This window comes from Paraburkholderia sp. J41 (genome assembly GCF_905220235.1).
Classification (GTDB): domain Bacteria; phylum Pseudomonadota; class Gammaproteobacteria; order Burkholderiales; family Burkholderiaceae; genus Paraburkholderia.
Genome location: NZ_CAJMZE010000003.1, coordinates 57,672 through 115,342 on the forward strand (window position 1 = coordinate 57,672; position 57,671 = coordinate 115,342).

The window sequence follows — 57,671 nt, forward strand, 5'->3', positions numbered from 1 at the left end:
TCGGCGTGGCGGCGGAAACGAAAGTGGGCGTGTGCGTGGAGCGCTCGACCGACATGGTTGCCGCGCTGCTCGCGGTGCTCAAGGCGGGCGGCGCGTACGTGCCGCTCGATCCGTCGATGCCGGCGGCGCGGCGCGCGTTCATGGCCGCGGACAGCGGCGTGCGCGTGCTCATCACCGAAAGCCATCTCGACGATGTCGATGCCGGCGCTCGCGGCGCGGCGGCGTTCGAGCGCCTCGAACTCGACCGCGCGGATCTGGCCGGCGAGCCCGCGCATCGTCCGCCCGTGGAGGTGGCGGGCGAGCAGCTCGCCTACGTGATCTACACCTCCGGGTCGACGGGCACGCCCAAGGGCGTGATGGTCACGCACCGCGCGCTCGGCCATTTCCTGCTCTCGATGCGCGAGGCGCCCGGTCTCGCGGCCGACGACGTGCTCGTGGCCGTCACCTCGCTCTCGTTCGATATCGCCGCGCTCGAACTCTATTTGCCGCTCACGCTGGGCGCGCGCGTGGTGATCGCGCCGCGCGACACGGTGCGCGACGGCGCGGCGCTCGCGCGGCTCGTCGAAAGCTCGGGCGCGACCGCGCTGCAATCGACGCCCGCGGGCTGGCGCCTGCTGCGCGCGGGCGGCTGGCCCGCGCACGCGCCGCAACGCTTCAAGATGCTGTGCGGCGGCGAAGCCTTGCAGGCCGATCTCGCGCGCGACTTGCGCGACGCCGCGCCGGGTGCGGAACTGTGGAATCTCTACGGGCCGACCGAAACCACGATCTGGTCGGCGGCAGGGCGCGTGACGGACGAGGCGCCCGCGATCGGCGCGCCCATCGCGGGCACGCAGCTTTACGTGCTCGACGCGAACCTCGACCTCGCGCCCGCGAACGTGGCGGGCGAACTCTATATCGGCGGCGTGGGGCTCGCGCGCGGTTATCTCGGTCGCGGCGGCCTGAGCGCGGCGTGTTTCGTGCCGAATCCGTTCGAGGCGGACGGCGCGCGCCTGTATCGCACCGGCGACCTCGCGCGTTGGCGCGGCGACGGCCGCCTCGACTATCTGGGCCGCGCCGATCATCAGGTGAAGATTCGCGGCTTTCGCATCGAGCCGGGCGAGATCGAGGCGCACCTGCTCGCGCATGAAGACGTGCGCGAGGCGATCGTGATCGCGCGCGAGCGTTCCGGCGCGGCGCAGCAAGGTGCGCAACTGGTCGCCTATGTCGCGCCGCACGCGGGCCGCGCAACCGGCGCCGCCGCATTCGCCGGTGCGCTGCGCGAGCGGCTTGCGCGCGCGCTGCCCGAATACATGGTCCCCGCCGCCGTGATCGTGCTTGAACGGTTGCCGCTCAACACCAACGGCAAGGTCGACCGGCATGCGCTGCCCGCGCCCGCCGACGCCGCGAACGCCTGGGAGCCGCCGCGCGGCGAGATCGAAACGAAGCTCGCGCACGTGTGGCAAACGCTGCTTGGCGTGGAGCGCGTGGGCCGTCGCGATCACTTCTTCGCGCTCGGCGGCCAGTCCTTGCTCGCGCTGCGCATGACCGCCGCGTTGCGCGACGCGTGGCGCGTCGAAGTGCCGGTGCGGCTGGTGTTTGCCGCGCCCGTCCTCGCCGATCTCGCGCGCGAGCTGAGCGGGCTGCTTTCCGCCGGTGCCGCCGATGCCGCCGGTGCCGCTGGTGCCGCCGGTGCCTCCGATGCAGCGGGCGCGTTGCCGGCGGAATCGGCCATTCCCGCGCGCCCGGCGGGCATGGAAGCGGTGCCGCTTTCGCCCGCGCAGGCGCGCTTGTGGTTCTTCGCGCGTTTGCACCCGCACAGCGCGGCGTACAACTTGCCGGGCGCGGTGCGTCTGGAAGGCGCGCTCGATCGCGCGGCGGTGCAGGGCGCGCTCGCGGCGCTGGTGGCGCGTCATGAAAGCCTGCGCACGCGCTTCGTGGAAACCGACGGCGAGCCGATGCAGCGTTTCGACGCGCGCGCGCCCGAGCTTTCCGTGCTCGACTTCGAGGACGTGCCGCGCGCGCAGCAAAGGCAACGCGTGGCCGACACGCTTCAGGCGGTGTCGCGCGCGCCTTTCGATCTGGCCGCCGGGCCGCTGCTGCGCGTGACGCTGATCCGCCTTGGCGAACGCGATCACGTATTGCATGTCGTCACGCATCATCTCGTCTCCGACGCGTGGTCGAATCAACTCGTGCTGGCGGAGTTTTCGCGCGCGTATGCGGCGCACGTCGCGGGACAAGCGGCGAGCGATGCGGACGGCGATGCGGCAAGCGATGCGGCCACCGATGCGGCCACCGATGCGGCCAGCGGCGCGGTCAACGATGCGGCAAAGGATGCGGTCAACGATGCGTTCAACGATGCGGCAAGCGGCGCGGACGGCGATGCGGTCAACGATGCGGCCACCGATGCGGCAAGCGGCGCGGCCAGCGATGCGGCAAAGGATGCGGTCAACGATGCGTTCAACGATGCGGCAAGCGATGCGGACGGCGGTGCGGACGGCGGTGCGGCGAGCCGCGCGGTCAGCGATGCGGCAAGCGATGCGGTCAGCGAAGGCGTCGCGCGCGATCTCGCGCCGTTGCCGCTCCAATATGCCGATTACGCCTTGTGGCAGCGCGCCGAATCGCAAAGCGCGCGCGCCGAAGCCGATCTCGCTTTCTGGCGCACGCGCCTCGCGGGCGAGTCCGTTGCGCTCGAATTGCCGTTCGACCGGCGGCCGGGCGCGACGCGCAGCCAGGCGGGCGGGCGCGTCGGCGCGACGCTCGCGAAGGCGGTCGGCGAAGCCGTGCGCGCGCTGGCTCGCCGCCACGACACCACGAGCGCGGCCGTGCTGCTGGCGGCTTTCTGCATGCTGCTCGCGCGTTACAGCGGCCAGCGCGACATTCGCGTGGGCGTGCCCGCGACGGGCCGCGACCGGCTCGAGACGCAGCGCATGATCGGCTTCTTCGTCAACACGCTGGTCGTGCGCAGCGAACTGGCCGGTCTCGCCGACGTGCGCGCGCTCGTGCGCCACGTGAGCGAGCGTCTCGTGGAGGCGCAGGCGCATCAACGCGTGCCGTTCGCGCGCGTGGTGGAGGCGCTGAGCCCGGACCGCAGCCTCACGCATACGCCGCTGTTCAGCGTGATGTTCAACTACGACCACGGCCCGCACGGCGAAGGGCTGAGCTTGCCGGGATTGCGCGCGTCGGCCGTCGAAACGTCCACCGGCACCGCGCGCTTCGACCTCGTGCTGACCGCGCGCGAAACGGCGCAAGGCACCGCGCTTTCGTTCACCTACGCGCGCGACGTGTTCGAGGCGTCCACGGCCTCGCGGCTGCTGGGCGGCTATGTGGGGCTGCTCGAACAACTCGTGGCCGACGAGCGCACGCCGCTTGCCGCGCTGCACCTGGCCGCCGCTTCGGCTGATTCTTTTGATACGGCTGATACGGCTGATACGGCCGATACGGCCGATACGGCCGATACGGCCGATACGGCCGATACGGCTAATTCCGCCGCTTCTGCCGCTTCAACTACTTCCGCCGCGCCGCGCGCCGCCGCCGCGTTGCACGCGCATCCGTTCGTGCCGGTGGGCGCGCGCATCGCCGCGCGCGCACGCATGCAGCCGCAGGCCACCGCGCTGCACTGCGAAGGCGAGCGCCTCGGCTACGGCGATCTCGCGGCGTGGTCGGCACGCGTCGCACGGGCGTTGCAGGCGCGCGGCGTGGGCGCGGAACGGCGTGTCGGCGTGTGCATGACGCGCTCGGTCGGGCTCGTGGCGGCGCTCGTCGGCGTGCTGCGCTCGGGCGCGGCGTTCGTGCCGCTCGATCCCGCGTATCCCGCCGAACGTTTGCGCACGATGATCGACGAGGCGCAGCTTGCCTGCGTGCTTGCCGATCGCGCGACGCTCGACGCCTGCGGCGCCTTGTTCGACGGCCGCGACGCCATCGACGTCGCCAAGCTGAAATTGCCTGCGGACGACGAATCCATGGACGAGGCCGACGCCGCGATTCACCCCGACCAGCTCGCCTACGTGATCTACACCTCGGGTTCCGCCGGACGCCCGAAAGGCGTGGCCGTGAGCCACGACGCGCTGAGCCGCCATCTCGACGACTTCATCGCGGTGTACGGCATCGACGAACGCGACACGCAACTGCAATCGTCGACGATCAACTTCGACGTCGCGCTGCACGAGATGCTGCCGGCGCTCATGCAAGGCGGCCAGGTGGAAATGCGCGGCCCGCGGCTCTGGGACGTGGCCGACACGAGCCGTCATTTGAAGGAAGGCCGCGTGAGCTTCGCGCGCATTCCCACGGCGTACTGGCAGCAATGGCTGCGCACGCCGCCGCCGCGCGAGGATCTGGCCGCGCTGCGCCAGATCACGGTGGGCGGCGAGGGCCTGCCCGGCGACGCGCTTGTCCAATGGCGCGCGGGGCCGCTCGCGCATATCCGCCTCGACAACCTCTACGGCCCGACCGAAACCACGGTGGCGTGCATGTACCGCGAAACGCGCGCCGAGGACGGCGCGCAGACCATCGTGTCGATCGGCGAGCCGTATGCGTCGCGCTGCGTCTACGTGATGGACCGCGACGGCAACGAACTGCCGGCGGGCGCGCTCGGCGAACTGTGCATCGGCGGGCTCACGCTCGCGCGCGGTTATCTCGGCCAGCCGGGCTTGACGGCGGCGAGCTTCCTGCCCGATCCGCGGCGGCCCGGCGCGCGGCTCTATCGCAGCGGCGACCTGTGCCGCCGCCGCGCCGACGGCAGTATCGACTTTCTCGGCCGTCTCGATCAGCAGGTGAAGCTGCGCGGTTTCCGTATCGAACTGGGCGAGATCGAAGCGGTGTTGCGCGAGGCGGCGGGCGTGACGGCGAGCGCCGCCGCGCTGCACGGCGAAGGCGATGCGAAGCGGCTGGTGGGCTATTTCGTCGGCGATGCGCGGGAAAGCGCCGTGCGCCGCGTGCTGGAAAGCCGCTTGCCCGCGTACATGGTGCCCGCCGCGTTGATGCGTCTGGAGCGCTTGCCGCTGATGCCCAACGGCAAGCTCGACCGCTCCGCGCTGACCGCGCCGCAAGCGAACGCCGATCGCGCGGATGGCGGCGCGAGCGAGGCGCCCCGCACGCCGCTGGAAGCGCGCTTGCTGCAAATCTGGCGGGACGTGCTGCCGCAAGGCGCGTTCGGCGTTACCGACGACTTTTTCGCGGCGGGCGGTCATTCGCTGCTTGCGCTCAAGGTGCTGGCGCGCGCGCGCGAGCAGGGCTTGCCGGGCCTCACGCTCGAAGCGCTGTTCCAGCATGCGACGGTGCGCGCGCTGGCGGCGCATATCGCGTCGCTCCCGCACGACGAAAACGATGAAGCGGACGGAATGCGGGTAACGCACGAAGCGGATGGAGCGCAGGAGGCGCAAGAAGCGCACAAAGCGCAAGAAGCGCAAGAAGCGCAAGAAGAAGCGCGCGTATCGAACATCGTCGCGCTTTCGCCGCGCCGCGATCTGCCGCGCGTGTTCGCGCTGCACGCGGCTTCCGGCCTCGTTGCCGATTACCGGCCGCTGGCGCAGGCGCTTGGCGGCGTGGCGAGCGTCTACGGCGTGCAGGCGCCGTTCTACACCGAGTCGTGGTGGCCCGGCACGCTTGCGCAACTCGCCGCCGATTACGCGGCGCGCATCCGCCGCGTGCAGCCGCGCGGGCCGTATCGGCTGATCGGCTGGTCGGTGGGCGGCTTGCTTGCGACGGAAGTGGCGCGCGCGCTCACGGCGGACGGCGCGCAGGTGGCGTTCGTCGGCTTGATCGACGCGCACGTGCCGCGCGCGAGCGACGCCGCGCCCGACGACGCGTTCATCAGCGTGGAGACCATGCGGGCATACCGCGCGAGCGACGCCGAACTGCGCGCGCTGCTCGACGGCACGCGGCGCGATTGGGCGCTGCCCGGCGGTCTGGACGACGCCGCGACGCGCGCGCTGCTCGGCAAGGTGCTGCTGTTCCAGCGGCATCTGGGCCATATCGTGCGCGCCGATGTCGATGCCGATGTCGATGCGCGCGCGCGCGTCGATCTCACGCTTTGGCAGGCGAACGGGCGGCCACGGCGCATTGCCGGCGAAACGGCGGCGTGGCAGGCGCGCGTGGCGGGCCGCGTGACGCAGGCCGGTTCGATCGACGCCGATCATCGGGGCATCGTGCGGCATCGCGACTTGTTCGATGCGCTCGCGCGCGAACTGGCCGCGAGCATCGCGCAGGCAACGTGGCGGGAGGCAACGCGATGAACGCCACGCAACGCATCGATCGCGCAGGTAATTACGTCGGCGATAACTCCGGCGATAACTCCGGCGATAACTTCGGCGATAACTTCGGCGATAACTTCGGCGATAACTTCAGCGATAACGCCAGCGATAACTCCGGCGATAACGTTGGCAATAACGTCAGCGACAACGTCAGCGATCATGCCGACGCCATATCGACACGCGGCCTCGCGGCGCGCTTGCGCTTGCTCGCGCGAGCGCGGCCGGACGCCACGGCGCTGATCGCGGTCGACGCGCAAGGCGACACGCGTTACGGCTATGCGCAACTGGACCGCCGCGCGAGCGCGCTGGCCGCGCATTTCGCGCGCGAGGGCGCGGCAGGCGAGCGCGCGTTGATTCTGATGGAGAGCGGCGTCGATTACGTGAGCGCGTTTTTCGGCTGTCTTTACGCGGGCGTGGTGGCCGTGCCGGTCTATCCGCCGGAATCGCGGCGCGAGCAGCATCTCGCGCGCCTGCGCGGCATCGCGCGCGACGCGGGCGTGCGCTACGTGCTCACGACCGCCGCGCTGCGCGAGCGTTACGCCGACGACTACGGCACGCTCGCGCCCGACGCCGCGGTCGTGGCGGTGGATTCGCTCGTCGATGCCGCGGCGCGCGAGGCGAGCGGCGGCCTCGCGCTCCATCCCGTGCGCGCCGGCGACATCGCGTTCCTGCAATACACGTCCGGCTCGACGGGCGCGCCCAAGGGCGTGATGGTGAGCCACGGCAACCTGCTCGCCAACGAGATCGCCATTCAAGCGGGCCTGGGCGTGCGCGCCGACGACGTGTTCGTGAGCTGGCTGCCGCTCTATCACGACATGGGCTTGATCGGCAGTTTGCTTCAGCCGGTGTTCAGCGGCATTCCGCTCGTGCTGATGTCGCCGCAATACTTTCTGGAGCGGCCGTTGCGCTGGCTCGACGCCATCGCGCGGCATCGCGGCACCATCTCGGGCGCGCCCGATTTCGCGTATCGGCTGTGCAGCGAGCGCATCAACGACGACGCGCTCGCGAAGCTCGATCTCTCGTGCTGGCGGCTCGCGTTCTCGGGCTCGGAGCCGGTGCGCCGCGACACGCTCGATGCCTTCGTCGCGCGCTTCGCGCCCGCCGGTTTCGACGCCGCCGCGCTCTATCCGTGCTATGGGCTCGCGGAGGCGACGCTGTTCGTCACGGGCGGCGCGCGCGGCGCGGGCCTCGTCTCGCATGCGTTCGGCAGCGCCGCGTTGGCGGCGGGGCGCGCGGCGGCGGCGCGCGCGGACGAGGCGGCCACGGTGCTGGTGGGCTGCGGCGCGGTGCAGGACGCGCATTGCGTGGCCGTCGTATCGAGCGGCGGCGAAGCGCTCGAAGCGGGCCGTGTCGGCGAAATTTACGTCAGCGGCCCGAGCGTTGCGCACGGCTATTGGCGCAACGCGGCAGCGAGCGCGCGAACGTTTTGCGAGGCAGCGCGCGGCGGCGAAGCGGATCGCGAAGAAGCCGATCGCGAAGAAGCAAATCACGAACAAGCAAATCGCGGCGAAGTGAATCACGAACAAGCGAATCATGAGGAAGCCAATCGCGAACAAGCCAATCACGAAGAAATCAATCACGGCGAAGCGGCCATCGGCAAAGCAAACTCCAGCGCTGCGCATTACGGCAACGCGCATTTCGACGAAGCCGGGCGCGACAAAGCAAATCGCGAGCAAGCAGGCCAAGCCGCGTCAAGCCAGATCGACCACGACCAACAGCGCCGCTGGCTGCGCACCGGCGACCTCGGTTTCGTATATGACGGGCAGCTTTACATCGCGGGCCGCCTGAAGGATCTCGTGATCGTGCGCGGCCGCAATCTGTATCCGCAAGATGTCGAGCAAGCCGTGGAAATGCATTGCGAATTCGCGCGCAAGGGCCGCGTGATCGCCTTCGGCGCGCAACCCGGCGGCGCGGAAGCGCTGGGCGTCGCGCTCGAAGTCGCGCCGCGCATGAAGAAGCGCTACACGGCCGCACAGATCGTCGAGCAAGTGCGCCGTTGCGCGTTCGACGCGTGCGGCGAAGCGCCCGCCGCCATCGCGCTGCTCAATCCGGGCGCGCTGCCGAAAACCTCCAGCGGCAAGCTTCAGCGCGCGGCCACACGCGAAGGCTGGCGCGAACGCACGCTCGATCTTTTTGCGCTGTGGGAGCAGGGCGCGTTCGTGATCGGCGGCGAAGCGGACACGGTGCGCGCGAGCGCGCCGCTCGACGCGCGCGAAAGCGAGTTGGCCGCGCTCTGGCGCGAAGTGCTCGGCGCACGCGCGGCGCTTGCGCCCGAGTCGCACTTTTTCGCGAGCGGCGGCAGTTCGCTGAGCGCGGCGCGGCTCGTCGCGCTGATCGCCGAACGGCTGGGCCGCCGCGTGGAAGTCGCGCAGATTTTCGAAACGCCGACGCTGGCCGCGATGGCGGCGGCGCTCGATCAAGCCACGCCGCAACACGACAACGCGCGCGAAGAGGACGCGCCCATCGAGCACACGCAGGAAACGGCGATTTCTCACGCGCAACAGCGCCAGTTGTTTGCATGGCGGCTCGATCCCGAGAGCCGCGCGTATCACGTGGCGGCGGGCATTCGGCTCGACGGCGCGCTCGACGCCGCCGCGTTGCGCGAGAGTCTCGCGCGCTTGCGCGAACGGCACGCGGCGCTGCGCACGCATTTCGTCGAAACGGATGACGAGGCGCAACTGTACGCGCCGCGCGTAACGGACGACGCGCCGCTCGCCTGGGAAACGTTCGACTTACGCGCCTGGCGCGATTCAGGCGATGCGGGCGATTCAGGCGATGCGGGCGATTCAGATGATTCAGGCGATATCGACGACGAGGAAGCGCTCCGGCGTTGCGCGCAACGCTTCGCCGCGCAACCGTTCGACCTGCTGCGCGGCCCGCTGCTGCGCGCCGGGCTCGTGCGCGTGAGCGACGAAAGCCATCTGCTGATGCTCGCGCTTCATCACATCGCGACCGACGGCTGGTCGATGCAATTGCTCGTCGAAGAACTCGTGGACGGGTATCGCGCCGCGCTCGCGGGCACGCAGACGCACCGGGCCGCGCCGCGCCTGACTTACGCCGATTACGCGGTGTGGCAGCGGCGCTGGCTCGCGGGCGAGGCCGCCGCGCGCGAACTCGCGTACTGGCGCGCGGCGCTCGCCGCCGACGTGGCGCCGCTCGCGTTGCCGTTCGACCGCGCCGCCGGCAACGACGCGCAAGCGCGCGACGCCGCGCGCTTCGCGTTCACGCTGCCCGCGCCGCTTGCGCACGCCGTGCGCGCGGCGGCAAGCCGTCACCGCGCGACGCCTTTTGTCGTGCTGCTCGCCGCGTATCACGCGTGGCTTTATCGCGTGACGGGGCAAAACGCGATCCGCACCGGCGTGCCCGTGGCAAACCGCGCGCGGCCCGAAACGCACGACGTGATCGGGTTTTTCGTCAACACCGTCGTGCTGCACAGCGACTGCGACGCGGCCATGCCGCTCGCGAGCCTGTTCGCGCAACTGCGCCGCCGCACGCTGGACGCGCAGGCGAATCAGGCGCTGCCGTTCGACGTGCTGGTCGAACAGGTGCGGCCCACGCGCGACGCGCAGCGCGGGCCGCTGTTCGACACGAGCTTCAATTATTTGAGCGACGATTTCCCGGCGCTCGAGCGTTGGCCCGGCGCGCGCGCGTCGCGCTACGAAATCGCCGAAGCGCATGTGAAAGTGCCGCTCGCGCTCGACGTGCGCGAAAGCCGCGACGGCACGATGCGCGGCTATTTCACCTACGCGCGCGCCCGCTTCGAGGCGGCGAGCGTCGAACGCATGGCCGCGCAGTATCTGCGCGCCGTGCAGGCGTTCGCCGCCGCGCTGGGCGATGCAACCATCGACGAAAGCCGCAGCAGAAATGGGGGCGAAAGCGGCGATAGAAGCGGCGATAAAAGCGGCGACGAAGGCGGCAGCGGCAAGGTCGCGACGCTCGCCGGCTTCGATCTGCTCGGCGCGCCGGAACGCGCGCGCGTGATGGCCGCGAGCGTGGGGCGGCGCACCGGCGCGGGCGAGGCGATACACCGGCGCATCGCGCGTCACGCGGCGGCCCGGCCCGACGCGCCCGCCGTGGTCGACGGCGCGCAGCGCATGAGTTACGCGGAACTCGACACGCGCGCGCAACGCGTCGCGCAATGGCTGCTCGGGCGCGGGCTGCGCGCGGGCGAGCCGGTGGCGATCGTCGCGCATCGCTCGGCGCGTTTCGTCGTGGCGATGCTGGGCGTGCTCGAGGCGGGCGGCGCATACGTCGCGCTCGATGCGGCCAATCCGCCGCAACGTCTCGCGCAAACGCTGCGCGATTGCGGCGCGCGTTTCGTGTTGCGCGAGGGCGATTTCGCTGCGCTCGATCTCGACGGTTTGCAGCACGCGAGCATCGACGGCGCGCAATGCGAAGCACAACGCGAAGCACAACGCGAAGCACGACATCGAACGCCAATCGACGTCGATCCGCAAAGCGCCGCGTACGTGATCTATACCTCGGGATCGAGCGGCACGCCCAAGGGCGTCGTGGTTTCGCACGGCGCGCTCGCGAATTATGTCGATGCCGTGCTCGCGCGCATCGAGCCGCCGCCGCACGCGCGCTTCGCGATGGTGTCGACCGTCGGCGCCGATCTCGGGCATACGGTGCTGTTCGGCGCGCTGGCTTGCGGCGGCGCGCTGCACCTGATCGACCGCGACACCACGCTCGACGCCGACCGCTTCGCGCACACGCTCGCGAGCGCGCGTATCGACGTGCTCAAGATCGTGCCGGGCCATCTGCATGCGCTGCTGCAAGCGCAACGCGCCGCCGACGCGTTGCCCGCGCACACGCTCGTGCTCGGCGGCGAGGCCACGCCATGGGCGCTGCTCGACGCCATTGCGGCGCTGCGGCCGGGCTGCCGCGTGATGAATCACTACGGCCCGACCGAAACGACCGTCGGCATTCTCACGCAGCGCGCAAGCGAGGCGAGCCGCGCGGCGGCGACCGTGCCGCTTGGCGTGCCGCTCGACAATTGCGAAACCTGGCTGCTCGACGCGCAATTGAACCTCGTGGGCGTCGGCGAAACGGGCGAGCTGTATCTGGGCGGCGCGGGCGTGGCGCGCGGTTATCTGAACCGGCCCGCGCTCACGGCGGAGCGCTTCGTGCCGCATCCGTTCGCGGCGGGCGCGCGGCTTTATCGCAGCGGCGACCGCGCGCGCCGTCTCGCCGACGGCACGCTCGAATATCTCGGCCGTATCGACGATCAAGTGAAGATTCGCGGCTACCGCGTGGAGCCGGGCGAGGTCGCGGCGCGGCTGAAGTCGCTCGACGGCGTGCGCGAGGCGGCCGTGATGGCCGGGGCCGGCGCGCGGCTGGTGGCGTTCGTCGTGCCGCGGCCGGGCGCGGCGCTGGACGTAGCCGCGCTCAAGCGCGCGCTGGGCGCCGCGTTGCCCGACTACATGGTGCCTTCGGCGTGGTGCGTGATCGAGGCGCTGCCGCTCAATCGCAACGGCAAGCTCGATCGTCAGGCGCTGGCGGAACTCGCGCGCGGCGCCGCGTCCGGTGTCGCGAAAGACCTCGCGCGCGCGGCGCCGCAAGGCGAAACGGAACTCGCGCTCGCGCGCTGCTGGGCTTCGCTGCTCGACCTGCCCGCCGACGCGAACGGCGGCCCGCTTTCGCCGATTCCTGCGCCGCCGCCGATCTCGCGCGACGACAACTTCTTCGCGCTGGGCGGCCATTCGCTCGCGGCCATGCGGCTCGCTTCGCGCGTGCGGTCGGCGTGGTCGGTCGATCTGCCGCTGCGCGAGATTTTCGCCGCGCCGACGCTGGCCGCGCTCGCCGCGCGAATCGACGCATTGCGCGCGGTGCCGGGCGCGCTGGCCGAGGTGCCGCTCGAAGCCTCGGCGCGGCGCGCGGACTTGCCGCTTTCGTTGATGCAGCAGCGTATCTGGGTCGTCGATCAACTCGCGGACCGTGCGCTCGCTTCCTACAACATGGCGGCGGGGCTCGACCTGCGCGGGCCGCTCGACGCCGCGCTGCTGCACCGCAGTCTTGCGGCCGTGATCGAGCGCCACGAAGTGCTGCGTTGCGCGTTCGGCAGCGACGACGACGGCGATCCGCGACTCGCGATCGAGGCGCATTGCGAAGTGCCGATGCCCATGATCGAACCGCTTGCGCGTCGCTGCGCGACCGGCGCCGCAAGCCACGCCGCCGCGCGCGCGCACGCCGTCGCGCAGGCGTTGGACGAGGCCGCGCGCACGCCCTTCGATCTTTCCCGCGCGCCGTTGGTTCGCGCGGCGTTGCTGCGCTTCGAAGCGCAGCATCATGTGCTGATCGTCTCGCTGCATCACATCGTGGCCGATGGGGCTTCGGTTCACATCCTGCTCGACGAGCTGTGCGAGGGCTACCGCGCGCGCCGTGACGGCACGCCGCCCGCGCTCGCGCCGCTGCCCCTGCAATACGCCGATTACGCGCGCTGGCAGCGCGCGCGTTTCGCGCCGGCCGCGTTGCGCGAGGCGCAGCAATTCTGGCGCGACTATCTCGCGGGCGCGCCGCGGTTTCTCGCGCTGCCCGCCGACCGCGCGCGTCCGGCGCAGGCTTCGCATGCGGGCGCGGCGCGTCATTTCCTGATCGACACGGCGCTCGGCGCGCGCGTGCGCGCGCTGGCGCGGGCGCATGGCATGACGCCGTTCGCCGTGCTGCTCGCGAGCTTCCAGTGGTTCCTGCATCGCCATACGGGGGCGGACGACATCGTGATCGGCACCGACGTCGACGGCCGCGAGCGCGCCGAACTCGAAACGCTGATCGGCTTTTTCGTCAACGTGGTGCCGCTGCGTTCGCGCGTCGTCGAAGGCACGAATACCGCGAGCTTCGACGCCTGGCTCGACGCGGCCGGGGAGTTGGCGTGGCAGGCGCTCGAGCATCGCGCGCTGCCGTTCGACCGCATCGTGGACGCGCTCGCGATCAAGCGCCGCCGCGACGCCAATCCGCTCGTGCAGGCGCTGTTCGTGCAGCGCGATCTGCCGCGCCGGAGCACGCGCGTGCCGGGCCTCGCGATCGAATTGCTGCGCGCGCCCGCCACGCAATCGAAGTTCGACATGGCGCTTTTTGTCGAAGCCGTGGACGGCGGATACGAAGTCGAATGGGTCTACGCGAGCGCGCTGTTCGACGCGGCCACCGTGGATCGCGCGTTCGAGGCGTGGCGCGCGCTGCTCGACGCCGCCAGTGCCGACCCGCGCGCGCCGCTTGTTTTCCCGTCACCCGCCGCGCCCGCGGCACATTGAGCCACCCACGATGAGTGCGACCATCATGAACGCAGCGCTTTTTCCAGACGACGCCATCCACGCGTCCTTGTTCGACGCCGCGCGCGCCATGCCGCTCGTGCTTGAGCCGCACGCGCCGCGCGCACCGGCCGGCGACGCCCGCGCGTGGGTGCGAACGCATCGCGAGGCGCTCGAAACGGCGCTGCTGCGCCACGGCGCCGTGCTGTTCCGCGGCTTCGGCCTTGCCGATCCGGCGGCGTTCGAGGCGTTCGCGGAGACCATTTCGCCGGGCCTGTACGGCGAATACGGCGATCTGCCGAAGAAGGAGGGCGGGCGCAACACCTATCGTTCGACGCCGTATCCCGAGAAGCAGATGATCCTCTTTCACAACGAGAGCGCGCATCAGCCGCGCTGGCCGCGCCGGCAGTTCTTCTTCTGCGAGCAGCCTTCGCCCGTGGGCGGCGCGACGCCCATCGTGGATTGCCGCGCGATGCTGCGCGCGCTGCCCGGCGCGCTCGTGGAAACCTTCGAGCGCCGGCAGATCATGTACGTGCGCACCTTCACGCATGGCCTCGACGTGCCGTGGCGCGAGTTTTTCCGCACCGACGAGCGCCGCGAAGTGGAGGCGCGTTGCGAGGCGGCGGGCGTGCAATACGAATGGCTCGCCAACGACGAGTTGCAGACGCGCACCGTGTGCCCGGCCGTGATCGCGCACCCGCTCACGGGCGAGCGCGTGTTCTTCAACCAGGTGCAACTGCATCACGTGAGCTGTCTCGACGCGGACGTGCGGCTCGATCTGCTCGATTTCGCGGGCGCGAAGCGCATGCCGCGCCAGGCGTATTTCGGCGACGGCAGCGAGATAGGCGATGACGCGATGGCCGCGATCGGCGCGGCCTACGAGCGCTGCGCGGTGCGCTTCGCATGGCGCAAGGGCGACGCGATCATGCTCGACAACATGCTGGTGGCGCACGCGCGCGATCCGTTCAGCGGGCCGCGCAAGATCGTCGTGGCGATGAGCGAACTCGTGGAGCGCGCGGACGTGGTCGCGGCCACGCGCGAGCACGTTCGCGCATGACGCCGCCGTTCAACATTTATCGATTCGGAAAGGATGCCGATGGAACCCAATGAAACCCATGCCGCTTCGCTGGCCCGGCCGGCTGCTCAGCCGTTCGAGGCGCAAGTGCGCGAGCTTTTTGCCACGCTGCTGGAAATGGATGCGGGCAGGATTGGCGCGCACGAGGACTTCTTCGAGCTGGGCGGCGACTCGCTGCTCGTCATCAAGCTGGTCGCGCGCGTGCGCCGCCAGTCGAACGTGGAACTCACGCCGGGCGACGTGTTCGATCACCCGAGCGTGGCTTCGCTGAGCGCGTTGCTCGCGAGCCGGCACGGCGCGTGAGCGGCGGGTGGCCGGCCCGGTCGCGCGGCATATTGCGCGATAAATCGCGGGACTTACTCGGTGATTTATCGCGTGATTTACGGCGTGACTTACCGCGTAATTTATCGCGTAATTTATCGTGTGACCTATCGCGTGACGCGGCGCACGGCTTGCTGCGTGGCGGATGGCGCGGCCCGTGGCGCGACGTGCGTGGCGCCTTATTGCGCGGATTTTGCGGTTTCGGTTTCCGTGCCTCCGCGATTGCGCAGGAAGCGCTGCGGCGTCTCGCCCATCGCGCGGCGGAACATGGTGATGAACGCGCTGGAATTGCGATAGCCAAGCTCGGTGGCGATGGTCGAAACCGGCATGCCCTTGGCGAGCCGCGAGATCGACTCCACGAGCCGCAGGCGCTGGCGCCACTGGCCGAAGGTCAGGCCGGTTTCGTCCTTGAAGGCGCGCTCCAGCGTGCTTTCGCTCGCGCCCACGCGCATGCCCCAGTCGTTGAGCGGCGAGTTGTCGGCGGGTTCGTCCATCAACTGGCCGCAGATTTGTTGCAGACGCCGGTCCTTGGGCAGCGGCAGCAGCCCTTCGGAGGCCCGTTGCGCCTCGCGCATTTCCTGAAGCAGCAGCGGGTCGATCAGCGCGGAACGGCGTTCGGGATGGCCGTTCTGCTCATCGAGCACGAGCGCGGCGACGAGTTCGTTGAGCAGCGACGAAATCATCAGTACATGGCAGGCCGATTCCGTGCGCGGCGCGACGTCGACCTCGAAATAGACCGTGTACATCACCGCCGGGCTGACCGCCTGCAACTCGTGCGCGACGAGCGGCGCGATCCACAGCCCGCGATAAGGGCCGAGCGTCCACGCGCCGTCGGGCGTGATGACGCGCAACACGCCGCGCGTCGTGTAGACGAACTGCGGTTGCGTGTGCGAATGCCAGCTTTCGCAATCGCCAGCTTCAAAATCATAGCGCTTGGCTATGACAGGGCGTTTGAGATACCGGTGTTGCGTGCCCGCGAACCGTTGCCAGATTTCGGTCATTTTGTGAGTCTTGGGAAAAAGTGGCGCGAAACCGTCAAAAATCGACGGCTTCGCGCAGCTATTTGACAGGACGTCGGCGAAAGTCAGACCGTATTCTATCGTCCTCGCGCCGCTTTACGAATGACAATAGTAATGATTCTTATTTGTACTGCGGAATTTGGAAAAATTTTGAACAGGGCGGACGGCATGAATCGGGGATGGGGCGAAGCGGCATCGCACAACAGGGATAACGGATTAACGGGCGCGCGAAGGATGAAGGTACGCACGATCACGGCCGTGGTGGCGCTCGCGATCGCGAGAATCGCCAGCGCGCAGACGGCGGCGCCCGTGGCGGCGTCGGGCGCGCTCGCGCAACCGTCGGCACAACCGGCGCAGTCGGCGCAACCCGCACAACCGGCACAGTCGGGCCAGCAACTGCCGGCGGTGGTGGTGCAGGGCACGCGCGACGCCGAAACGGCCACCGGCCCCGTGGTCGGCTACGTCGCGAAGCGCAGCGAAGCCGGCACCAAGACCGACACGCCCATCATCAAGGTGCCGCAGGCGATCTCCGTGGTCACGCGCGACCAGATGGACGTGCAGGGCGCGCAAAGCGTGGCGCAGGCGCTGCGCTACACCTCGGGCATGAACCCCGAGCAGCGCGGCACCAACACCGATTCGCTCGAATATCTCTACGCGCGCGGCTTTCTCGTCGACGAATTCTGGAACGGCTTGCGCACGCCCGGCCCCAACGGCGGCTTCGGCTACAACGTCACGAGCTTCGATCCGTACATGTTCGAGCGCATCGAATTGCTGCACGGCCCGGCTTCGGTGCTGTACGGCCAGGGCTCGCCCGGCGGCACGGTCAACCTCGTGAGCAAGATGCCGACCGAGACGCCGTTCCATGAAATCGGCCTGCAAACGGGCAGCTACGGCCGCATTCAGGGCTTCTTCGACATGAGCGGTCCCGTCGACAAGAACGGCACCGTGCTGTACCGCGTGACGGCCGACGGTTTCAACACCGGCACGCAAACCGACTACGTGAACGAGCAGCGCTTCTCGATCGCGCCGACCCTCCAGTTCCGCCCGAGCAGGGACACCACGTTCACCGTGTTCGCGAACTATCAGGCGGACCCGGAAGCGGGCATCTACAACTCGGTGCCGTACACGTGGCACAGCCGCAGCGAGAATCCGGGCGAGCCGACCTTCGACAGCTTCCGCAAGACCCAGGAGTCGATCGGCTACCAGTTCGAGCATCGCTTCAACGACGTGTGGTCGGTCAAGCAGAGCTACCGCTTCCTGCACAACAGCCAGACGATTCAGTACGTGGGCAACGACGGCTTCACGACCGGCACCAACACGCTCGCGCGCACCGCGTATCTCAACGACGGCATGGTGAATTCGCACACCGTGGACAACCAGGTGAGCGCGAAATTCGACACGGGACCGGTCAAGCACAACGTGACCGCGGGCCTCGATTACCAGAACATCCAGTTCGACCACTACTTCTACGGCAATCTGACCTCCACGCCGGGACTCAACGAAAACAATCCCATCTACGGCCAGACGATCCCGTATCCGAACTTCATGTTCGCGACCTCGGACGCCTATTCGGTCAAGCAGCTCGGCGTCTACGCGCAGGATCAGCTCGATGTCGGCAAGTGGTCGTTCCTGTTCGGCGTGCGCGAGGACTGGGCCAACGAGGACACGACTTCGTACAAGACCGGCGCGACCACCACGCAGTTCAACCGCGCCTTCACGTGGCGCGCGGGCGGCGTGTATCAGTTCGACAGCGGCATCGCGCCGTACTTCAGCTACTCGAAGTCGTTCCAGCCGCAGGTGGGCAGCTCGTATAGCGGCCAGGCGTTCGCGCCGCTTTCGGGCGAGCAGTACGAAGTGGGCGTGAAGCTGCAACCGAAGGGCTATAACAGCTTCATCACGGTGTCGGCGTTCCATCTCGACGAGAACAACGTCGCGACCACCGACCCGCTGCACGCCGGCTTCAGCGTGCTCACGGGCCAGGTGCGCTCGCAGGGCTTCGAGGTGGAAGGCCACGCGAGCCTCACCAACAACCTGCAATTGATCGCGAGCTACACGTACACGAACCTGCTCAACACCAAGAGCAATTCGGCGACGCTCGACAAGGCGCCGGTGGGCATTCCGCGCAACACGGCTTCGCTGTGGGCCGACTACACGGTTTCGGCCGGGCCGCTCGCGGGGCTGCTGTTCGGCGGCGGCGTGCGCTATATCGGCGGCTCGTACGGCGACACGGCCAACTCGTTCGAAACCATGTCCGCCACGCTCGTGGACCTCTCGCTGCGCTACGACCTGGGCCGCCGTTTCTCTAGCCTGCAAGGCTGGAGCGCCTGGCTCAACGTTTCGAACCTGCTCGACCGCAAGTACTTCGCCTCGTGCATCGGCGCGAATTACTGCTATTGGGGCGAAGGCCGCCTGCTCACGGCGGGAGCGAAATATCAGTGGTAAATCCTCGGGAGGCAGTGCTGCGATGCATGTTCAAGCAGATGGATCGATGAGTACGGGCGGCGCGCCGCTCGCGTGGCAGCGGCTGTCTCCCGTGCAAGAGGGCATGTGGTTCATGCAACGCCTCGCGCCCGCTTCGGCTGCGTGGCATCTGGCGCGCGCGTTTCATTTGCGCGGGCCGCTCGACGGCGCGGCGCTCGCGCGCGCCTTGACGCGCGTGCGCGCGCGCCAGGCCGTGCTGCGCACGCGCTTCGAGGAACGCGACGGCACGCCGTATCAGATCGCCGATCTTCGCGCCGATACGCCCTTGGCCGTGGTCGACCTGTCGGCGCACGACGCCGCCGCGCGCGAGGCGGCGCTCGACGCGAAGCTCGAAGCCGAGGCGCGGCGCCCGTTCGATCTCGCGCGCGAAGGCGCGGCGCGCTTTTGCCTCGTGAAGCTCGCGCCGGACCGGCATGTGCTTTCGGTCGTCGTGCATCATCTGATTTCCGATGGCGGCTCGAACGCCGTGTTCGCGCGCGAATTCGCGCAGGCATACCGCGACGCCGTGCAAGGCAAAGATAATTCGGCATCCGAAACGATTGCATGGAGTTATGCCGATTTCGCCGCGTGGCAGCGCGCGCGACTGTCCGGCGCCAAGGCGCAGGCCGATCTCGCATGGTGGCGCCGCTATCTCGGCGCGCCCGGCGAAAGCTTCGCGGGAGACAGTTTCGCGGGGGAAAACTTTGATTTGCCGGGCGATTTCGCGCCCGCTCCCGAAGCCGAACGCCGCGCGCACGCGCACACGTTTGCGCTGCGCGCCGGCACGCTGGACGCCGTGCGCGCGCGTTGCAAGGCCGAGCGCTGCACGCCCTTCGTCGTGCTGATGGCCGCGTATCAACTGCTGCTGTGGCGTCACGCGGGCAGCCGCGACTTCTGCATCGGCGTGCCGACGAGCGGGCGCACGCTCGCCGAATGCGAAGACCTGATCGGCCTCTTTATCGACACGCGCGCGCACCGCGCGCAAATCGATCCCGCCATGACGGGCCGCGCGCTGCTCGCCAACGTGCGCCACGCCACGCGCGCCGCGCTCGATCACGCGGACGTGACCTTGCCGATGCTGGTGGACGCGCTTGGCATGCGCCGCGAGGCGGGCCGTCATCCGCTGTTCCAGACGCTGTTCAACGTGCAGGGCGCGGCGGCGGCGGGGCCGTTGTCGCTCGACGGGCTGGACGTGGACATCGTCGATGCCGAAAGCCCGCTCGCGCGCTTCGACCTGAGCTTCGACGTGCGCGTGGCGGCCGGCGCCGTCAACGTGACGGCGCGCTATGACGCCTCGCGGTATCGCCCGGAAACGGTCGCGCGTTGGTGCGCGCATTACGAGGCGCTGCTCGCGGCGCTGTGCGCCGATCCCGAGCGCGCCGTGGCCGAACTGCCGTATCTGGGCGCGAGCGAGCACGCGCAGCTTGCGGCCTGGAGCCGCGCGCACGCCGACTACGGCCCGAGCGTGCCCGTGCATCGCCTGTTCGAGCGCGAGGCCAGGGCGCATCCCGGCGCGCCCGCGCTGTTGTTCGACGGCGATACGCTGAGCTACGCCGAACTCGACGCGCGCGCGAACCGCCTCGCGCAGCGGCTGCGCCGTCTTGGCGTGGGGCCGGACGTGAAAGTGGGCATGGGCGTCGAGCGCTCGGTGGAGATGGTGGTCGGCCTGCTCGCAATTCTCAAGGCGGGCGGCGCGTACGTGCCGCTCGACCCCGACTATCCGGCCGAGCGCCTCGCGTACATGATCGCGGACAGCGGCATCGGCTTGCTGCTCACGCAGCGCGCGCTGCGCGAACGCTTCGCGGCGCTGCTGCCGCGCGCGGCGCGGGATGCAGCGCCGTGCGCCGTGCTCGAACTCGACACGCTCGACCTCGCGCACGAAAGCGACGAATGTCCCGACGTCGCGCTCGACGCGGAAAATCTCGCCTACGTGATCTACACGTCGGGCTCCACGGGCCGGCCCAAGGGCGCGGCGAACCGGCACGGCGCGCTCGGCAACCGGCTCGCGTGGATGCAGGCGGCGTATCGGCTCGACGCGCGCGACACGGTGCTGCAAAAAACGCCGTTCAGCTTCGACGTTTCGGTGTGGGAATTCTTCTGGCCGCTCATGACGGGCGCGCGCCTCGCGCTCGCGCGGCCCGGCGATCATCGCGATCCCGCGCGCCTCGTGGCGTTGATCGACGCGCACCGCGTCACCACGCTGCATTTCGTGCCGCCCATGCTGCAAGCGTTCGTGGCCGCGCTCGATGGCAGCGGCGCGGCGTGCGCGAGCCTGCGCCAGATCGTGTGCAGCGGCGAGGCGCTGCCCGCGACGCTGCAAGACCAGACGCTCGCGCGTTTGCCGCAGGTGCGGTTGCACAACCTCTACGGCCCGACCGAAGCCGCCATCGACGTTACGCACTGGACTTGCCGCGCCGGCGACGCCGTGGTGCCGATCGGCCGCCCCATCGCCAACGTGAGCACGCACGTGCTGGACGACGCGCTCAACCCGCTGCCGGCGGGCGTGGCGGGCGAACTCTATCTGGGCGGCGCGGGGCTCGCGCGCGGCTATTTGAACCGGCCCGCGCTCACGGCCGAGCGCTTCGTGCCCGACCCGTTCGAGGCGGGCGCGCGGCTGTATCGCACCGGCGACCTCGCGCGCTGGCGCGCGGACGGCGCGCTCGAATATCTGGGCCGGCTCGATCATCAGGTGAAGATTCGCGGCTTTCGCATCGAACTCGGCGAGATCGAAGCGGTGCTGCAACGCCAGCCCGGCGTGGAAACGGCCGTGGTTGCCGCGCACGACGGCCCGAACGGCAAGCGGCTGGTGGCCTGGGTGAGTGCGCGCGCGGGCCGGCGCATCGCGCGCGACACGCTGGCGAAGGGGCTTGCCGCCGAGTTGCCCGACCATATGGTGCCCGCCGCGTGGGTCGAGCTGGCGCGCTTTCCGCTTTCGCCGAACGGCAAGATCGACCGGCGCGCGCTGCCGCTGCCCGAACAGGACGAGCGCGCGTGGGAAGCGCCGCAAGGCGCGGCGGAAAGCGCGCTCGCGGCGATCTGGGAGCAGGCGCTGGGTGTCGCGCGCGTGGGCCGTCACGACAATTTTTTCGAACTGGGCGGCGACTCCATCCTGAGCTTGCAGATCGTCGACCGCGCGCGCCAGGCGGGCTGGAAGCTCACGCCGCGCCAGGTGTTCGAGCGCCAGACGGTGGCGCAACTGGCGGCGCTCGCGCAAGCGCTCGACGTCCGTCACGCCGATACCGCCCGCGACGCCGCGCGCGAAGCGCCCGCGGGCGCGCCCGCCGCGCTCCTGCCCATGCAGGCGTGGTTCTTCGATCAGCCGATCCCGCAGCGTCACCACTGGAATCAGGCCGTGCTGCTGACGAGCCGCGCTCCGCTCGACACGGCGTTGCTCGCGCGGGCGCTGCACGCGCTGGTCGGGCATCACGCGGCGCTGCGCATGCGTTACGACGAGCGCGGCGCGCGTCATGGCGAGGCGAGCGCGCCCGAAACGCTGCTTTGGGTGCGCAAGGCGGCTTCGCCCGAGGCGATCTTCGCGCATTGCGAGGAAGCGCAACGCAGTCTCGATCTCGCCCGCGGCCCGCTGCTGCGCGCGCTCGCCATCGAAATGGCGGACGGCAGTTGGCGGCTGATGCTCGCGATCCATCACCTGGCTGTGGACGGCGTGTCGTGGCGCTTGCTGGTCGCGCAATGGCGCGAGACGTACGCGGCGCTGAAAAACGGCGCGCCGCCCGCGCTGCCCGCCGCGACCTCGTCGACCGACGCGTGGGCCGCGCGGCTCGCCGCGCACGCGCGCACGCCCGCGGTGCGCGACGAAGTGCGCTACTGGCAAGACGTGGCGCGCGTGAGCGCCGCGCTTCCGTGCGACATGCCCGAAGGCGCGAACACCGTCGCGCAGCAACGCCACGTCGCGTTCGCGCTCGATCGCGAAGAAACGCATGCGCTGCTGCACGAAACGGGCGCCGCGTGGCGCACGCAGGTGAACGACGTGCTGCTCACGGCGCTGGGCCGCGCGTTGTGCGACTGGAGCGGCGCCGCCCGGATCCGCGTCGATCTCGAAGGCCACGGCCGCGAGGATCTTTTCGACGACATCGACCTGAGCGGCACGGTGGGCTGGTTCACGAGCCTGTATCCGGTCGCGCTCGACGTGCGGGGCGATGCGCCTGCCGCGTTGCGGCGCGTGAAGGAGACGCTGCGCGCCGTGCCCGCGCGCGGCCTGAACTACGGCGCGCTGCGCTACCTCGGCGACGAAGCGTCGCGCGCCGCGCTCGCGCAGGTCGCGCCTTCGCAGGTCGTGTTCAATTACCTCGGCCAGTTCGACCCGCACTTCGACGAGTCGCAGGCGTGGCAGCTCGCGAGCGAAACGGCGCCGCGCACCGCCTCGCAGAACGTCGCGCCAGGCATCGCGCAGGCCACCTCGCAAGCCGCCGACGCGCCGCTCGCCTATGCGCTCTCGGTCAGCGGCAAGGTGCTCGACGGCGCGCTCGTGCTCACCATCGGCTATAGCGGCGCGCGCTATCGCACGGCCACCGTCGAACGGCTCGCCGCCGCATTCGGGGCCGCGTTGCGCGAACTGATCGCGCGCTGCGCGAAGGTGGCGAGCGCGACGCCGTCCGACTTTCCGCTCGCCGCGCTTGATCAGGACGAACTCGACGCGCTGCCGCTTACGCTGGCCGACGTCGACGATCTTTATCCGCTCACGCCGATGCAGTCGGGCATGCTGTTTCACGCGCTGTATGCGCGCGGCGGCAGCGTGTACCTGAACCAGTTGCGCGCCGATCTCGACGGCCTCGACGCCGCGCGGTTTCGCGCCGCGTGGCACGCGCTCGCGCAGCGCCACGACGTGCTGCGCACGGGCTTTGTCGCGCAAGGCGAAGGCTGGCTGCAATGGGTCGCGCGCGCGGTGGCGTTGCCGTTCGAGGAACACGACTGGCGCGCGCGCGCCGCCGCGATGGGTCATGCCGATCTCGAAGCCGCGCTCGACGCCTTCGCCGCCGAACAACTCGAACGCGGCTTCGAGCTTTCGCGCGCGCCGCTGCATCGGCTTGCGCTCGTGCGCACGGGCGAGCGTCGCTATCGCTTCGTCTGGACGCATCATCATCTGCTGATGGACGGCTGGAGCGTCTCGCAATTGCTCGGCGAGGTGCTGCGCCACTACGCCGGCGAGGCGTCGCCCGCGCCCGGCGGCCATGCGCCCGGCGACTTCGCGGACTACCTTCGCTGGCTGCGCGGCCGCGACGCGCAGGCGAGCGCCGCGCACTGGCAAGCGCTGCTCGCGCGCCTGGACGGCCCGACGCGTCTTGCCGAAGCGTTGCCGAAGCGCGCCGCGCAGGCGCCGGGCCACGCGCTGCATACGGTGGAGCTGGACGCCGCCGCCACCGCGCGCCTCGTGGCGTTCGCGCGCGAGACGCGCGTGACGGTCAACACGCTGTTGCAGGGCGCGTGGGCGCTGCTGTTGCAGCGTTATACGAACCAGCGCGCCGTGGTGTTCGGCGCGACGCTCGCGGGCCGTCCCGCCGACCTGCCGGGCGCGGCGCACCTGCTCGGCCTCTTCATCAACACCGTGCCCGTGGTGGCCGAGCCGTGCCCGCACGCGCGGCTCGGCGACTGGCTGCGCGCGCTACAGGCGCAGGGCATGGCCGCGCAGGAGCACGCGCACACGCCGCTGCACGAGATCCAGCGCTGGGCGGGCGCGAGCGGGCAAGGGTTGTTCGACAGCCTCGTGGTGTTCGAGAACTATCCCGTCGATGCCGTGCTCAAGGAGGCGATGCCGGGCGGCCTCGCGATCGCCAACGTGACGGCGCGCGACGAAACGAGCTACGCGCTCACGCTGGGCGTGACGCAGGGTGAAACGCTGCGGCTCGGTTTGCGCCATGCGCGCGAAGCCATTGCCGATGCCGACGCCGCGCGGCTCGCGCAGCATATGGCGCGCTTGCTGCGCCACATGGCGTTCGAGCCCGGCGCGGCGCAACAGCCGCTCGGCGCGTTCGACGGCTGCGGCGAAGGCGAGCGCGAGGCGCTGATCGCGCTCGGGCGCGAGCCGGCGCAAGCCGGCGAGCCGCTGCCCGTACACGAGCAGATCGCCGCGCGCGCCGCGCAAACGCCCGGCGCGCTCGCCGTCGTCGCGGGCGATACGCGCATGACTTACGGCGAACTGAACGCGCGCGCCAACCGGCTCGCGCATCGCCTCGCGCGCGCGGGCGTGGCGGCGGAAACGCGCGTGGGGCTGGCCGCCGACCGCTCGGCGCAGATGATCGTCGCGATGCTGGCCGTCATGAAGGCGGGCGGCGCGTATGTGCCGCTCGATCCCGCGTACCCGGCGCAGCGCCTCGCGCACATGATCGAGGACAGCGGCATCCGCCTCGTGCTCGCGCACGGCGCGCAGGCAAACGCCGAGGCGCCGGTGCCCGCGCACGTGCGCACGATCGACATCGACGCGCCGGATCTCGACGACGAACCCGCGCACGATCCGCACACCGCGCCGCACGCCGGCAATCTCGCCTACGTGATCTACACCTCGGGCTCCACGGGGCGCCCGAAAGGCGTGGGCGTCGCGCACGGCGCGCTGGCGGCGCACTGCGCGGCCGTCGGCGCGCGTTACGGCATGACGGCGGCGGACCGCGAACTGCACTTCGCGTCGATCAATTTCGACATCGCGCACGAACGCTGGATCGTGCCGCTGTGCGCGGGCGGCGCGCTCGTGATCGCGGAGCCCGCGCGCTGGTCCACGGCGCGGCTGATCGACGCCATGCGCCGCGAGCGCGTTTCGGTGGTGTTCCTCACGCCTTCGTATCTGAACAATCTCGTGGCCGAGTGCGCGCTCGAAGCGAATGCCGCCGATGCGCAAGCGCTGGCCTTGCGCCTGTGCATCGTGGGCGGCGAGGCGTGGAGCGGGCAGGCAATGCAGGCTGCGTGCCGCGCGCTGCCGGGCTGCCGCATCGTCAACGCCTACGGGCCGACCGAAACGGTGATCGCGCCCACGGCCTGGGACGCCGACGCGGCGTTCGAAGGCGCTTATGCGCCCATCGGCAGGCCGGTCGGCGCGCGCGTGGCCTACGTGCTCGACACGGCGATGCGGCTCGTGCCGCGCGGCGCGGCGGGCGAGCTGTACCTGGGCGGCGCGGCGCTCGCGCGCGGCTATCTGCAACGGCCCGCGCTCACGGCCGAGCGCTTCGTGCCCAATCCGTTCGACGGCACAGGCGGTCGTCTCTATCGCACCGGCGACCTCGTGCGTTGGCGCGACGACGGCGCGCTCGACTATCTCGGCCGGCTCGATCAGCAGGTGAAGCTGCGCGGCTTTCGCGTGGAGCTGGGCGAAGTGGAGGCGGCGCTGCTCGCGCAGCCGGGCGTGCGCGAGGCGGTGGCGATGGTCGAAGGCAACGGCGGCGGCGCGCGTCTGCTGGCGTACGTCACGCCGGGGCCGCAGTCGAAACCGCAACCCGAAGCACTCGACCCGCAAGCGCTGAAGCACGCGCTCGCGCGCACCTTGCCCGACTACATGGTGCCTTCGTCGATCGCGATCCTGGACGCGTTGCCGCTCACGCCGAACGGCAAGGTCGACCGCCGCGCGCTGCCGGTGCCGCAGCCGCAGGCCGCGCACGCTTACGCCGAGCCGCAAGGCGAAACCGAAGCGGCGCTCGCGCGCCTGTGGAGCGAGGTGCTCGGCATCGGCCGCGTGAGCCGTCACGATCACTTTTTCGAACTGGGCGGCGACTCGATCCTGAGCCTGAAGCTGCAACGGCGCGTGGCGCGCGAGTTCGGCGTGGAAGTGGAGCTGGCGGCGCTGTTCGCGGCGCCCACGCTCGACGCCTATGCGCGCGCCGTGGACGAGGCGCGCGTGCGGCACGACGGGCGTCACGCCGCGCCGGACGCCGATACCCTGCAATCCCTTCTTTCCGATTTGATGCAATGAACCGTAGGGCCATGCTTGCCGCGCTGCTGGGCGGCACTTTTCTCGCCGCCGGCGGGCGTGCGCGCGCCGCCGCGCCGCGCCGCGTGATCGTGCTCGACTGGGGGCTCGCGGAACTCACGCTCGCCATCGGCGTGGTGCCCGTCGGCATGGCGAACACGCCCGGCTTCCGGCGCAATTTCACGGCGTGCCCGGTGCCCGATTCGGTGGTCGATCTCGGGTTGATGTTCCAGCCCAACATGGAGCTGATGCTCGCGCTCAAGCCCGACCTGATCGTCATCACGCCCGCGCATGCGCCGATGCGCGGCGCGCTCGAACGCATCGCGCCCACGGTTACGCTCGGCATGTTTCGCGCGAGCGCCACGCCGTACACGGCGGCGTGCGAAGAGACGATGCGTCTCGCGCATCTCTACGGTTGCGCGCCGCAGGGCGAGGCCGCCGTGGCGCGCTCGCGGCGCGCGGTCGCGCAGGCGCGCGCGCGGCTCGACGCGCTGCCCGCGCACGCGGCGACGATCTATCTCGCGCGTTTTGTCGACGAATCGCATTTGCGCGTGTTCGGCGCGCACAGCCTGTTCGGCGAACTGCTCGCGCAACTGGGCTTGCGCAACGCGTGGGGCGGCGCGAACGGCGCGGCGGTGGCGATGACCGGCTTCGATGCGCTCGACGCCGACCCGCGCGCGACGCTCGTGTACGTGAAGCCGCTGCCCGCGCTGACCGCGGCGATGATGCAAACGAGCCGCATCTGGCAGGCCATGCCGTTTGCCCGCGCGGGCCGCATGACCGGCATGGCCGAGGTGCCGCCCGAGGGCGGCATTCTGAGCGCGGCGTACTTCGCGGGCGCGCTGGTCGATGCGCTCTCGAAGTTGTCCGCCGATGGGGAACCGGCGCAGGGCGTTGCGCGGCCGGGTCGATTGGCGGGCAACGCGTCGGCGGGCAATGCATCGGCGGGCAATGCATCGGCGGGCAACGCATCGGCGGGCAATGCATGGGCGAGGAACGCATCGCCGCCCACCGAGCGAAGCCCCCAAACCGCGGAGGCCGCATGAAGCAAGCCCTGAGCGCGCCCTTCGCGCCGTCGCGCCGAACGCCGCTCGTGCCGGTCTGCGCGCTGTTTGCGTTCGCGGCGCTGCTGTTCGCGCTGCGCCTCGACACGCGGCTCGCGCCCGCGTTCTGGTGGCAGGCGCTGTTCGCGCCCTCGGACACCGACGTGACGCAACTGCTCGTGCATTACGGCGACTTTCCGCGCGTGGCCGTCACGCTGCTGTGCGGCGCGGCGCTGGGCCTCGCGGGCGTCGCGACGCAGCAGGTGCTGCGCAACCCGCTCGCCGAGCCCATGACGCTCGGCATCTTCTCGGGCGCCTGGCTGGCGCTCGCGCTCGCCACCGTCTATGCGCCGTTCCTGCTCGCCGGCGGCCGCGACGCCGTGGCGCTCGCGGGCGGCGCCGTGGCGCTGGCGGCCGTGTTCGCGCTGGCGGCGCGGCGCGGCATGTCGCCGCTCGCGCTGATCCTCGCGGGCATGATCGTCAACCTGTGCGGCGGCGCGTTCTGTCTCGCGCTCGCCATCGCGCATTACGACTTGCTGAGCGGCTTGCTGGTGTGGGGCGGCGGCTCGTTCGCGCAACACGACTGGCGCGTGGCGCTCGCGCTGGCCGCGCGCTTCGTGCCGTGCGCGCTGCTGTTGCTGCTGTGTCTGCGGCCCATGGCGGTGTTCGATCTCGGCGATACCGTGGCGTCGAGCCTCGGCGTTTCGCTGCGCGCCACGCGCGGCATCGTGCTCGCGCTCACGCTCGCGATAACCGCATGCGTGGTGAGCGCCGTGGGCGTGATCGGTTTCGTCGGGCTCGCGGCGCCCGCCATTGCGCGGCTCGCGGGCGCGCGCGGCCTGCGCGAGCGCGCGATCTGGTCGCCGCTGATCGGCGCGGCGCTGCTGTGGCTCGCCGATCAACTCGCGCAACTGGGCACGGCGCGCCTGCACATGGCGATTCCCACCGGCGCGATCACCACGCTGATCGGCGCGCCGCTGTTGCTGGTCATGCTGCGCCGCCTGCGCGGGCGCCCCGATCTCGCGCAAACGCCCGCGCAGCCCGGCGTGCCGCTGTCGCCGCGCGGCATGCGGGCGGTCGCGCTCGCGAGCGCGCTGGCGTTGGCCGCCGTCGTCGCGATCTCGCTCGCGCTCGGACGCGGCCTCGCGGGCTGGCATTGGAGCAGCGCGCCCGAAGCGGCCGCGCTGTTGTTCCTGCGCGCGCCGCATGTCGTCGCGGCGGCGGGCGTGGGCGTGCTGCTCGCGCTGTCGGGCGGTATCGTCCAGCGCATGACCGGCAACCCCATGGCAAGCCCCGACTTGCTCGGCATTTCGGCGGGCGGCGCGCTCGGGCTTACGGGCGCGCTCTTTCTCACCGCGCATCCCGGCTTGCCCACGTTTCTCGCGTGGTGCGCGGCCGGGTCGATGCTCACGCTTTGCGCGCTCGTGCTGATCGCGCGCGCCTCGTCGTTTTCGCCCGACACGCTGATCCTCGCGGGCATGACGTTGAGCGCCGCGTTTCAGGCCGTTTCGGTGATCGCGGTTTCCAGCGGCGACCCGCGCGTCATCATTCTCTACAATCTGCTGGCGGGCTCGACCTACAACGTCGGGCCGGTCATGGCCGCGCTCGTCGCCGCGTGCGCGCTGCTCGCGCTCGCCGCCGTGCCGCTGTGCCGCCGCTGGCTGGAAATCCTGCCGCTCGGCGACGCGGTTTCGGCGGGTCTCGGCGTGCGCATCGCCGGCGCGCGCTTCGGCCTCCTGATGCTGAGCGCGCTGCTGAGCGCCGTGGCCACGCTCGTGATCGGGCCGCTGTCGTTCATCGGCTTGATGGCGCCGCACATGGCGCGCATGCTCGGCATTCGCCGCGCCGTGCCCCTGTTGTCGGTCTCGGCCGCGTTCGGGGCGACGTTGATGGTCGGCTCGGACTGGCTCGGCCGCTGGGTGCTGTTTCCCCAGGAAATGCCCGCCGGCGTGATGGCCACGCTGCTTGGCGGCTTCTATCTGATCCTCACGATGTTCCGGCGTCCGGCCCCAGACCGGCCCGGTTCCTGACGCACCCACCGTCTCAAGGAGTCTCATGTCTTTGCTCTTGAAGCTCGCGCGCAATTCACGCTGGACCTTGTTCATCGCGCTCATCACGAGTCTCGTCAGCGGCTTCGGCAACGCCGGGCTCGTCGCGCTCATCAACCAGGCGTTGTCCGCCTCCAGCGCGCAGCTTGCGCGGCTGGGCTGGCAGTTCGTCGTGCTCGGCGTGATCGTGCTCGCCACGCGCACCGTTTCGCAAACCCTTTTCATGGACCTCGGCCAGCGCGCCAAGGCCAGCTTGCGCATGCAGACGATACGGCGTCTGGGCGACGCCTCGTTCCGTCACCTGGAGCAGCAGGGCGCGGCGCGCTCGCTCGCCGTGCTCACGCAGGATCTCGACGCCATCGTCATGCTGTTCGTGCGCATGCCCGCGCTCGCGATGCAAAGCGCCGTGATCGTCGGCTGTCTCGCGTATTTGAGCGTGCTTTCGTGGCCGATCCTGCTGGTGGCGATTCTCACCATCGGCATTGGCGCGGCGGGCTTTCGCGTGGCGAACGGGCGCGCGTTGTTTCATCTGCGCGCGTCGCGCCAACGCGAGGACGACCTCGTGCGCCACTTTCGCGCGCTGTTCGACGGCGCGAAGGAATTGAAGCTGCATCGCCTGCGCCGCGCGGCCTTTATCGACGACACGCTTTCCACCAACGTGGAAGCCGTGCGCGTGCAGCGCACGCGCGGCTATGTGCTCTACGCGGCGGCGGCGAGCTGGGGCAGCTTCATTCTGTTCGCGTTCATCGGCATTACGCTGTTCGTGGTCGCGCGGCAGTTTCCCGTGTCCACGCATGTGATGTCGGGTTACGCGATGGTGTTTCTCTACATGATCATGCCGATCGAGTCGCTGCTTTCGGCCATTCCGAACATCAGCACCGCGCGCGTGGCGCTCGAGCGCATCGAGCAGGTGAGCGCCGAACTGCCGCTCGAAAGCGGACTCGACGCGCCCGTGAAAAACGCGTTCGACAGCATCGTGCTCGACGGCGTGACGCACCGATACTTTCGCGAGAAAGAGAACGACGTGTTCACGCTCGGGCCGATCCATCTCGCGTTCAAGCCGGGCGAGCTCGTGTATCTGATCGGCGGCAACGGCAGCGGCAAGACCACGCTCGCGAAGATGATCGTGGGCTTGTACCCGCCCGAAAGCGGGCGCATCGTGCTCAACGGCGCGCCGGTCGGCGAAGCGGATCGCGACAGTTACCGGCAGTTGTTCTCGGTGGTGTTCAGCGACTTCTTCCTGTTCGACAGCCTGCTCGGCATGCGCTTCGACGGGCTCGACAACACGGCGCGGGAACTGCTCGTGCATCTGCAACTCGATCACAAGGTGAGCATTCGCGACGGCGCGTTTTCCACGCTCGAACTCTCGCAAGGGCAGCGCAAGCGGCTCGCGCTGCTGGTGGCGTACCTGGAGGACCGGCCGTTCTATCTCTTCGACGAATGGGCCGCCGACCAGGACCCGCTGTTCAAGGACGTGTTCTATCGCAAGCTGCTGCCCGAGTTGAAAGCGAAAGGCAAGACCGTGGTGGTCATCACGCACGACGACCGCTATTTCCCGCTCGCGGACCGCTATATCAAGCTCGAATACGGTCAGCTCGTGGAGAGCGGCGCGGGCGCCGATCTGGGCGCGCGGTATGCGGGCGCGGGCGGCAAGGCGAATCTCGCGGCCTGAGGTGTGTTTGATCTTGCCGACTTGCTGATCTTGCGCTTTGTCGTGCGTTTTGTCGTGCGTTTTGTCGTACGCTTCGTTTTGCGTTTTGTTTTGTGCTTCGTGTGGTTGGGAACGAACGGGACGCGGGCCGGCAGTACGAATCCATAATCGAAATCGATGAAAAAACTCCCCGCAGCAAGCCGCTTTTTCGCTGGCGCGGCGTGCGCCCTCGTGCTGGGCGCGTGCGCGAACTCCGGCGTGAATTCGAGCGCGGCTCCTACGCAGGCAACATCGCACGAGCCGTACCGCGCCGAGATTCGCCGCACCGCCGACGGCATTGCGCACATTCGCGCGAACGACTGGGGCGGGCTCGGCTACGGCACGGGCTACGCACAGGCGCAGGACACGCTCTGCACGCTCGCCGACGCCTTCGTGACGTATCGCGGCGAACGTTCCGCGCAATTCGGTCCCGACGCGAAGCCGCCCGCAGCCGCTTCGTTCGGCCAGCCGCGCAATCTCGACGCCGACTTCTTCTTCCGCTTCGTGGCGGGCGACGACGCCGTGGCACGGTTTCGCGCCGCGCAAACGCCGCGCACGCGGGCGCTCGTGGCGGGTTTCGCGGCCGGTTACGACCGCTATCTCGACGATCTGCGCGCGGGCCGCTTCGCGGGCGCGCATGCCGCGTGTTCGAACGCCGCGTGGCTGCGCCCGATCGACGCCGACGACGTGTATCGCCGCCTGATTGCCGCGACGCTCGCGGGCGGTGAGGCGCATTTCGTGGCAGCCATCGCCAACGCCACGCCGCCTTCGGCCACGGCGGCGCCCGCCGCCGCGCCGGACGAAGCCGCGCCGCATGCCGCCATCGACATCGCTCCGTCGCGCTTCGAGATCGCGCAGCGCGACGGTATCGGCAGCAACGCCATGGCGTTCGGCGCGGGCCAGACGCGCGAGGGCGCGAGCCTGTTGTTCGGCAATCCGCACTGGTTCTGGCAAGGCCCCGACCGTTTCTATGAGGCGCAGCTCACCATTCCCGGCCAGCTCGACGTGGCGGGCGCGTCATTTCTCGGCGTGCCGGTTGTGATGATCGGTTTCAACCGCAACGTTGCGTGGACGCATACGGTTTCGCAGGCGCGGCGCTTCGGCATTTTCCAGCTTGCGCTCGTGCCAGGCGCGCCCACGCATTACCTTTACGACGGCCGTGACGAAGCCATGCAGGCCGTGCGCGTGACGGTGCCGGTGCGCGAGGCCGGCGGCACGCTCGCGAGCGTCACGCGCACGCTGTATCGCTCACGGTTCGGACCGCTAATCAATCTGGCGTCGATGTCGCCGGCGCTCGCGTGGAATGCGCAGCATGCGTTCGCGCTGCGCGACGTGAACGCCGACAACGCGCGCGTGTTCGAGAACTTCCTCGCGTGGGACGGCGCGGCGTCGCTCGACGATTTCATCGCGATCCAGAAGCGCTACGCGGCCGCGCCGTGGGTCAACACCTTCGCGATCGGGCGCGGCGACGCGCGCGTGTGGTTCGCCGACATCGGCGCGGTGCCGGGCGTGAGCGACGCGCTGGCGCAGGCCTGCACGCCCGCGCTCGGCCGCGCGTTCGACGCGAAGGCGCCCGGCGTGCCGTTTCTCGACGGCTCGAAAAGCGCCTGCGAATGGCAAAGCGCGCCGAACGCGCCGCAGGCGCGGGCGCTGGGCGTGGCGGACATGCCTTCGCTGCTGCGCGACGACTACGTGGGCAATTTCAACGGCAGCTATTGGCTCACGAATCCCGCCGCGCCTCTCACGGGTTTCCCGCGCGTGACGGGCATCACCGGAACGCCGCAGAGCTTGCGCACGCGGCTCGGCCATGCGCTTGCCGCGCAGTTGCAGGCGGCGCCGGGCGGCGTCACGCGCGCGGCGCTGGAGCAGGGCGTGCTGGCGAGCCGCTCGATGTCGGAAACCTTGTTGCGCCGGCCGTTGCTCGACGCGGTGTGCAAGCACGATGCGCCCGACCTTGCGCCTGGCTTTGCGCCGGGCAGCGACGATGCCGATGTCGCGCAAGCCTGCGCCGTGCTCGCGAAATGGGACGGCACCGCGCGCACAAGCGCGCGCGGCGCGAATCTGTGGGACGAGTTCTGGCACCGCGCGAGCGCGTTGCCGCCCGAAAAGCTGTATCGCACGCCGTTCGATCCCGCCGCGCCGCTCACCACGCCAAGCGGTCTCGACACCGCCGACGCGGCTACCGTTGCCGCGTTGCGCCACGCGCTGGGCGAAGCGGTGCGCGCGCTGCGCGGCTTTGGTTTCGCGGCCGATTCCACGCGCGGCGAGCTGCTCTACACGCAGCGCGGCGCGACGCGCGTGCCGCTTTACGGCGGCTGCAACGACGCGGGCTATTTCACCGTGGTCTGCGCGCAGCACCCGCTCGACGCGGGCGGCTATGCCATGGACGGCAGCGGCCACGGCGACAGCTACGTGCAGGTCGTGAGCTTCGGCGAGCACGGTGTGGATGCCGACACGCTGCTCGCGCATTCGCTCTCCGACGACCCGGCTTCGCCGCATTACAGCGACGCCACGCGCGAGTTCGCCAGCGGTACGTGGCGGCGATTCCGCTTTACCGCAAGCGAGATCGCCGCCGATCCCGCGCTGACGGTCACGACGTTGCAGGCGGCGCCCAAGCCGTAGTTCGTGTTGCGCAAAGCGTGCCGCCCGCGCGTGCATGGCGCGGCGGCAGCATGCCAACCGCGCGCCAACCGCGCGCCTCAAGCGCCTCAAGCGCCGGGCGAGCGCGCGCCGCAGGCGCGCAGAATCATCGTCACCACTTCTTCCGTCGTCGCTTCGAAGCGCTTTGCCGAAAGCGCGCGCTTGCCCGCGAGCGCGTGAATCTGCGCTTCGAAATCGGCGTAATGCTGCGTGGTCGCCCAGATCATGAAAAGCAGCGTTTGCGGATCGACGGGCGCGAGCAAGCCCTTCGCGATCCAGCGCTCGATCAGCTTCACGCGCGTGTCCATCCACGGCTTCACGCGCGCGAGCAAAATGTCCTGCATATGCGCCGCGCCGCTGATGATCTCGTTGGCCCACACTTTCGAGCCTAGCGGCCGCCGCCGCGAGAGCGCCATCTTGGCGCGCACGTATCCGCCGATCGCCTCGGCGGGGTCGTCGCTCGCATCGAACAGGCCGGCGGCGGCGTTCCATTCCTCGAACACGTCGTCGAGCACGCGCCAGTAGAGCGCGAGCTTGGTCGGAAAGTAGTAGTGCAAATTGGCTTTCGGCAAACCGGCGCGTTCGGCGATCAGCGCGGTGCTCGCGCCTTCGAAGCCGCGCTCGGCGAACACGGCTTCGGCGCAGGCGAGCAGATGCGATTCGTTCGAGGCGCGAATGGAGGCTTTGCGGCGGCGCGGCTTGTGCGCCGCGTCAGCGTCCGGCGGCGGCGCGGCGCCGCGTGCTGCGATTGGCGCGGCTCGCGCGGTGGGTTCGTCGTCGCGCATGACGTTCGGTCCGTTGGAATAAGAGAAAACAGCGCAGCGGGAGTGCGCGGGTTCGGCTCATTGTAGCGACGATGCCGGCACGTCGCGCGTCGGCCGGCATCGGGAAAAACGCGCAGGACGCGCGCGGGCCGGTTTCGCGGGCGCGGCTTTTTTTCGCGCACTGCAACATGGATGGCACGGTTCTCGCTCGTAAGACCGCATTGAATTCGCCGACTTTATCGTCTAAAACCTGTCCAATCGGACAGGATTCGGAAAGCGCGATATCGGGCGTCCTCACGCAGCAGCGCGACATGCACCGGATTCGCGCTTCGCGCCCCACACCGTGGCATGCATGCACGTTTGACGAACACGCACAGGAGAACACGCATGAACGCAGTAAGCGAAGCCGCGCTGACCACGGCGATTCACGTGAACGGTCAACGCCTGTGGGACAGCCTGATGGAAGTGGCGAAGATCGGCGCCACGCCCAAGGGCGGCGTGTGCCGTCTCGCGCTCACCGACCTCGACAAGGCGGGCCGCGATCTCATCGTGCAATGGGCGAAGGAGGCGGGCTGCACGGTGAGCGTGGACAAGATGGGCAACGTGTTCATGCGCCGCGCGGGCCGCAACGACGACCTGCCGCCGGTGATGACGGGCTCGCACGCCGACTCGCAGCCCACGGGCGGCCGCTTCGACGGCATCTACGGTGTGCTGGGCGGCCTCGAGGTGATGCGCGCGCTCAACGATCACGGCATCGAAACCCGGCGTCCGATCGAAACCGTGATCTGGACCAACGAGGAAGGCTCGCGCTTCGCGCCCGCGATGGTGGCCTCCGGCGTGTTCGCGGGCGTGTTCTCGCTCGACTACGGCCTTTCGCGCAAGGACGTGGACGGCAAGACGATCGGCGAGGAACTGGCGCGCATCGGGTATGCGGGCGACCTGCCGTGCGGCGGGCGCAAGATTCACGCGGCGTTCGAACTGCATATCGAACAAGGGCCGATTCTCGAAGCGGAGCGCAAGACCATCGGCGTGGTGACGGACGCACAAGGCCAGCGCTGGTACGAAGTCGTGCTGACGGGCCAGGAAGCGCACGCGGGCCCCACGCCCATGCCGCGCCGCCGCGACGCGCTGCTGGGCGCGTCGCGCGTGGTGCAGCTCGTCAACGAAATCGGCTTGCGTCATGCGCCGCTCGCCTGCGCGACGGTCGGCATGATGCAGGTCCACCCCAACTCGCGCAACGTGATTCCGGGCCGCGTGTTCTTCACGATCGACTTCCGCCATCCGCAAGACGACGTGCTCGCGCAAATGGACGCGGAACTGCGCGAAGGCATTGCGAAGATCGCCGCGCAAGGCAAGCTCGAAACCGAACTCGAGCAGATTTTCTATTACGCGCCCGTGCCGTTCGATCCGGCCTGCGTGAATTCCGTGCGCGCGGCGGCGGAACGCTTCGGCTATTCGAACCGCGACATCGTGTCGGGCGCGGGCCACGACGCGTGCTATCTCGCGACTGTCGCGCCCACCTCGATGGTGTTCGTGCCGTGCATCGACGGCATCAGTCACAACGAAGTCGAAGACGCGACGATCGAATGGATCGAAGCGGGCGCGAACGTGCTGCTGCACGCCATGCTCGAACGCGCGAACGAGCCCGGCTGACGCGCGCGCTTTTTCGCTGTTGCTGTTTCGTGCAGTTCGGATAGAGATCGAACGAGCGGACCCAGAGCCGCGCGGTTTTCCCAGGCTTCCCCACGTACCGGCCGTGCGCTTCGCGCGCGCGGCCGGCGGACCCGTGTTTTGCCTCGCAAGGAGCACCCGGATGTCCCAGCCCACCTCGAATGCCGCCGATGGCATCGCTTCAGGCCGCCTTACCGCCGAACAACTCGGCTGCCGTTTCGCCGATGTCGCGCCGCCGCTCTCCGTCAACGCGGCCGTGATCGCCGCCGACCGCTGCCATTACTGCTACGACGCGCCTTGCGTAGCGGCATGCCCGACCGGCATCGACATTCCCGGCTTTATCCGCAAGATCGGCAACGGCAACGTGAAGGGCGCCGCGCGCGACATTCTCAGCGCGAACCCGCTTGGCGGCATGTGCGCGCGCGTGTGCCCGACCGAGATCCTGTGCGAAGGCGCTTGCGTGCGAAATCATCAGGATAACGAACCGGTTCGGATCGGCGCGTTGCAGCGCCACGCCACCGACTTTCAAATGGCGCGCGAAGCCGCGGGCGCGCCCGCGCTTTTCAAACGCGCGAGCGAAACGGGCCGCCACGTTGCGGTGATCGGCGCGGGGCCGGCGGGTCTCGCCTGCGCGCATACGCTCGCGCTCGCCGGGCATCGCGTGAGCGTGTTCGACGCGCGCGAGCGGCCCGGCGGCCTCAACGAATACGGCATTGCCGCGTACAAAACGGTCGACGACTACGCGCAGCGCGAAGTGCAATGGCTGCTTTCCCTCGGCGGCATCGAACTGCATCAGGGGCAGCGGCTGGGCCGCGACTTGACGCTCGCGCAATTGCGCGCGGCGCACGACGCGGTGTTCGTCGGCGTGGGATTGGGCGGCACGCACGCGCTTGCCGTGGAAGGCGAATCGCTCGACGGCGTGCTCGATGCCGTGGATTTCATCGCGCGTTTGCGCGCCGCGAACGATCTGTCGCGCGTGCCCGTGGGCCGCAAGGTGGTGGTGATCGGCGGCGGCAACACGGCAATCGACGCCGCCGTGCAAAGCCGCAAGCTGGGCGCGGAGCAGGTGACGCTCGCTTACCGTCGCGGCGCCGCGCAGATGAGCGCGACCGGGGCCGAACAGGAATTCGCGCGGACGCAAGGCGTGATGCTGGCCGAGTGGATGAAGCCGGTGCGCATCGTGGCGGCGGCGGGCAGCGCGCGCGTGCAAGCCGTGGAATTCGAGCGCACGTCGCTCGACGCAAGCGGCGCATTGCGCAGCACGGGCGAGATCGTGCGCGTGGAGGCCGACATGGTGCTCAAGGCCATCGGCCAGACGCTGTTGCCCGAAGGACTCGACGGGCTGGAGCGCGCGGCGGGCGGCGGGCGCATTGCCGTGGATGCGGACGGCGCGACTTCGCTCGAAGGCGTGTTCGCGGGCGGCGACTGCGCGGGACACGGCGCGACCGATCTCACCGTTCAGGCGGTGCAGGACGGCAAGCTCGCCGCGCGCGCGATCGACCGCTTTCTCGCGAATCAGTCGGTGAAAGCCGCCTGATTCCGGCGCACGACACCTCGAACCCCACAACGAAGGAGCCGCATCATGGCCGACTTGCGCTGCACGATTGCCGGTATTGAATCGCCCAATCCGTTCTGGCTCGCCTCCGCGCCGCCCACCGACAAAGCCTGGAACGTCAACCGCGCTTTCGAGGCCGGCTGGGGCGGCGTGGTCTGGAAAACGCTCGGGCTCGACCCGCACGTGGTGAACGTGAGTTCGCGCTACGGCGCCACCACCTGGCGCGGCCAGCGCATTGCGGGGTTGAACAATATCGAGCTGATCACCGACCGCCCGCTCGACGTGAATCTCAAGGAAATCGCCCAGGTGAAGCGCGACTGGCCCGACCGCGCGCTGATCGTCTCGCTGATGGTGCCCTGCACCGAGCACGACTGGAAGTGGATTCTGCCGCAGGTGGAAGCCACGGGCGCGGACGCCGTGGAACTCAACTTCGGCTGCCCGCACGGCATGAGCGAGCGCGGCATGGGCGCGGCCGTCGGCCAGGTGCCCGAGTACATCGAAATGGTCACGCGCTGGGTGAAGGAAGGCACGCGCCTGCCTTGCCTCGTGAAGCTCACGCCCAACGTCACCGACATTCGCCACGGCGCGCGCGCGGCGCTCAAAGGCGGCGCGGACGGCGTTTCTCTCATCAACACCATCAATTCGATCGTGGGCGTCGATCTCGACGTGATGGCGCCGCTGCCCACCGTGGACGGCAAGGGCACGCACGGCGGCTATTGCGGCCCCGCCGCGAAGCCCATTGCGCTGCACATGGTCGCGGAAATCGCCCGCGATGCGCAAACGCGCGGCTTGCCGATCTCGGGCATCGGCGGTATTTCCGACTGGCGCGACGCCGCCGAATTCATCGTGCTGGGCGCGGGCAGCGTGCAGGTATGCACGGCCGCGATGCACTACGGATTCCGCATCGTCAACGACATGATCGACGGCCTTTCCAACTGGATGGACGACAAGGGCTACGCGAATCTGGACGCCGTTCGCGGCCGCGCCGTGCCCAACGTCACCGACTGGCAATACCTGAACCTGAATTACGACATCAAGGCGCGCATCGACCAGGACCGCTGCATCCAGTGCGGGCTTTGCCATATCGCCTGCGAGGACACTTCGCATCAGGCCATTACCGCCATGCGCGACGGCAAGCGCCATTTCGAAGTGGTGGACGCGAACTGCGTGGGCTGCAATCTCTGCATGCACGTGTGCCCGGTCGACGAGTGCATCACGATGGAGCGCGTCGATTCGGGCGAGCGCTACGCGAACTGGACCACGCATCCGAACAATCCGGCGCGCGTGCCCGACCCGAAAGCCGCCTGAAATCGCCAATAGTTCGGATATCGAAGCAAATCGAACGAAGCCGCATAAACGACAAGCCACGGAGAACCCGCATCATGAGCCAGCCCCTAGCCGCCGACGCCAACGCGCGCCGCGCCGAAAGCGAGCTATACAACGACGACCTCGCGCCCACGGGCGTCGCGCAGCGCACGTGGCGCTGGTATCACTTCGCGGCGCTGTGGGTCGGCATGGTGATGAACATCGCGTCCTATATGCTGGCCGCCGGGCTGACCGAGCAGGGCATGTCGCCGTGGCAGGCCGTGACCACGGTGCTGCTCGGCAACCTGATCGTGCTCGTGCCGATGCTTCTGATCGGCCATGCGGGTGCGAAATACGGCATTCCGTATGCGGTGCTCGTGCGTTCCTCGTTCGGCACGCAAGGCGCGAAACTCCCGGCCATGCTGCGCGCGATCGTGGCGTGCGGCTGGTACGGCATTCAGTCGTGGCTCGGCGGCAGCGCCATCTATACGCTCGCCAATATCCTCACGCACAACGCGCTGGTGGGCGACGCACTGCCGTTTCTCGGCATTTCGATCGGGCAGGGCGCGTGCTTTCTCGTGTTCTGGGTCTTGCAGCTTTATTTCATCCTGCACGGCACCGATTCGATCCGCTGGCTCGAAAGCTGGTCGGCGCCCATCAAGGTGGTGATGTGCGCGGTGCTCGTGTGGTGGGCGTGCTCGAAAGCGGGCGGCGTGGGCTCGATGCTTTCGCAGCCGTCGCAATTCGCGGCGGGCGGCCACAAGGCGGGCCTCTTCTGGGCGACGTTCTGGCCGAGCCTCACGGCCATGGTGGGCTTCTGGGCCACGCTCGCGCTCAACATTCCCGACTTCACGCGCTTCGCCAGAACGCAGAAGGATCAGCTCGTGGGCCAGGCGCTCGGCTTGCCGGTGCCGATGGCGCTGCTTTCGGTGGTTTCCGTGGTCGTGACTTCGGCCACGGTGGTGATCTACGGCAAGGCGATCTGGGACCCCATCGACCTCACGAGCCGCATGGAAGGCGTGGGCGTGGGCGTCGCGCTCGTCATCCTCACGCTCGACACCATGTGCTGCAATCTCGCCGCGAATCTCGTGGGACCGGCTTACGATTTTTCGAGCCTCTGGCCGAGGCGCATTTCGTACAAGGCGGGCGGCCTCATCACGGCGGGCCTTGCCATCGTCATGATGCCGTGGAAGATTCTGGCCACCACGCAAGGCTATATCTTCACCTGGCTCGTCGGTTATTCGGCGCTGCTCGGGCCGGTGGCGGGCATTCTCATGGTCGACTATTTTTTCATTCGCGGCACGCGCCTCGACACGGCGCAGTTGTTCGAGGAAAACGGCGAGTACGCGTATTCGAACGGCTGGAACCCGGCGGCCGTCATTGCGCTGCTCGCGGGCGTGCTGCCGAATCTGCCGGGCTTTCTCAACATTGCGTTTCCGAACGCGTTCCCTTCCGTGCCCGACGCGTTCAAAGGGCTTTACACCTATGCGTGGTTCGTCGGGCTCGCGATCGCGGCGCTTGTCTATGGCGTGCTGATGAAGCTCGGCAAGAGCCGCCGCCCGACCGTGGCGAGCGCGTGAGCGTCGGTCCAACCCAGGCGTTGCGGTAGGCCGGCATTATCGGCACGTAATGGCACGCTATGGCACGTAGTGGCACGTAATGGCAGGTAGTGGCACCTAATGGCACGTTAGGCAACCCAGCGTCACAGTAACCGAAGGAGACAAAGCATCATGGCGATCCTGATTCGAGGCGGCACCGTGGTCGACGCCGACAAAAGCTGGCGCGCGGACGTGCTCTGCGAGCACGGCACGATCCAGGCCGTGGGGGAGAAGCTGGACGCGCCCGCGGGCGCGAGCGTGGTGGACGCGGGCGGCCAGTACGTGATGCCGGGCGGCATCGACCCGCACACGCACATGGAACTGCCCTTCATGGGCACGACGGCGAGCGACGACTTCTTCACCGGCACGGCGGCGGGGCTCGCGGGCGGCACGACGTCGATCATCGACTTCGTGATTCCCAACCCGAAGCAGCCGCTCATGGACGCGTTTCGCGAGTGGCGCGGCTGGGCCGAAAAGTCCGCCGCCGACTACGGCTTTCACGTGGCGGTGACGTGGTGGGACGAAAGCGTGCATCGCGACATGGGCCTGCTCGTGCAGGACCACGGCGTGTCGAGCTTCAAGCACTTCATGGCGTACAAGAACGCCATCATGGCCGACGACGAGATTCTCGTGAACAGCTTCGCGCGCTCGCTCGAACTGGGCGCGCTGCCCACCGTGCATGCGGAAAACGGCGAACTCGTGTTCCAGTTGCAGCGCCAGTTGCTCGCGCGCGGCTTCACGGGGCCCGAGGCGCATCCGTTGTCGCGGCCGCCCGAAGTGGAAGGCGAGGCCGCGAACCGCGCGATCCGCATCGCGCAGGTGCTGGGCGTGCCGGTGTATATCGTGCATGTGTCGGCGAAGGACGCGCTCGAAGCCATCGCGCGCGCGCGCGGCGAAGGGCAGCGCGTGTTCGGCGAAGTGCTGGCGGGGCATCTCGTGATCGACGAAGCCGTGTATCGCGACCCGGACTGGACGCGCGCCGCCGCTCACGTGATGAGCCCGCCGTTTCGCACCCAGGAGCATCGCGACGCGCTCTGGCGCGGGCTGCAAGGCGGCCTGCTGCACACCACGGCCACCGATCACTGCGTGTTCTGCGCCTCGCAGAAAGCCATGGGACGCGCCGATTTCACGAGGATTCCTAACGGTTGCGGCGGCGTGGAGGATCGCATGGCCGTGCTGTGGGACCGGGGCGTCAACACGGGGCGGCTCACGCCGAACGAATTCGTGCGCGTGACCTCGACGAATGCGGCGCAAATCTTCAACCTGTACCCGCGCAAGGGCGCGGTGGCCGTGGGCGCCGACGCCGATCTCGTCGTGTGGGACCCGGAGGCCACGCGCACGATCTCGGTCAAGACGCATCATCAGAACGTGGATTTCAACGTGTTCGAAGGCATGACCGTGCGCGGCGTGCCCACGCATACGCTTTCGCAAGGAGAACTCGTTTGGGCCGACGGCGACTTGCGCGCGCGGCGCGGCGCGGGGCGGTACTTGAAGCGCCCCGCGAATCCCGGCTATTTGCAGGCCTCGCGTCTCGCAAAGCAGTTGAAGGAGACGCAACCCGTGCGCCGGGAAGGCGACGCGCCGCTGTGAGCGCGGCGCGTGTCCGGTGCGTGTCCGGTGCGTCCCGGCGCGTGTCTTTTTCGGCGATGCCGTGCGGGCCGCACCGCTAAACGGGCGGCCCTTTTCGACAGGCTTACGTTACCGCCGGGTGCCCGCGACGCGCCGCCGTGCGGGCGCGGCATCGCGCGCCGCTGCACGAATCCCGCCGCCCTGAGATACTGATGCGCCGCGCGCGTTCGCCAGCCCATTTGTCAGCTCATTCGCCAGCTCATTTGTCAGCCCATTCGCCGTGCAGGGCCGGCTTCGCGCGTTCCCCGCTTCGCACCACAAAACTCCGTTCCCACGATGGATAGCCAACGTCGAAAATTTCTCGTCCTGAGTGTTTGCACGGCCACGTCGATGCTGGCGACGCAGGGCGCTCGCGCGGACGAACCCATGCTCAGCGAGTCCGACGCGCAGGCACGCAACGTCGGCTACACCGAAAACGCGGCAACGGTCGATCGCAACAAATACTCGTCTTATATGCCGGGTCAGACCTGTGGAACCTGCTCGCTGTTTCAGGCGCAAGCCGACGGCAAATCGGGCGATTGCCTGCTGTTCAGCGGCAAGCGCGTGGCGGCCGCGGGCTGGTGCAGCTCCTATAGCAACATGTGAGCGCCGGCCCGCCCGAGGCCGTTTCGCTTCGGGAACGCTCTGCGCGATCTGCTTCCGTAGAGGATCGGCGGCGGGCGAGAGGCGGCGGCCTCGCCGCGCCGTGATGGACGACATGAACGCCGCACCCAACCCGGCCGCCGCGAGCGTTTGCTCGGGCCATCGCACAAGCACGGCGGCCACCGTGGCCCTTCGACGAGCGCGGCGTTCCGCTGCGTTGCCTCGCCGATTGGCGTCGCCGCTACGTCGCGCGGCTCGATGCCGGCCGGTTGCCCGAGCCGCATGCCGAAGCCCTCGCGGCCCCGGCATGGCGGGCGTCAGAAGTCGCTCGTGACCGAGAACCAGGCCGTGCGCGGCGCGGCCTGCGTCAGATAACCGCCGAGCGCCGACGACCAGTACGAGCGGTTGGCGAGGTTCGTCACCATCACCTTGAAGCTCGTGTCGTGGCCGGCCACCTTGGTTTCGTAACGCGCGCCCACGTCGAAGCGCGTCCACGACGGCACCTGCAACGTGTTCGCCTGATCCAGGAACTGCGTGCTCGTCCACAGCGCGCGGCCCATCAGCGTGAGTCCGGCGAGTTGCGGCACGTCGTATTCGACGTTCGCGTTCACGCTCCATGCGGGCACGCCGATCGGGCGATTGCCGTCCTGCGTGCCGCCGTTCGTGTCCTCGAGTTTCGCGTTGATGTACGACACGCCGCCGATCAGGCGCACGCCCTTGACCGGCTCGCCGTACATCGAAAATTCGATGCCGCGGTGCTGCTGGATGCCGTCCGCGCCGTAAATGTTCGTGACCGAATTGGTGTAGGCGACCTGCTGGCGGATCTGGTAGATCGCGAGCGCCGCGCCGTAGTGGTTCGCGTCGTACTTCACGCCCGCTTCGTACTGCTTCGCGCGAAACGGTGCCGTAACCGCGCCGGAGTTCGCGGCGGTGGTGGGCGCGGTGCCGCCCTCCACGAGACTTTCCGCGCGGTTCGCGTACACCGAAAGGTTCGGCTGAATCTTGTAGACGAGGCCGAGAATAGGCGTCGTGGCCGAGTCGGAGTACGCCGCGTTCTGCACTTCCGTGCCGTATGCGTAGCCGTTCTGGAGAATGTCCTGATGGCGTGCGCCGATCGTGAACAGCGCGCGGTCATTGAAGAAGCCCAGCGTGTCCGAGACCACGAAGCTGCGCATGAGCGCCACGCTGGTCAGGCCCGGATCGGCGAAGTTGCCGGTGAGCGGCGCGGCCGGCTCCGCCACGCGAGGCGTGTCGTAGAGGCTGGTGCCAAAGCTCGAACTGAAGCCGTATGCGTTATAGGCCGCGACGCGGTTGATCTGCCAGCCGGCGTTGAACTGGTGCGAGACCGGGCCGGTGTCGAACTTGCCGCGCACGCCCACTTGCGCCGAGATCGCGTTTTCCTTGTGGATCGACGGGAACGCGTAGGCGGTGCCCGCGCCGTTGAAGTCGTACACGCTGGACGTGGTGCTGTTTTCGGCCGTGTGGCGCGAGCCCACGCCCGCGTAGAACGTCCAGTTGCGCGTGATGTCGTACTCGCCGCGCAGCATGCCGATGGTGTCTTCGGTCTGGTAGTAGGCCCAGGGCTGCGCGTAGTTGTAGCTCGCCGAAGGCGTGGCCGGCAGCGTGTCGCCGGTCTCGAACACCACCGGACGGTTCTGCGACTGATGTTCCTTCTGATAGAGGAAATCGGCGTACAGGCGCAGTTTGTCGCCGCGATAGTCGAGCGAAACGGCCGTTTGCTGCGAGTGATCGGTTTGATTTTGGATCGCCGCGTCGCCGCCCTCGACGGTCTGATTCACGCGAATGCCGAACTGATCGTCGCTGCCGAAGCGGCGGCCCACGTCCACCCGCGTGCCGATCTCGCCCGACGCGCTGCCTTCCACCGTCACGCGCGTGAGCGGTTTGTCGTCGGCCACTTTGGTCTGCACGTTGATGTCGCCGCCCACGCCGGAACCGCCGGGCGCCGCGCCGTTCACGAACGCCGTCGCGCCCTTGAAGATGTCGACGCGTTCGATCGCGCCCGTGCCCACCATCTGGCGCGGCGTGAGGCCGTACATGCCGTTCAGGGCGACGTCGTCCGAATACACCTCGAAGCCGCGAATGATGTAGGTCTCGGCGATCGTGCCGTAGCCCAGCGCCGTGCGCACGGCGGGGTCGTTGGCGACGACGTCGGCGAGCGTGTGCGCCTGCTGGTCCTGAATCAGCTTCGACGTATAGCTCGTGACCGAAAACGGCACGTTGATGAGTTTTTGCTGGCCCAGCACGCCGACCTGCGCGCCGCTTGCAACCTGGCCGCCGGGCAGCGCCGGGGCGAGATCGCCCGGAAGCTGCTCGCGCGCGCCCTGCACCGTGACGGTAGGCAGGACCGCGGTGGCGGAACCGCTGGCGCTTGCCGCGTCGTTCTGCGCGTCGGCGGCGAAGGCGGACGCGGACCACGCCGCGAGGCAGACGGCCGTAATCGGGAAAACCTGCCGGGCAGCGAGGGCGAGCGGCGCGAGGCGCAGCGCCGGCGTGGAGCGATGAACAATTCGGGTCATTTCTGGAAGCGGCGTGTGGAAAGCGTTGATCTATCCGGCATCGAAGGCCGCTATCATACATGCAAATGAGAATGATTCTGTTTTCCTGAGTAACACGGGCCTTATTTGAAGATAAAAAACAACAGCAAAAATGGGGCGATACCGCACCGAACCGGCAAAACCTACCGAACCGGTTGCGTGGATGGCGTGCGCCGTGCGATGCCGGAGCGCTCCTGGAACGCGCGAGCTTTTCTTCGAGTCCGGGCCACGGCTGCATGCCATGCTGACAAAGCACGTACGCCGCAGCATCGTCTTTATGACTTGAGCGGATAACCGTATCGGTTTTCCTTCGTTGTCAGCCGCATGGCGCGCACGTAGATTGAGCGCGCGATTTGCGTCGCCGTTCGATGCGATGCGAGACACGAGTCAGATAACGAGGGAAAGACGAATGATCGGAATCAGGGGCGGGGCGTTCGTGCGCCGCACGCGCGCATGGCGTCGCGCCGGGGCCGCGACGCTGGCGGCGGCGCTCGCAACCGCGGGTCTTGCCGTTTCGGTGCCCGCGCACGCCGAAGGGCAGATTCGCATCGCCGAGCAGTTCGGCGTGGTGTATCTCATGCTCAACGTCGCGCGCGACCAGCATTTCATCGAGCAGGAAGGGCGCAAGGAAGGCATCGACATCAAGGTGGACTGGCAGCGTCTCTCGGGCGGCGCGGCCGTGAACGACGCGTTGCTTTCGGGCGCGGTGGATATTGCGGGTGCGGGCGTTGGGCCGCTGCTCACGGTATGGGACCGCACGCACGGGCGGCAGAACGTGAAGGGCGTGGCGTCGCTCGGCAATCTGCCTTATTACCTCGTGAGCACGAATCCGAACGTGAAAACCATTGCCGATTTCACGAGCAAGGATCACATTGCCGTGCCGGCCGTGGGCGTTTCGGTGCAGTCGCGCGTGCTGCAATATGCGGCCGCGAAACTATGGGGCGACAAACAGTTCGATCGCCTGGACCCGTTCACGCAGGCCATTCCGCATCCCGACGCCACGGCCGCGATCATCGCCAACAGCAGCGTGGTGACGGGCCATTTCGGCAATCCGCCGTTTCAGCAGCAGGAACTGGCCGCGAATCCGAAAGCGCATATCGTGCTCAATTCGTACGACGTGCTGGGCGGCCCGAGTTCGGCCACGGTGCTTTACGCGACCGCGAAGTTTCGGCAGGACAATCCCAAAACCTATCGCGCGTTCGTGGCGGCGCTTGCCGATGCGGCCCGATTCATCGACGCCAAACCCGACCAGGCCGCCGATATTTACATTCGCGTGAACGACTCGAAAATCGATCGCAATCTGCTGATCAAGATTTTGCGCGACCCGCAAGTGCGCTTTCAAACCGCGCCTCAAAATACGTTGGGCCTCGCGCAATTCATGTATCGCGTCGGCGCGATCCGCAACGAGCCCAAATCGTGGCGCGATTATTTCTTCGACGATCCGGCGATTGCGGGCGGCAGTTGAGGCTAACGCGTATCGCATGGATTCAAACGGGCCGCTTGCGGCCCGTCGTCGTTCGAGCGGCGCGTTTCGCGCTTATGCGTCGCTCTCGTTTGAATATGGCGAATCGTTGGTTGGTCGGCGTGGCAAATGCTCGTATGTTGTCGTTTTCTCCGCTGGACTTGCCATCGTGAACGTCACCACTTCCCGCGTCTGGGACAGCGCGCCGCCCGCGCGCGCCGCAGGCAGCCGCGTTTCGTCCGCGCCAGGCGCGGCCCGAACGATCTCGCCGGCGCGCAGCGAGCGGTTGCTCGCCATCGAAGGCGTCAGCCTCGAATACCGCAACCGGGAGCGTATCGTTCGCGCGACGCAGGACGTGAGCTTCGACGTCTACGGCGCGGATCGCTTCGTTCTGCTCGGGCCTTCGGGCTGCGGCAAATCCACTTTGCTCAAGGCCGTCGCCGGGTTCATCGAGCCGGTCGCGGGCGCGATCTCGCTCGACGGCGTGGCGGTGCGCGGCCCAGGCGCGGATCGCGTGGTGGTGTTCCAGGAGTTCGACCAATTGCCGCCGTGGAAAACCGTGGCGGAGAACGTGGCGTTTCCGTTGCGCGTGGCGCGCAAGCTCGCACGCGCCGAGGCACGCGAGCGGGCACTGCATTATCTCGACAAGGTGGGACTGGCTGCGTTCGCGAATGCGTATCCGCACACGCTTTCGGGCGGCATGAAGCAGCGCGTGGCGATCGCGCGCGCCCTGGCGATGCAGCCGCGCGTGTTGCTGATGGACGAGCCGTTCGCGGCGCTCGACGCGCTCACGCGCCGCAAGATGCAGGAAGAGTTGCTGCGGCTTTGGGACGAAGAACGTTTTACGCTGCTGTTCGTCACGCATTCGATCGAAGAGGCGCTCGTGATCGGCAACCGCATTCTGCTGCTCTCGCCGCATCCCGGGCGTGTGCGCGCGGAACTGAATAGCCACGACTATTCGCACGCCAGCATGGGCGGCGTGGATTTTCGCGCGAGCGTTGCGCGCATTCATCACCTGTTGTTCGACACCAATCACGAGGAGGCGCCGCAATGAGCACGCCGAATCGGGCTTTGCCGCCCTTGCCGCCCCTGCCGCCTATACGTGAGGAGTACGAACGTCCCTTGCAGGCCGTGGCCGTGGACGACGTTTCCGCGCCCTTGCCGCTGGCGCGCCGGGTGCTTGGCGCGGGCTGGTTGCGCCGCACAGGCATTGCGCTCGTATTGATCGCACTGTGGGAAATCACGGCGCGCATCGTGGACAACGATCTGCTCGTGCCGACTTTCGGCGCGACGCTGAGCGCCTTCGTTCAGGGCATTGCGAGCGGCGAATTGCTCGTGAAAACGGGCATTTCGCTGTCGGTGCTGCTGCGCGGCTATGCGATAGGCGTGGTGCTCGCGTTCGCGCTCACGTCGCTTGCCGTGTCCACGCGAATCGGCCGCGATTTGCTTTCCATGCTCACGGCGATGTTCAATCCGCTGCCGTCCATCGCGTTGTTGCCCATTGCGCTGCTGTGGTTCGGTCTCGGCACCGGCAGTTTGCTGTTCGTGCTCGTGCATGCGGTGTTGTGGCCGCTCGCGTTGAACATGTACACGGGCTTTCTGGGCGTGCCCGTCACGTTGCGCATGGCCGGGCGCAATTACGGCCTCAGCGGCTTGCGTCAGGTCGCGCTGATTCTCGTGCCCGCCGCGTTGCCGTCCATCATCGCGGGGCTGCGCGTGGGCTGGGCATTCGCGTGGCGCACGCTGATCGCCGCCGAACTCGTGTTCGGCGCGAGCGCGGGGCAAGGCGGTCTTGGCTGGTACATCTTCCAGAACCGCAACGAGTTATACACGGATCGCGTATTCGCGGGGCTCGCGGCGGTGATCGTCATCGGGCTGGTGGTCGAGCACCTGGTGTTCGACAGCCTGGAGCGTTTGACGGTGCGACGTTGGGGCGTGCAGCACTGAAGTAGCGACGCGGCGGCAGCGGAAAATGGAAAAGCATGCACAATACGCGGATGCAAATCCCAGACCTCGAACGCCTCGTCACGCTCGCCATGCCCTACGGCAAATACAAGGGCCGGCTTATCGCCGACCTGCCGGGGCACTACCTCAACTGGTTCGCCCGCGAAGGGTTCCCGCAGGGCGAACTCGGCCGGCTGCTCGCGCTCATGCAGGAGATGGATCATAACGGGCTGAGAAGCCTGCTCGATCCGTTGCGCAAACGCGAGTAGCGCGTGGGCTTGCCTGCCTGGCGAAGTTCTCCAGGCGGTCATGGCCATAAACTCGATTCCCGCATTTCACGTTCAAGTCGAAACTTCCCGCAGGCAGCGCACCACGTTCTCGATTGGCGCGCCTTTCTGGCAAAAGCCGTCGAAGTCGCCGGGCGCGGCCCGCATGACGACAAACTCACGCGGAAGGGCGGTATAAGCGAGGATCAGCAATTTCGACTCGCCTTTCGTTGCGCGAATTTCCCTGGCGGTCGCAAAGCCGTCGCAATGCGGCATGCTGATATCCAGCAACATGGCATGCGGACGGAACATATCGCACGACTTGATCGCTTGTGCGCCGCTGTAGACCGGCAGACTTTCGTAGCCCTCCTGGGCGAGCGCCGCGCTCACCGCATCGGCGGTATTTTTGTTGTCGTCCACTACCACAACGCGCAGCGTTTCACCGGATGCGATGGTGCGGTGATTCCAATGGAAACACGCGGAAGCGGGCGAATTGTTTAGAACCATAGATAAAGCCTCCCTGATGCCTTGCCCAGCCCAACGCAAACCCCGTTCCATTCTTTTCGAAGCGATTGCCGTGCGTTGCGATGCCCGCTCTTTTCACAAGCTCGCGCAATGGCAGTGTGCGAAACGGCTAATTTCGGCGACTGCGCTAAGTGCGAACGAATCGAGGTGAAATGGCAAGTTGCAATCCCGCAAGTCAATCCGGCATGCACGGTCCACCGTTCGGTGCATGCCAGTAACCAAAGCGGCCTTCGATGAAACACGACGGGTGTGTGACCAGGCGCGTCGTATTTCGGCGCGTTATGCCGCGCTGGTGCAATGCTCCTCGACCCAACCCATCGCGCGCTCCTGCGCGAGCGTGAGCGCTTCATGCTCGTCGACGAAGTTGTCGTCGAAGCGCAGGTCGTGTACGTCGTCTTGAAACGAGCCATCCTGCGCGGGAATAAAGATTCGCGCGTTGGCCACGATTCTTCCGTCGTCGATGCTGGCGCTCGTGCTGATCAGGCAGGACTGAAAAGTGAATTGCATGGCTGACTCCCTTGAGATTCGGTTCGACTGAACGCGGCAACGCAAACGCCGTGCCGTTGGCATTCGGTGAACTAGTGAGAGGGGGAGGGCGATGGGAGCGCCAGGCGTCGGCGCGCGCGGGCGCGACGCGCATCGCGCCGGGGTCGCGGCGGAGGCGGTGGACCGCAAGACATCAAACAGACATCAAACCACGTGCGTGCGCGCCGCAATACGTCGCGCGCACGCGCGGCGGACTATCGCTGAGCGCGAAAGTCGCCGGTTTTCAGGTAGATCGACTGCACTGAAGAACGGGCGCGAACGCGTCGCTCGGCGACGGCGCTGATTCGGCCGTAGCCATCGGAAAATGCGGCCAGCACCCGTTCCGGTTTTGCGCCCGGCGGCAACCAGAACCAGTCTTCCAGCGCGCGTATGGAAACGACGCAATCGGTGGATGTTGCGCCGCGCGTGATGCAGAACGCGACGCCGCTTTTGTCAGGCAAAATGCGCGGCAGTTCGTTAATCGCTTCCATGGCGGATTTCCTCTCTGTACGCGGTGTAAATGATATTGGCACTGAGTCAGCACAAAAAGCAACATCGACGTGATGCGCGCTATTCGTCTGCTATTTCGGGCTCGCGATTTCCATCGGGCGCCATAAGAAGCGCAGGGTCCCGGGCGGCAATCGAGTTCACGAAAGCAGGTTTTGCAAATGAAGCAGGCGCTGCTTCTGCGATATCACGAGCGCATAATTTTCCTCGAGCGCATTGACACGCTCGACCCAATAATGGCGCCCGAGCTTGGGCGCGGAAAGCCGATCGGTTCCTGAAAGAAACCTGACAACGCTTTCGAGGTGCGTCAGGTGCGATTCCGCGAGGAGAGCGGGCAATTTCGAAGGCGTGTGGCCCGAATTATGTTTGTGCTGAAGCGGTGGCGTGCGTTTCATGATATCGACGTTGTTTTTGGGTCCGGCTAACGCGCAATCGGGCGCGGCCGGCAGACACAGCAGTTTGTGTGCCTGAGCCTCTCGCACGCAGGTTTTCCTTTGGCGAATTCGCCGCCCCGCAATGGTTCGATTGCGTCGCTTATCTTCAGCGGCCAAAGTGGGTCCGCCGGTGCGCGTCAGCCTTTGCGCGCCGCCAGGTCGCTCGCATCGGCGGGCAGCGGCGGCGGCGTTTTCCCAAGGCGCGTCATCAGGCGGCGCGCGTCATAGGGCGCTTCGGTTTTCTTGTCGTTGTCGAAATAGCAAAAGACGTCGCGCGCTGCCGGTCTGGACTGCGCGATTTCCGGCGCCATTAAATCTTTCTTCGCCGGCGCCTTGCCGCGGCTCCACGCAAGCAGTCTTTTGGCCCACGCATCGAGTGCCGAATCTTCATAGGCGCCGCCATATTTTTCCGTCGAACCGTGAAGCCGGAAATAGGCGAAATCGGCGGTGACATCTTCGGCATAGGGCCAAGGTTCGGTCGAATGAGAGGTGACGAGGGCGACGCCATAGCGGCGCAGCAGTTCGATGAATGCGGGATCACGAAAGCTCGCGTGCCGCACTTCAATAGCGTGGCGTAGCGGGCGCGTTGCGTCGAAACGCAGGAATGGGGCTTTCACGCGCGCGTCATGGCCCTCGGCGAGCGCCAGTGCGGCGTCGCCATGCTTTGGCAACAGCGCGAGAAAGCGTTCGAGCCGTTCAGCGTCGAAAGAATAATTGGGCGGAAATTGCCATAAGAAAGGCCCGAGTTTTTCATTGAGCGCCAGTACGCCTTGTGCGAAAAAATTCGCGCAGGCAACCGTGGCAGTCTCGTCGCGAAACCGCAGCATATGCGTGAGATACCGCGCTCCTTTCACGCTGAAAACAAAATGCGGCGGTGTTTGCGCGTACCACGACATAAAGCTTGCGGGCGTTTGAAGACTGTAGTGCGTGCCGTTGATCTCGATGGTTTCCACCGCGCGCGAGGCGAAGTCGAGTTCGTTCTTTTGCGGCCATTTTGGGGGATAGAACGTGCCGCGCCAGCCCTCATAACGCCAGCCCGAAATGCCGACATGAATCTGGCCGGTGCCCGATGCGGAAGATGCGTGAGTCATGCGTTGCGCCGAAGTTTTTTCGCTCGTGCGCATCCGCTGTGCCGCGTGGCCATGCTGCGGCGGCATCGCGAAAGGCATATCCCTTGCGCGAGCGGACGGTGAGGCGTCGCGTGACTGAGCATTGGCTGAGCGCGGTCGTCGGGGCAAGAACATGGACGAATTGGAGGCCATCATGGCGCACGAAAAAACGGAAGGGGTCAAGAAGGAACTGAAGGGCATCTGGACCAGGATGGTGGGTGCCGTCACTCGCGACGAAAACAAGAAGCTGGAGGGCGAGGCGCAGATTGTCGAGGGCGACAACCTCAAGGACTACGGCGACCAGAAAGAGAACATCGAAAAGGGCAAGACACGGCCTGGCGATCCGACCAATCTCTGAGCGGCCGCTTCAGGCCCGCTTCAAACCTTAAGCGCCATTCGACGATTCGACGCTTCACTGCCGCGTGCGAAGGCGCACTGAATCCGACTGGAGGTTCCCATGAAGGCCGTTGTATTCCACGACGTCGGCGACATTCGCCTTGATACGGTGCCCGATCCCATGATCGAACGCCCGGAGGATGCGGTCGTGCGCATCACTTCGAGCGCGATTTGCGGCACCGACCTGCACATGGTGCGCGGCACGCTGGGCGGTATGAAGCCGGGCACGATACTGGGCCACGAAGGCGTGGGTATCGTCGAAGAATTTGGCCGCAACGTGCGCAATTTGCGGCGCGGCATGCGCGTGCTCATTCCGTCGACGATCTCGTGCGGCGCGTGTTCTTATTGCCGGTCGGGCTATACGGCGCAATGCGACGTTGCGAACCCTAACGGCGCGCAAGCCGGCACCGCGTTTTTCGGCGGACCGGGTGCGACTGGGCCGTTCAACGGATTGCAGGCCCAATACGCACGCACGCCGTTCGCGCATGCCAGCCTCGTGCCGTTGCCCGACGATCTGGACGACGATCGCGCCATCCTGCTTTCCGATATCTTTCCCACCGGTTGGTTCGGGGCACAGCTCGCCGAGGTGCGCGAAGGCAACGTGGTTATCGTGTACGGTGCTGGCCCGGTCGGACTCTTTGCGATCGCCAGCGCGCGCTTGATGGGCGCTGGGCGCATCATCGCCGTGGATCGGGTCGCGTCGCGGCTCGACATGGCGCGTGCGCTGGGCGCAGAGGCCATCAACTTCGCGGAAGAAGATCCCGTTGAAGCGATCATGGAGTTGACCAACGGCGTTGGCGCGGACCGCGTGATCGACGCGGTGGGGGTGGACGCGGTGCGCGCGCAGCGGGACGCAAGCGGCGAATCGCAACAGTTCGACGAGGAGGTGCGTGAGATCACGCAAGGACGCGCCCCCGGCAACGACGGGCCGTGGCAACCCGGCGACGGTCCTTCGCAAGTGCTGCGCTGGGCCATGAAAACGGTGGCGAAGGCGGGCACGATCGGCGTGATCGGCGTGTATCCGCCCAACGACCGGTTCTTTCCGTTGGGCGAGGCAATGAATCGCAATCTCACGCTCAAGATGGGCAACTGCAACCATCGAACGATCATTCCCAAGCTGGTCGAACTCGTGCGCGAGGGCGGCTTCGATCCGCTCGGCGTGTTGACGCAACGCGAGCCGCTGACCAACGTGATCGACGCGTATAAAGCGTTCGATGCGCGCGAACCGGGTTGGATCAAGGTGAAGCTGGAACCGTAAGGATCGCGCCGAAAAGGTGGAATGCGAAGCGCTGCGGCGGGAATCTTCCGCAGCGCCGGAATTGCTAAGCAAACCTAAGCACCAAGATCGTCCTTGCCGCGCGGTGCTTCCTCCGGGTCGACGTCGGGGTCCACCTTGTCATGCTCGGGGACGTAAGGGCCTTGCTCGGGATGGTCCTTGCCTTTGGCCAGCAGCGTCGAATCCATGTTGCCATGCGGACGTTGCTCCACGGTGCCGTCGTCGTGTACCGTGACATCGTCGCCATCCTGCTTCGTGGCGCGGCGAGCGTCGGCGCGTTCGACCGGGTCGGAAGGTTCGTTGTTGTCGGGCGTGCTCATGAAGTTCTCCAATGGGGTTGACGCTGCATAGGGCGCATCGCGCGTGCCGCAGTGGCGTTCGACAATGGCGCTTGCCTGAGCGAATTCCCCAACAACTTCGCATGGCACGAACGAAACAGGAGCAAAAAAAAGCCCATCGACGATGGGCTCGAACTCTCGCTAACGCAAGAGGCTGAGGAAACGGTTTTAGCGCAGCACGCGTGGGGGCTTGGCTGCGCTTTTTGCACGGGCTGTGCCTGGGCGCGCAATGCCGGAATTACGAATTATTACCGCGTTGGCGTAAAGCGCCGATAAGCGGCCGAATCGTCCACTTCAGGCTCTTTAGTAAACGGTATGGGAATTAGTAGCGATTGGCGATCAATGCGTATTTTGGCAAGCGTATGGAATACTTCACGCGCCCCATTCGGCTGGCCGGCAAATTATTTTGCTAAAAAAATGCGCATTCACGTAAAGTCATGGAACTTGTTGCCGTAATTGGAGTTAAGCAGGCTTCGGCATTGGATATCGACCTGTGCGAATGCCGGAGCGAACGCCGCTTCACCGCATCTTATGGACCATGAATAGCCTTTTGCAGCCGCACGCGAATAACGACGAATACGCGCTTCTCCTTCAAAGCATAACGCGATATGCGATTTACATGCTCGATATCGACGGCTTTGTCGCGACATGGAATTCCGGCGCGGAGAAAAAGAAAGGCTACCGGGAAGGCGAAATACTGGGGCGCCATTTCTCGTGCTTTTACCGGCGCGAGGATCGCCTGAACCAGATTCCCGCGCGCAATCTGCATGTGGCGCGCACGAAGGGACGGTACGAAGCCTATGGCTGGCGGCTCAGGAAAGACGGATCGGCGTTTCGCGCGCATGTCGTGATCGACGCGCTGCGCAACGCGCGCGGCGAGGTGTTCGGCTTCGCCAAGATCACGCGCGACTGCACCGACCTGGGCGCATTCGACGCCGCGCTTTTCGAGCAGGAGGACGTGAGCCGCGCCGCCGTGCCCGGAGCGGACTGCGCCATGTACATGCTCGATATCGACGGCATTGTTTCGCACTGGAGCGCGAGCGGGCGAATGTCGAGCGGCTATCTGCGCGATGAAGTGGTCGGCCGGCATTTTCGCGCTTTTTACACGCCCGAGGATCAGGCGAACGGGTTGCCCGAGCGCGTGCTGGAGACCGTGCAGAACGAGGGCCGCTTCGAGGGCGACGGCTGGTGCGTGCGCAAGAACGGCGAGCGTTTCTGGTCGCACGTCGTCATCGAGCCGATCATTCATGCGGGCGGCGAACTGTTCGGTTACGCGGTCGTCACGCAGGACCGCACCGAAGCACGCCGAATCCAGCAGCAGTCGTTCGATCACGAGCGGCGCTTTCGCATGCTCGTGGAAGGCGTGACGGATTACGCGATCTATATGCTCGATACGCAAGGCCGGGTGTCGAACTGGAATGCGGGTGCGCAGCGCGCCAAGGGCTACGAGGCCGAAGAGATCGTCGGCCGGCATTTCTCGATCTTCTATTCCGAAGACGCGCGGGCGCGCGGCGCACCCGAGAGCGGGCTGCGTCAGGCGCGCGAAACCGGCAAGTTCGAGGCGCAAGGGTGGCGTCTGCGCAAGGACGGCGGCCGGTTCTGGGCGCACGTGGTCATCCAGCCCATCTATGACGATGCGGGCGAACTCTTCGGCTATGCCAAGATCACGCGCGACCGCACCGAACAGCGCGAAACGGCGCTTACGCTGGAAGCCACGCGGCAGAACCTCGATCTCGCGCTCGACAACATGCGTCAGGGCTTGTGCCTGTTCGACCGGCAGGTGCGTCTCGTGATGGCGAATCGTCAGTTTTCGCTGCTGTTCGACATGCTGGAGGCGCCCGCGGCGGGCACGCGCCTGAGCGCGCTGCTGGGCCGCATCGGCAAGCAGCTTCGCGGCCAGACGCCGAAGCGCGCGGCGCTCGCGGCGCAGTTCCGGCGTGTGATATCGGCCAGTGCGACGCCGGACGTCGCCACCGAAATCAACCTTGCGGGCCGCATCGTTTCGGTGACTACGCGCCGGCTTTCCCACGGCGGCTGGGTTTCCACGCTCGAAGACGTCACGCAGCGGCACGCGGCGGAACAGCAGGTCCGCCATCTGGCGCTGCACGACCCGCTTACCGACTTGCCCAACCGGTTCGCGTTTCAGGCCAACCTTCAGCACCGGCTCGCCGACGCGAGGCGCCGCCAGCCGTTCTGCCTGCTGTATCTCGATCTCGACCGCTTCAAGGCCGTCAACGATACCTTCGGGCATCACTCGGGCGACGAGTTGCTGCGGGCGGTCGCGCGGCGGCTTTGCGCGAGCGTGCGCGAGGGCGATCAACTGGCGCGTCTTGGCGGCGACGAATTCGCCATCATTCTCGACACGCCGCGCGGCGTGGACGACGCGAAGTCGCTGGCCGCGCGATGCATCGAAATGCTTGCGAGGCCCTTCGTGCTGAGCCGGGGCGAAGCGTCCATCGGGGCGAGCATCGGCATCGTCGAACTGCCGTGCGGCGTGAACGATGCCGACAAGGCGTTGGAGCGCGCGGACCTCGCGCTCTATGCGGCGAAGGCCGTGGGCCGCAACGGCTATCGCGTTTTCGAAGGCGGCATGCACGACGCCGCCAGCGAGCGCAACGAGCTGGAATTCGAATTGCAGCGCGCCATACATGCGGGAAGTCTGCGAATCCACTATCAGTTGATCGTGGACGGGTTGTCCGGCATCCCCACGGCGTGCGAGGCGCTGCTGCGCTGGCCGCATCCGCAGCACGGCAATATTCCGCCGTCACGGTTCATTCCGCTCGCGGAAGAACGCGGGCTGATGCCGGAACTGGGCGCGTGGGTGCTGCGCCGCGCCTGCGTGGACGCCGTGCGATGGCCGGTGCCGCTGCGACTGCACGTGAACGTTTCCGCCGCGCAGGTCACGCGCATCGACTTTGTCGATACCGTCGTGCAGGCCATTCGCGAGTCGGGGTTGCCGGCTTCGCGGCTGGAGATCGAGATCACGGAAACGGCGCTGCTCGAATCGTCGGAAACCCTGCGCTCCGTGCTGAATTCGCTGCGTGCGCTCGGTATCGGCATTGCCATGGACGACTTCGGGACCGGTTATTCGTCGCTGAGTCTGCTGCGCGATTTTTCGTTCACGAGCATCAAGATCGACCGAAGTTTCGTGCGCGACGTGGAAGAAAGCCGCAAGTCGCGCGCGATCGTTCGCTCCATCGTCGGTCTCTGCAAGGACCTCGATATTCCGGTGATTGCGGAAGGCGTCGAGACCGAGGCGCAGCGCGAGATTCTGGTGCGCGAGGGCTGCACCGAGTTGCAAGGGTTTCTCTTCGCGCGGCCGGTGCCGCCGGCCGAGCTGGCGCGAGCGCTGCGAGGCGGCGCGGCCTGACGAGCGCAGGCTGGGCCGGCGGGTTCGATGCCGGGTCGCCGCTCGCCCATCACGGGGCGCACGCGGGGAAGCGGCGCGGCGAGTTTCAAAGCCTTTCCAGAACAATCCGCAAAATATTTTGTTCCGAAAAAAGATCACGTAGAATGATCCATATCAGGATCATTGATCCGTATGCGGAACAAAA

General features: G+C 67.7%; 31 protein-coding genes and 2 pseudogenes (1 of these 33 only partly in view). 24 read left to right on the plus strand and 9 right to left on the minus strand.

Annotation, left to right across the window (positions count from 1 at the left end; genetic code table 11):
• The 4 genes in view from U5805_RS03995 to U5805_RS04010 are tightly spaced (at most 39 nt apart) and all read left to right on the plus strand, a layout consistent with a single transcriptional unit that may run on beyond the window.
• Positions 1 to 6,209, plus strand: partial view of a non-ribosomal peptide synthetase gene (locus U5805_RS03995; protein WP_322102141.1) — the 3' portion only. 5,731 nt of this gene lie to the left of the window's left edge; only the last 6,209 of its 11,940 coding nucleotides appear in the window; its start codon lies off the left edge, out of view; its stop codon occupies positions 6,207 to 6,209.
• Positions 6,206 to 13,474 (plus strand): non-ribosomal peptide synthetase, encoded by a 7,269-nt coding sequence (locus U5805_RS04000; RefSeq protein ID WP_322102142.1) that lies wholly within the window; start codon positions 6,206 to 6,208, stop codon positions 13,472 to 13,474. The genes U5805_RS03995 and U5805_RS04000 overlap by 4 nt, the downstream gene beginning before the upstream one ends.
• A 25-nt stretch (positions 13,475 to 13,499) precedes the next feature.
• Entirely contained in the window at positions 13,500 to 14,528 is a 1,029-nt protein-coding gene (locus U5805_RS04005) for a TauD/TfdA family dioxygenase (protein WP_322102143.1), read from the plus strand.
• Between the two features lie 39 nt (positions 14,529 to 14,567).
• Complete coding sequence (locus U5805_RS04010; RefSeq protein WP_322102144.1) at positions 14,568 to 14,849, plus strand: acyl carrier protein; 282 nt, start codon at positions 14,568 to 14,570, stop codon at positions 14,847 to 14,849.
• A 197-nt stretch (positions 14,850 to 15,046) separates the two neighbouring features.
• Here U5805_RS04010 and U5805_RS04015 read toward each other — a convergent pair whose 3' ends face one another.
• Positions 15,047 to 15,868, minus strand: coding sequence for a helix-turn-helix transcriptional regulator (locus tag U5805_RS04015; protein ID WP_322102145.1), 822 nt, complete (start codon positions 15,866 to 15,868; stop codon positions 15,047 to 15,049).
• A 252-nt stretch (positions 15,869 to 16,120) separates the two neighbouring features.
• Between U5805_RS04015 and U5805_RS04020 the strand changes: the two genes are divergently transcribed.
• The 7 genes and pseudogenes from U5805_RS04020 (at position 16,121) to U5805_RS04045 (ending at position 33,658) form a co-directional block, all read left to right on the plus strand.
• Complete coding sequence (locus tag U5805_RS04020; RefSeq protein WP_322102146.1) at positions 16,121 to 18,328, plus strand: TonB-dependent siderophore receptor; 2,208 nt, start codon at positions 16,121 to 16,123, stop codon at positions 18,326 to 18,328.
• Between the two features lie 46 nt (positions 18,329 to 18,374).
• Positions 18,375 to 21,638 (plus strand): annotated as a pseudogene (locus tag U5805_RS31755) (amino acid adenylation domain-containing protein); the annotation flags it as partial.
• A gap of 3 nt (positions 21,639 to 21,641) precedes the next feature.
• A pseudogene (locus U5805_RS31760) lies at positions 21,642 to 26,258 on the plus strand (amino acid adenylation domain-containing protein); the annotation flags it as partial.
• Positions 26,255 to 27,301, plus strand: a complete 1,047-nt coding sequence (locus tag U5805_RS04030) for an ABC transporter substrate-binding protein (RefSeq protein ID WP_322102148.1) — start codon at positions 26,255 to 26,257, stop codon at positions 27,299 to 27,301. The pseudogene U5805_RS31760 and the gene U5805_RS04030, both read left to right, overlap by 4 nt.
• The gene (gene fhuB, locus U5805_RS04035) at positions 27,298 to 29,328 is read left to right on the plus strand and encodes a Fe(3+)-hydroxamate ABC transporter permease FhuB (protein WP_322102149.1); all 2,031 of its coding nucleotides are present in this window, start codon (positions 27,298 to 27,300) and stop codon (positions 29,326 to 29,328) included. Before U5805_RS04030 ends, fhuB begins: the two co-directional genes overlap by 4 nt.
• A gap of 25 nt (positions 29,329 to 29,353) precedes the next feature.
• Positions 29,354 to 31,018, plus strand: coding sequence for a cyclic peptide export ABC transporter (locus tag U5805_RS04040; RefSeq protein ID WP_322102150.1), 1,665 nt, complete (start codon positions 29,354 to 29,356; stop codon positions 31,016 to 31,018).
• 156 nt (positions 31,019 to 31,174) lie between these two features.
• Positions 31,175 to 33,658 carry a penicillin acylase family protein gene (locus tag U5805_RS04045; protein ID WP_322102151.1) on the plus strand — a complete coding sequence of 828 codons (2,484 nt, stop codon included), beginning with the start codon at positions 31,175 to 31,177 and terminating at the stop codon, positions 33,656 to 33,658.
• Positions 33,659 to 33,744: 86 nt separating this feature from the next.
• On the opposite strand, the gene U5805_RS04050 is transcribed toward U5805_RS04045, so the two are convergent.
• Positions 33,745 to 34,461 (minus strand): TetR/AcrR family transcriptional regulator, encoded by a 717-nt coding sequence (locus tag U5805_RS04050; RefSeq protein ID WP_322102152.1) that lies wholly within the window; start codon positions 34,459 to 34,461, stop codon positions 33,745 to 33,747.
• A 366-nt stretch (positions 34,462 to 34,827) separates the two neighbouring features.
• Here U5805_RS04050 and U5805_RS04055 point away from each other — a divergent pair, with 366 nt between their 5' ends.
• The 6 genes from U5805_RS04055 to U5805_RS04080 all read left to right on the plus strand — a co-directional run bounded on the left by U5805_RS04055 (position 34,828) and on the right by U5805_RS04080 (position 42,783).
• The gene (locus U5805_RS04055; protein ID WP_322102153.1) at positions 34,828 to 36,093 is read left to right on the plus strand and encodes a Zn-dependent hydrolase; all 1,266 of its coding nucleotides are present in this window, start codon (positions 34,828 to 34,830) and stop codon (positions 36,091 to 36,093) included.
• 160 nt (positions 36,094 to 36,253) lie between these two features.
• Entirely contained in the window at positions 36,254 to 37,648 is a 1,395-nt protein-coding gene (locus tag U5805_RS04060; protein WP_322102154.1) for an NAD(P)-dependent oxidoreductase, read from the plus strand.
• A 45-nt stretch (positions 37,649 to 37,693) separates the two neighbouring features.
• Positions 37,694 to 38,974 carry an NAD-dependent dihydropyrimidine dehydrogenase subunit PreA gene (gene preA, locus U5805_RS04065; RefSeq protein ID WP_322102155.1) on the plus strand — a complete coding sequence of 427 codons (1,281 nt, stop codon included), beginning with the start codon at positions 37,694 to 37,696 and terminating at the stop codon, positions 38,972 to 38,974.
• A 74-nt stretch (positions 38,975 to 39,048) separates the two neighbouring features.
• Positions 39,049 to 40,551, plus strand: a complete 1,503-nt coding sequence (locus U5805_RS04070) for an NCS1 family nucleobase:cation symporter-1 (protein ID WP_322102156.1) — start codon at positions 39,049 to 39,051, stop codon at positions 40,549 to 40,551.
• Positions 40,552 to 40,701: 150 nt separating this feature from the next.
• On the plus strand, positions 40,702 to 42,159 hold the full coding sequence (hydA, locus tag U5805_RS04075; protein ID WP_322102157.1) for a dihydropyrimidinase: 1,458 nt from the start codon (positions 40,702 to 40,704) through the stop codon (positions 42,157 to 42,159).
• Between the two features lie 405 nt (positions 42,160 to 42,564).
• Positions 42,565 to 42,783: a high-potential iron-sulfur protein gene (locus U5805_RS04080; RefSeq protein WP_322102158.1), complete on the plus strand. Its 219-nt coding sequence runs from the start codon at positions 42,565 to 42,567 to the stop codon at positions 42,781 to 42,783.
• Positions 42,784 to 43,097: 314 nt separating this feature from the next.
• Here the strand turns inward: U5805_RS04080 and U5805_RS04085 are convergent, their stop codons facing one another.
• Entirely contained in the window at positions 43,098 to 45,317 is a 2,220-nt protein-coding gene (locus U5805_RS04085) for a TonB-dependent receptor (RefSeq protein WP_322102159.1), read from the minus strand.
• A 427-nt stretch (positions 45,318 to 45,744) separates the two neighbouring features.
• On the opposite strand from U5805_RS04085, the gene U5805_RS04090 reads away from it, so the two are divergent.
• The 4 genes from U5805_RS04090 to U5805_RS04105 all read left to right on the plus strand — a co-directional run bounded on the left by U5805_RS04090 (position 45,745) and on the right by U5805_RS04105 (position 49,010).
• The gene (locus U5805_RS04090; protein WP_322102160.1) at positions 45,745 to 46,800 is read left to right on the plus strand and encodes an ABC transporter substrate-binding protein; all 1,056 of its coding nucleotides are present in this window, start codon (positions 45,745 to 45,747) and stop codon (positions 46,798 to 46,800) included.
• A gap of 106 nt (positions 46,801 to 46,906) precedes the next feature.
• Positions 46,907 to 47,851: an ABC transporter ATP-binding protein gene (locus U5805_RS04095; RefSeq protein WP_415914532.1), complete on the plus strand. Its 945-nt coding sequence runs from the start codon at positions 46,907 to 46,909 to the stop codon at positions 47,849 to 47,851.
• Complete coding sequence (locus tag U5805_RS04100; protein ID WP_322102161.1) at positions 47,848 to 48,744, plus strand: ABC transporter permease; 897 nt, start codon at positions 47,848 to 47,850, stop codon at positions 48,742 to 48,744. Before U5805_RS04095 ends, U5805_RS04100 begins: the two co-directional genes overlap by 4 nt.
• Before the next feature lie 50 nt (positions 48,745 to 48,794).
• Positions 48,795 to 49,010, plus strand: a complete 216-nt coding sequence (locus U5805_RS04105; RefSeq protein ID WP_322102162.1) for a DUF3820 family protein — start codon at positions 48,795 to 48,797, stop codon at positions 49,008 to 49,010.
• 72 nt (positions 49,011 to 49,082) lie between these two features.
• Here the strand turns inward: U5805_RS04105 and U5805_RS04110 are convergent, their stop codons facing one another.
• The 5 genes from U5805_RS04110 to U5805_RS04130 all read right to left on the minus strand — a co-directional run bounded on the left by U5805_RS04110 (position 49,083) and on the right by U5805_RS04130 (position 52,089).
• Positions 49,083 to 49,514 (minus strand): response regulator, encoded by a 432-nt coding sequence (locus tag U5805_RS04110; RefSeq protein WP_322102163.1) that lies wholly within the window; start codon positions 49,512 to 49,514, stop codon positions 49,083 to 49,085.
• 297 nt (positions 49,515 to 49,811) lie between these two features.
• Entirely contained in the window at positions 49,812 to 50,039 is a 228-nt protein-coding gene (locus U5805_RS04115; RefSeq protein WP_322102164.1) for a hypothetical protein, read from the minus strand.
• 233 nt (positions 50,040 to 50,272) lie between these two features.
• Positions 50,273 to 50,548 (minus strand): DUF1488 family protein, encoded by a 276-nt coding sequence (locus tag U5805_RS04120; RefSeq protein ID WP_322102165.1) that lies wholly within the window; start codon positions 50,546 to 50,548, stop codon positions 50,273 to 50,275.
• 156 nt (positions 50,549 to 50,704) lie between these two features.
• Positions 50,705 to 51,046: a hypothetical protein gene (locus tag U5805_RS04125; RefSeq protein ID WP_322102166.1), complete on the minus strand. Its 342-nt coding sequence runs from the start codon at positions 51,044 to 51,046 to the stop codon at positions 50,705 to 50,707.
• A gap of 89 nt (positions 51,047 to 51,135) precedes the next feature.
• Entirely contained in the window at positions 51,136 to 52,089 is a 954-nt protein-coding gene (locus tag U5805_RS04130) for a DUF72 domain-containing protein (RefSeq protein WP_322102354.1), read from the minus strand.
• Positions 52,090 to 52,321: 232 nt separating this feature from the next.
• Between U5805_RS04130 and U5805_RS04135 the strand changes: the two genes are divergently transcribed.
• Complete coding sequence (locus U5805_RS04135; RefSeq protein ID WP_322102167.1) at positions 52,322 to 52,465, plus strand: CsbD family protein; 144 nt, start codon at positions 52,322 to 52,324, stop codon at positions 52,463 to 52,465.
• A 99-nt stretch (positions 52,466 to 52,564) separates the two neighbouring features.
• Entirely contained in the window at positions 52,565 to 53,761 is a 1,197-nt protein-coding gene (locus U5805_RS04140) for an alcohol dehydrogenase catalytic domain-containing protein (RefSeq protein WP_322102168.1), read from the plus strand.
• Between the two features lie 74 nt (positions 53,762 to 53,835).
• Here U5805_RS04140 and U5805_RS04145 read toward each other — a convergent pair whose 3' ends face one another.
• Positions 53,836 to 54,099, minus strand: a complete 264-nt coding sequence (locus U5805_RS04145; RefSeq protein ID WP_322102169.1) for a hypothetical protein — start codon at positions 54,097 to 54,099, stop codon at positions 53,836 to 53,838.
• A gap of 637 nt (positions 54,100 to 54,736) precedes the next feature.
• On the opposite strand from U5805_RS04145, the gene U5805_RS04150 reads away from it, so the two are divergent.
• Positions 54,737 to 57,487, plus strand: coding sequence for an EAL domain-containing protein (locus U5805_RS04150; RefSeq protein WP_415914533.1), 2,751 nt, complete (start codon positions 54,737 to 54,739; stop codon positions 57,485 to 57,487).
• The last annotated feature ends 184 nt before the right edge of the window (positions 57,488 to 57,671 follow it).

What these genes read in the sequence shown, in the direction of transcription:
- hydA (WP_322102157.1), top strand. Translation starts at nt 40,702, where the DNA reads ATGGCGATCCTGATTCGAGGCGGCACCGTGGTCGACGCCGACAAAAGC.
- U5805_RS04130 (WP_322102354.1), bottom strand. Translation starts at nt 52,089, where the DNA reads ATGACTCACGCATCTTCCGCATCGGGCACCGGCCAGATTCATGTCGGC.
- fhuB (WP_322102149.1), top strand. Translation starts at nt 27,298, where the DNA reads ATGAAGCAAGCCCTGAGCGCGCCCTTCGCGCCGTCGCGCCGAACGCCG.
- U5805_RS04085 (WP_322102159.1), bottom strand. Translation starts at nt 45,317, where the DNA reads ATGACCCGAATTGTTCATCGCTCCACGCCGGCGCTGCGCCTCGCGCCG.
- U5805_RS04040 (WP_322102150.1), top strand. Translation starts at nt 29,354, where the DNA reads ATGTCTTTGCTCTTGAAGCTCGCGCGCAATTCACGCTGGACCTTGTTC.
- U5805_RS04055 (WP_322102153.1), top strand. Translation starts at nt 34,828, where the DNA reads ATGAACGCAGTAAGCGAAGCCGCGCTGACCACGGCGATTCACGTGAAC.
- U5805_RS04120 (WP_322102165.1), bottom strand. Translation starts at nt 50,548, where the DNA reads ATGGAAGCGATTAACGAACTGCCGCGCATTTTGCCTGACAAAAGCGGC.
- U5805_RS04020 (WP_322102146.1), top strand. Translation starts at nt 16,121, where the DNA reads ATGAAGGTACGCACGATCACGGCCGTGGTGGCGCTCGCGATCGCGAGA.
- U5805_RS04070 (WP_322102156.1), top strand. Translation starts at nt 39,049, where the DNA reads ATGAGCCAGCCCCTAGCCGCCGACGCCAACGCGCGCCGCGCCGAAAGC.
- U5805_RS04010 (WP_322102144.1), top strand. Translation starts at nt 14,568, where the DNA reads ATGGAACCCAATGAAACCCATGCCGCTTCGCTGGCCCGGCCGGCTGCT.
- U5805_RS04140 (WP_322102168.1), top strand. Translation starts at nt 52,565, where the DNA reads ATGAAGGCCGTTGTATTCCACGACGTCGGCGACATTCGCCTTGATACG.
- U5805_RS04145 (WP_322102169.1), bottom strand. Translation starts at nt 54,099, where the DNA reads ATGAGCACGCCCGACAACAACGAACCTTCCGACCCGGTCGAACGCGCC.
- U5805_RS04060 (WP_322102154.1), top strand. Translation starts at nt 36,254, where the DNA reads ATGTCCCAGCCCACCTCGAATGCCGCCGATGGCATCGCTTCAGGCCGC.
- preA (WP_322102155.1), top strand. Translation starts at nt 37,694, where the DNA reads ATGGCCGACTTGCGCTGCACGATTGCCGGTATTGAATCGCCCAATCCG.
- U5805_RS04015 (WP_322102145.1), bottom strand. Translation starts at nt 15,868, where the DNA reads ATGACCGAAATCTGGCAACGGTTCGCGGGCACGCAACACCGGTATCTC.
- U5805_RS04000 (WP_322102142.1), top strand. Translation starts at nt 6,206, where the DNA reads ATGAACGCCACGCAACGCATCGATCGCGCAGGTAATTACGTCGGCGAT.
- U5805_RS04050 (WP_322102152.1), bottom strand. Translation starts at nt 34,461, where the DNA reads ATGCGCGACGACGAACCCACCGCGCGAGCCGCGCCAATCGCAGCACGC.
- U5805_RS04090 (WP_322102160.1), top strand. Translation starts at nt 45,745, where the DNA reads ATGATCGGAATCAGGGGCGGGGCGTTCGTGCGCCGCACGCGCGCATGG.
- U5805_RS04105 (WP_322102162.1), top strand. Translation starts at nt 48,795, where the DNA reads ATGCAAATCCCAGACCTCGAACGCCTCGTCACGCTCGCCATGCCCTAC.
- U5805_RS04080 (WP_322102158.1), top strand. Translation starts at nt 42,565, where the DNA reads ATGCTCAGCGAGTCCGACGCGCAGGCACGCAACGTCGGCTACACCGAA.
- U5805_RS04150 (WP_415914533.1), top strand. Translation starts at nt 54,737, where the DNA reads ATGCTCGATATCGACGGCTTTGTCGCGACATGGAATTCCGGCGCGGAG.
- U5805_RS04100 (WP_322102161.1), top strand. Translation starts at nt 47,848, where the DNA reads ATGAGCACGCCGAATCGGGCTTTGCCGCCCTTGCCGCCCCTGCCGCCT.
- U5805_RS04115 (WP_322102164.1), bottom strand. Translation starts at nt 50,039, where the DNA reads ATGCAATTCACTTTTCAGTCCTGCCTGATCAGCACGAGCGCCAGCATC.
- U5805_RS04005 (WP_322102143.1), top strand. Translation starts at nt 13,500, where the DNA reads ATGAACGCAGCGCTTTTTCCAGACGACGCCATCCACGCGTCCTTGTTC.
- U5805_RS04110 (WP_322102163.1), bottom strand. Translation starts at nt 49,514, where the DNA reads ATGGTTCTAAACAATTCGCCCGCTTCCGCGTGTTTCCATTGGAATCAC.
- U5805_RS04045 (WP_322102151.1), top strand. Translation starts at nt 31,175, where the DNA reads ATGAAAAAACTCCCCGCAGCAAGCCGCTTTTTCGCTGGCGCGGCGTGC.
- U5805_RS04030 (WP_322102148.1), top strand. Translation starts at nt 26,255, where the DNA reads ATGAACCGTAGGGCCATGCTTGCCGCGCTGCTGGGCGGCACTTTTCTC.